General features: G+C 65.0%; 58 protein-coding genes (1 of these 58 only partly in view). 39 read left to right on the top strand and 19 right to left on the bottom strand.

Translation table 11 applies throughout. The annotated features are described in order from the left end of the window. A protein-coding gene (locus XI05_RS23760) for a histidine kinase (protein ID WP_271506256.1) crosses the window boundary here: on the bottom strand, positions 1 to 921 show its 5' portion. 432 nt of this gene lie to the left of the window's left edge; the window shows 921 of its 1,353 coding nt (coding positions 1-921); the start codon lies at positions 919 to 921; its stop codon lies off the left edge, out of view. Positions 922 to 1,125: 204 nt separating this feature from the next. On the opposite strand from XI05_RS23760, the gene XI05_RS23755 reads away from it, so the two are divergent. Beyond that, entirely contained in the window at positions 1,126 to 1,746 is a 621-nt protein-coding gene (locus XI05_RS23755) for a response regulator (protein WP_036007891.1), read from the top strand. 69 nt (positions 1,747 to 1,815) lie between these two features. Beyond that, a complete protein-coding gene (gene fghA, locus XI05_RS23750) occupies positions 1,816 to 2,661 on the top strand; it encodes an S-formylglutathione hydrolase (protein WP_271506253.1) in 846 nt (281 codons plus the stop codon). Positions 2,662 to 2,825: 164 nt separating this feature from the next. Here fghA and XI05_RS23745 read toward each other — a convergent pair whose 3' ends face one another. Beyond that, on the bottom strand, positions 2,826 to 3,395 hold the full coding sequence (locus XI05_RS23745) for a DUF3280 domain-containing protein (RefSeq protein ID WP_271506249.1): 570 nt from the start codon (positions 3,393 to 3,395) through the stop codon (positions 2,826 to 2,828). A gap of 60 nt (positions 3,396 to 3,455) precedes the next feature. Between XI05_RS23745 and XI05_RS23740 the strand changes: the two genes are divergently transcribed. From XI05_RS23740 to XI05_RS23715, 6 genes are all read left to right on the top strand, one after another. Next, a complete protein-coding gene (locus tag XI05_RS23740) occupies positions 3,456 to 4,637 on the top strand; it encodes an ABC transporter substrate-binding protein (protein ID WP_271506246.1) in 1,182 nt (393 codons plus the stop codon). An 8-nt stretch (positions 4,638 to 4,645) separates the two neighbouring features. Beyond that, positions 4,646 to 5,614 carry a YVTN family beta-propeller repeat protein gene (locus XI05_RS23735; RefSeq protein WP_271506421.1) on the top strand — a complete coding sequence of 323 codons (969 nt, stop codon included), beginning with the start codon at positions 4,646 to 4,648 and terminating at the stop codon, positions 5,612 to 5,614. Next, positions 5,611 to 6,417, top strand: coding sequence for an ABC transporter ATP-binding protein (locus tag XI05_RS23730; protein WP_271506241.1), 807 nt, complete (start codon positions 5,611 to 5,613; stop codon positions 6,415 to 6,417). The genes XI05_RS23735 and XI05_RS23730 overlap by 4 nt, the downstream gene beginning before the upstream one ends. Then, on the top strand, positions 6,414 to 7,262 hold the full coding sequence (locus XI05_RS23725; RefSeq protein ID WP_271506238.1) for an ABC transporter permease: 849 nt from the start codon (positions 6,414 to 6,416) through the stop codon (positions 7,260 to 7,262). The genes XI05_RS23730 and XI05_RS23725 overlap by 4 nt, the downstream gene beginning before the upstream one ends. Further along, positions 7,259 to 7,873 carry a hypothetical protein gene (locus XI05_RS23720; protein ID WP_172785562.1) on the top strand — a complete coding sequence of 205 codons (615 nt, stop codon included), beginning with the start codon at positions 7,259 to 7,261 and terminating at the stop codon, positions 7,871 to 7,873. Before XI05_RS23725 ends, XI05_RS23720 begins: the two co-directional genes overlap by 4 nt. 136 nt (positions 7,874 to 8,009) lie before the next feature. Further along, complete coding sequence (locus XI05_RS23715) at positions 8,010 to 8,315, top strand: copper-binding protein (RefSeq protein ID WP_172785563.1); 306 nt, start codon at positions 8,010 to 8,012, stop codon at positions 8,313 to 8,315. A gap of 51 nt (positions 8,316 to 8,366) precedes the next feature. Here XI05_RS23715 and XI05_RS23710 read toward each other — a convergent pair whose 3' ends face one another. Continuing rightward, on the bottom strand, positions 8,367 to 8,924 hold the full coding sequence (locus XI05_RS23710) for a PQQ-dependent catabolism-associated CXXCW motif protein (RefSeq protein ID WP_271506235.1): 558 nt from the start codon (positions 8,922 to 8,924) through the stop codon (positions 8,367 to 8,369). Next, positions 8,921 to 9,805: a substrate-binding domain-containing protein gene (locus tag XI05_RS23705; RefSeq protein WP_271506230.1), complete on the bottom strand. Its 885-nt coding sequence runs from the start codon at positions 9,803 to 9,805 to the stop codon at positions 8,921 to 8,923. Before XI05_RS23705 ends, XI05_RS23710 begins: the two co-directional genes overlap by 4 nt. A gap of 126 nt (positions 9,806 to 9,931) precedes the next feature. Between XI05_RS23705 and XI05_RS23700 the strand changes: the two genes are divergently transcribed. Together XI05_RS23700 and XI05_RS23695 are read left to right on the top strand one after the other, a co-directional pair. Beyond that, positions 9,932 to 10,855, top strand: a complete 924-nt coding sequence (locus tag XI05_RS23700) for a quinoprotein relay system zinc metallohydrolase 2 (protein WP_271506228.1) — start codon at positions 9,932 to 9,934, stop codon at positions 10,853 to 10,855. 54 nt (positions 10,856 to 10,909) lie between these two features. After that, on the top strand, positions 10,910 to 11,728 hold the full coding sequence (locus XI05_RS23695; protein ID WP_271506225.1) for a quinoprotein dehydrogenase-associated SoxYZ-like carrier: 819 nt from the start codon (positions 10,910 to 10,912) through the stop codon (positions 11,726 to 11,728). An 80-nt stretch (positions 11,729 to 11,808) separates the two neighbouring features. Here XI05_RS23695 and XI05_RS23690 read toward each other — a convergent pair whose 3' ends face one another. Beyond that, positions 11,809 to 12,168, bottom strand: coding sequence for a hypothetical protein (locus XI05_RS23690; RefSeq protein ID WP_271506223.1), 360 nt, complete (start codon positions 12,166 to 12,168; stop codon positions 11,809 to 11,811). A gap of 87 nt (positions 12,169 to 12,255) precedes the next feature. On the opposite strand from XI05_RS23690, the gene XI05_RS23685 reads away from it, so the two are divergent. Genes XI05_RS23685 through XI05_RS23665 form a run of 5 tightly spaced genes read left to right on the top strand, consistent with a single transcriptional unit; the run spans position 12,256 to position 15,924 of the window. Beyond that, positions 12,256 to 13,236, top strand: coding sequence for an ABC transporter substrate-binding protein (locus tag XI05_RS23685; RefSeq protein ID WP_271506418.1), 981 nt, complete (start codon positions 12,256 to 12,258; stop codon positions 13,234 to 13,236). A 1-nt stretch (position 13,237) separates the two neighbouring features. After that, complete coding sequence (locus XI05_RS23680) at positions 13,238 to 13,975, top strand: ABC transporter permease (protein ID WP_271506221.1); 738 nt, start codon at positions 13,238 to 13,240, stop codon at positions 13,973 to 13,975. Continuing rightward, the gene (locus tag XI05_RS23675; RefSeq protein WP_172785570.1) at positions 13,965 to 14,693 is read left to right on the top strand and encodes an ABC transporter ATP-binding protein; all 729 of its coding nucleotides are present in this window, start codon (positions 13,965 to 13,967) and stop codon (positions 14,691 to 14,693) included. The genes XI05_RS23680 and XI05_RS23675 overlap by 11 nt, the downstream gene beginning before the upstream one ends. 48 nt (positions 14,694 to 14,741) lie before the next feature. Next, positions 14,742 to 15,551, top strand: a complete 810-nt coding sequence (locus XI05_RS23670) for a pentapeptide repeat-containing protein (protein ID WP_271506218.1) — start codon at positions 14,742 to 14,744, stop codon at positions 15,549 to 15,551. Between the two features lie 25 nt (positions 15,552 to 15,576). After that, positions 15,577 to 15,924 (top strand): hypothetical protein, encoded by a 348-nt coding sequence (locus XI05_RS23665; RefSeq protein ID WP_172785572.1) that lies wholly within the window; start codon positions 15,577 to 15,579, stop codon positions 15,922 to 15,924. Positions 15,925 to 15,946: 22 nt separating this feature from the next. Here XI05_RS23665 and XI05_RS23660 read toward each other — a convergent pair whose 3' ends face one another. From XI05_RS23660 to XI05_RS23640, 5 genes are all read right to left on the bottom strand, one after another. After that, a complete protein-coding gene (locus XI05_RS23660; RefSeq protein WP_172785573.1) occupies positions 15,947 to 16,156 on the bottom strand; it encodes a hypothetical protein in 210 nt (69 codons plus the stop codon). A 225-nt stretch (positions 16,157 to 16,381) separates the two neighbouring features. Continuing rightward, positions 16,382 to 17,251, bottom strand: coding sequence for a hypothetical protein (locus tag XI05_RS23655; protein WP_271506215.1), 870 nt, complete (start codon positions 17,249 to 17,251; stop codon positions 16,382 to 16,384). Positions 17,252 to 17,479: 228 nt separating this feature from the next. Further along, positions 17,480 to 17,560 carry a pyrroloquinoline quinone precursor peptide PqqA gene (pqqA, locus tag XI05_RS23650; RefSeq protein ID WP_008562446.1) on the bottom strand — a complete coding sequence of 27 codons (81 nt, stop codon included), beginning with the start codon at positions 17,558 to 17,560 and terminating at the stop codon, positions 17,480 to 17,482. A 218-nt stretch (positions 17,561 to 17,778) separates the two neighbouring features. Further along, complete coding sequence (locus XI05_RS23645) at positions 17,779 to 18,114, bottom strand: hypothetical protein (protein WP_172785575.1); 336 nt, start codon at positions 18,112 to 18,114, stop codon at positions 17,779 to 17,781. 135 nt (positions 18,115 to 18,249) lie between these two features. Continuing rightward, positions 18,250 to 18,642: a calcium-binding protein gene (locus XI05_RS23640; RefSeq protein ID WP_172785576.1), complete on the bottom strand. Its 393-nt coding sequence runs from the start codon at positions 18,640 to 18,642 to the stop codon at positions 18,250 to 18,252. Positions 18,643 to 18,929: 287 nt separating this feature from the next. Here XI05_RS23640 and XI05_RS23635 point away from each other — a divergent pair, with 287 nt between their 5' ends. From XI05_RS23635 to XI05_RS23610, 6 genes are all read left to right on the top strand, one after another. Continuing rightward, a complete protein-coding gene (locus XI05_RS23635) occupies positions 18,930 to 20,594 on the top strand; it encodes a methanol/ethanol family PQQ-dependent dehydrogenase (RefSeq protein WP_271506210.1) in 1,665 nt (554 codons plus the stop codon). 10 nt (positions 20,595 to 20,604) lie between these two features. Beyond that, complete coding sequence (locus tag XI05_RS23630) at positions 20,605 to 20,961, top strand: c-type cytochrome (protein ID WP_271506207.1); 357 nt, start codon at positions 20,605 to 20,607, stop codon at positions 20,959 to 20,961. Continuing rightward, positions 20,958 to 21,887, top strand: a complete 930-nt coding sequence (locus XI05_RS23625; protein ID WP_271506204.1) for a substrate-binding periplasmic protein — start codon at positions 20,958 to 20,960, stop codon at positions 21,885 to 21,887. The genes XI05_RS23630 and XI05_RS23625 overlap by 4 nt, the downstream gene beginning before the upstream one ends. Positions 21,888 to 22,137: 250 nt before the next feature. After that, complete coding sequence (locus tag XI05_RS23620; protein WP_271506202.1) at positions 22,138 to 23,157, top strand: FUSC family protein; 1,020 nt, start codon at positions 22,138 to 22,140, stop codon at positions 23,155 to 23,157. A gap of 111 nt (positions 23,158 to 23,268) precedes the next feature. After that, a complete protein-coding gene (locus XI05_RS23615) occupies positions 23,269 to 24,258 on the top strand; it encodes a Bug family tripartite tricarboxylate transporter substrate binding protein (RefSeq protein WP_271506200.1) in 990 nt (329 codons plus the stop codon). Positions 24,259 to 24,382: 124 nt separating this feature from the next. Beyond that, a complete protein-coding gene (locus XI05_RS23610; RefSeq protein WP_212255262.1) occupies positions 24,383 to 24,808 on the top strand; it encodes a hypothetical protein in 426 nt (141 codons plus the stop codon). 50 nt (positions 24,809 to 24,858) lie between these two features. On the opposite strand, the gene XI05_RS23605 is transcribed toward XI05_RS23610, so the two are convergent. Beyond that, positions 24,859 to 25,827, bottom strand: a complete 969-nt coding sequence (locus XI05_RS23605) for a helix-turn-helix domain-containing protein (RefSeq protein ID WP_271506197.1) — start codon at positions 25,825 to 25,827, stop codon at positions 24,859 to 24,861. A 513-nt stretch (positions 25,828 to 26,340) separates the two neighbouring features. On the opposite strand from XI05_RS23605, the gene xoxF5 reads away from it, so the two are divergent. The 7 genes from xoxF5 (at position 26,341) to XI05_RS23570 (ending at position 34,214) form a co-directional block, all read left to right on the top strand. After that, on the top strand, positions 26,341 to 28,146 hold the full coding sequence (gene xoxF5, locus XI05_RS23600) for a lanthanide-dependent methanol dehydrogenase XoxF5 (RefSeq protein ID WP_212255260.1): 1,806 nt from the start codon (positions 26,341 to 26,343) through the stop codon (positions 28,144 to 28,146). Positions 28,147 to 28,226: 80 nt separating this feature from the next. Further along, positions 28,227 to 28,748, top strand: coding sequence for a c-type cytochrome, methanol metabolism-related (locus tag XI05_RS23595; protein ID WP_271506194.1), 522 nt, complete (start codon positions 28,227 to 28,229; stop codon positions 28,746 to 28,748). Between the two features lie 60 nt (positions 28,749 to 28,808). Then, entirely contained in the window at positions 28,809 to 29,918 is a 1,110-nt protein-coding gene (locus tag XI05_RS23590) for an S-(hydroxymethyl)glutathione dehydrogenase/class III alcohol dehydrogenase (RefSeq protein ID WP_027574628.1), read from the top strand. Positions 29,919 to 29,949: 31 nt separating this feature from the next. Beyond that, positions 29,950 to 30,513 carry an S-(hydroxymethyl)glutathione synthase gene (gene gfa / locus XI05_RS23585; RefSeq protein ID WP_172785586.1) on the top strand — a complete coding sequence of 188 codons (564 nt, stop codon included), beginning with the start codon at positions 29,950 to 29,952 and terminating at the stop codon, positions 30,511 to 30,513. A gap of 620 nt (positions 30,514 to 31,133) precedes the next feature. Next, the gene (locus XI05_RS23580) at positions 31,134 to 31,586 is read left to right on the top strand and encodes a (2Fe-2S)-binding protein (protein ID WP_025037743.1); all 453 of its coding nucleotides are present in this window, start codon (positions 31,134 to 31,136) and stop codon (positions 31,584 to 31,586) included. Position 31,587: 1 nt separating this feature from the next. Further along, positions 31,588 to 33,900 (top strand): xanthine dehydrogenase family protein molybdopterin-binding subunit, encoded by a 2,313-nt coding sequence (locus XI05_RS23575; protein ID WP_271506191.1) that lies wholly within the window; start codon positions 31,588 to 31,590, stop codon positions 33,898 to 33,900. Positions 33,901 to 33,956: 56 nt separating this feature from the next. Beyond that, positions 33,957 to 34,214, top strand: coding sequence for a hypothetical protein (locus XI05_RS23570; RefSeq protein WP_271506184.1), 258 nt, complete (start codon positions 33,957 to 33,959; stop codon positions 34,212 to 34,214). Between the two features lie 298 nt (positions 34,215 to 34,512). On the opposite strand, the gene XI05_RS23565 is transcribed toward XI05_RS23570, so the two are convergent. The 4 genes from XI05_RS23565 to XI05_RS23550 form a co-directional block, all read right to left on the bottom strand. After that, positions 34,513 to 36,240 (bottom strand): methanol/ethanol family PQQ-dependent dehydrogenase, encoded by a 1,728-nt coding sequence (locus XI05_RS23565; protein WP_271506415.1) that lies wholly within the window; start codon positions 36,238 to 36,240, stop codon positions 34,513 to 34,515. A 130-nt stretch (positions 36,241 to 36,370) separates the two neighbouring features. Continuing rightward, entirely contained in the window at positions 36,371 to 37,018 is a 648-nt protein-coding gene (locus XI05_RS23560) for a QcrA and Rieske domain-containing protein (RefSeq protein ID WP_271506181.1), read from the bottom strand. Positions 37,019 to 37,263: 245 nt separating this feature from the next. Continuing rightward, complete coding sequence (locus XI05_RS23555; RefSeq protein ID WP_271506178.1) at positions 37,264 to 37,728, bottom strand: group III truncated hemoglobin; 465 nt, start codon at positions 37,726 to 37,728, stop codon at positions 37,264 to 37,266. Between the two features lie 132 nt (positions 37,729 to 37,860). Beyond that, positions 37,861 to 38,712 (bottom strand): 3-hydroxybutyryl-CoA dehydrogenase, encoded by an 852-nt coding sequence (locus tag XI05_RS23550; protein ID WP_271506176.1) that lies wholly within the window; start codon positions 38,710 to 38,712, stop codon positions 37,861 to 37,863. A gap of 313 nt (positions 38,713 to 39,025) precedes the next feature. On the opposite strand from XI05_RS23550, the gene XI05_RS23545 reads away from it, so the two are divergent. Beyond that, positions 39,026 to 39,724: an ABC transporter permease gene (locus XI05_RS23545; protein WP_271506173.1), complete on the top strand. Its 699-nt coding sequence runs from the start codon at positions 39,026 to 39,028 to the stop codon at positions 39,722 to 39,724. On the opposite strand, the gene XI05_RS23540 is transcribed toward XI05_RS23545, so the two are convergent. Next, positions 39,698 to 40,507: a substrate-binding domain-containing protein gene (locus tag XI05_RS23540; protein WP_172785592.1), complete on the bottom strand. Its 810-nt coding sequence runs from the start codon at positions 40,505 to 40,507 to the stop codon at positions 39,698 to 39,700. The genes XI05_RS23545 and XI05_RS23540 overlap by 27 nt on opposite strands. A gap of 159 nt (positions 40,508 to 40,666) precedes the next feature. On the opposite strand from XI05_RS23540, the gene XI05_RS23535 reads away from it, so the two are divergent. From XI05_RS23535 to XI05_RS23520, 4 genes are all read left to right on the top strand, one after another. After that, complete coding sequence (locus XI05_RS23535; protein WP_271506171.1) at positions 40,667 to 40,954, top strand: hypothetical protein; 288 nt, start codon at positions 40,667 to 40,669, stop codon at positions 40,952 to 40,954. Between the two features lie 237 nt (positions 40,955 to 41,191). Beyond that, positions 41,192 to 42,322, top strand: coding sequence for a hypothetical protein (locus XI05_RS23530; protein WP_271506169.1), 1,131 nt, complete (start codon positions 41,192 to 41,194; stop codon positions 42,320 to 42,322). Positions 42,323 to 42,385: 63 nt separating this feature from the next. Beyond that, a complete protein-coding gene (locus tag XI05_RS23525; RefSeq protein ID WP_271506167.1) occupies positions 42,386 to 42,658 on the top strand; it encodes a TonB-dependent receptor plug domain-containing protein in 273 nt (90 codons plus the stop codon). A 268-nt stretch (positions 42,659 to 42,926) separates the two neighbouring features. Next, on the top strand, positions 42,927 to 44,936 hold the full coding sequence (locus XI05_RS23520; protein WP_271506165.1) for a putative bifunctional diguanylate cyclase/phosphodiesterase: 2,010 nt from the start codon (positions 42,927 to 42,929) through the stop codon (positions 44,934 to 44,936). An 8-nt stretch (positions 44,937 to 44,944) separates the two neighbouring features. Here the strand turns inward: XI05_RS23520 and hutU are convergent, their stop codons facing one another. From hutU to hutI, 3 genes are read right to left on the bottom strand one after another with little or no spacing between them, the layout of a single operon-like run. Next, positions 44,945 to 46,615, bottom strand: a complete 1,671-nt coding sequence (hutU, locus tag XI05_RS23515) for a urocanate hydratase (RefSeq protein WP_271506162.1) — start codon at positions 46,613 to 46,615, stop codon at positions 44,945 to 44,947. Between the two features lie 10 nt (positions 46,616 to 46,625). After that, positions 46,626 to 48,185 (bottom strand): histidine ammonia-lyase, encoded by a 1,560-nt coding sequence (gene hutH, locus XI05_RS23510; protein ID WP_271506157.1) that lies wholly within the window; start codon positions 48,183 to 48,185, stop codon positions 46,626 to 46,628. Further along, on the bottom strand, positions 48,182 to 49,396 hold the full coding sequence (gene hutI / locus XI05_RS23505) for an imidazolonepropionase (RefSeq protein WP_271506152.1): 1,215 nt from the start codon (positions 49,394 to 49,396) through the stop codon (positions 48,182 to 48,184). Before hutI ends, hutH begins: the two co-directional genes overlap by 4 nt. Positions 49,397 to 49,483: 87 nt before the next feature. Here hutI and XI05_RS23500 point away from each other — a divergent pair, with 87 nt between their 5' ends. From XI05_RS23500 to XI05_RS23475, 6 genes are all read left to right on the top strand, one after another. After that, positions 49,484 to 50,842 carry a formimidoylglutamate deiminase gene (locus XI05_RS23500; protein ID WP_271506150.1) on the top strand — a complete coding sequence of 453 codons (1,359 nt, stop codon included), beginning with the start codon at positions 49,484 to 49,486 and terminating at the stop codon, positions 50,840 to 50,842. Beyond that, complete coding sequence (gene hutC / locus XI05_RS23495; RefSeq protein ID WP_271506148.1) at positions 50,839 to 51,564, top strand: histidine utilization repressor; 726 nt, start codon at positions 50,839 to 50,841, stop codon at positions 51,562 to 51,564. Before XI05_RS23500 ends, hutC begins: the two co-directional genes overlap by 4 nt. A 105-nt stretch (positions 51,565 to 51,669) precedes the next feature. Further along, the gene (locus tag XI05_RS23490; protein ID WP_271506146.1) at positions 51,670 to 52,614 is read left to right on the top strand and encodes an ABC transporter substrate-binding protein; all 945 of its coding nucleotides are present in this window, start codon (positions 51,670 to 51,672) and stop codon (positions 52,612 to 52,614) included. 61 nt (positions 52,615 to 52,675) lie between these two features. Continuing rightward, positions 52,676 to 53,449 carry an ABC transporter permease gene (locus tag XI05_RS23485; protein WP_172785602.1) on the top strand — a complete coding sequence of 258 codons (774 nt, stop codon included), beginning with the start codon at positions 52,676 to 52,678 and terminating at the stop codon, positions 53,447 to 53,449. Next, the gene (locus XI05_RS23480; protein WP_212255238.1) at positions 53,446 to 54,231 is read left to right on the top strand and encodes an ABC transporter ATP-binding protein; all 786 of its coding nucleotides are present in this window, start codon (positions 53,446 to 53,448) and stop codon (positions 54,229 to 54,231) included. The genes XI05_RS23485 and XI05_RS23480 overlap by 4 nt, the downstream gene beginning before the upstream one ends. Continuing rightward, positions 54,224 to 55,450 carry a Zn-dependent hydrolase gene (locus tag XI05_RS23475; RefSeq protein ID WP_271506143.1) on the top strand — a complete coding sequence of 409 codons (1,227 nt, stop codon included), beginning with the start codon at positions 54,224 to 54,226 and terminating at the stop codon, positions 55,448 to 55,450. Before XI05_RS23480 ends, XI05_RS23475 begins: the two co-directional genes overlap by 8 nt. The last annotated feature ends 60 nt before the right edge of the window (positions 55,451 to 55,510 follow it).

The following is a 55,510-nucleotide window of genomic DNA, read 5'->3' as shown; positions in this document are numbered from 1 at the left end:
CAGCACGCGGCGGTTGAACTGCTGAAGTGCATTGATCTGCTCCAGCATGGCGCTGCCGTGCTTTCGCACGGCATCCGCGCTCGGCTCGCGCCCGTCCGCCTGCTTCGCCAGCGCGCTCGCATGTGCGCGCAGCGAGAACAGATAGGGCCCGAACTCGTCGTGCAGCTCGCGCGCGATCTCCTTGCGCTCGATGTCCTGCAGCGATACGGCACGCTCGGCAAGGCGCTGCTTCTCCTCGACCGCTTCACCGAGTGTCGCGGCAAGATGGTTGAGCCTGGTGCAGATCGCGGCGAACTCCGGCGCGCCGCCCGGCGCGACACGGGCCTCGTAATGTCCGCTTTCGAGCTTCCCCATGGCCTCCGCCAGCGACTGCAGCGGTGCCAGGGCACGGCCGACCACCTTCATCATCAGGAAAAACAGCGCGAGCGCGACCACCGAGCCGACCTCGAGCTGGGTCACGATACCGTCCCAGATCTCGGCGATCTCGTCGTCGGGGTGCGAGGTGATCACGAGCGAGCCGGGCTTGCCGCGGATTGAGACCGGCACGCTGACCGCGGTCTGCTCGGGATGAACCAGGCTGACGAACCAGGCCGGCGGGCCCCGCGCGTCGCCATCGGCGCCAAGCCGGGGCGGCGTCAGCGGGTTCCCACCGGAATCGTGCAGCGCGATGCTGACATGGCGCAGGCGGCTGAGATCGCGGGCGATCTGGTTCAGCCTGGCATCCGGATCGGGCGCCTCGTTGAGATCCGCAACGATCATCTCGATGAATTCGCGCGCGAGGCGGATTACGCTCTGGTCCTCGGCCTGCACGCGCGGGCCGGCCTCGGCGACCTGGCGGCCGATATTGACCGCGAGCCCCAGTGCCAGCAGCAACGCCAGCAAGAGATTGATGCGCCCGCGCAAGGAAAGATTTTGCCACATTGGTCTCGCTCGTGCCTCGCGAAGGGTTGGCCGCGCCTGTCCGATGACGTTGACAGAGCCGAACCGCCCGATATCTAATCGGAAGCGTACAGCAATCCCGGCCGGGTTGCATGAGGCGACACGAGACGCGCGTCTTGTCCGGTCAGCCTCGTGCGGCGCAGAACAGGCAAGCTCCAGGGGACGTGGCTGTCGCGAGGAACGCCCATGCGCATTCTGATCGTCGACGATCATCCCATCGTCGCCTCCGGCTGCCGCGCCGTGCTGGCCGACGAAGGCGAGATCGAGATTTTGGAGGCCGCCGACGCCGAGGACGGCGAGTGCGTCTTCATCGTCGAACGTCCCGACCTCTGCATCATCGACATCAATCTGCCGACCGTCTCCGGATTCGAGCTCGCGCGCCGCATCCTCGAGCGTGCTCCCGAGGCCCGCATCATCATGTTCAGCATGAATGACGACCCCGCCTTCGCCGCGCGCGCGATCGAGTGCGGCGCCAAGGGCTACGTCTCCAAGACCGGCGACCCCGACGACCTCGTCGAGGCGATCCGCGCCGTCGGGAGCGGCGGCACCTACCTTCCGACCGCGATTGCGCGCAGCATCGCCTTTGCGGGGCCGACGCTGGCGCAAAACCCGCTGTCGAAGCTGAACGCGCGCGAGATGGAGATCCTGCGGCTGCTCAGCGCCGGCAAGAGCCTGTCCGAGATCGCCTGGCTGGTGCAATCGTCCTACAAGACGGTCGCCAATACCTCGTCCATCATGCGCCAGAAGCTCGGGGTGAAGACCTCGGTCGAGTTGGTGCGGCTGGCGATCGACAGCGGCGTCGCCTGACGACGCCACAAATTCGCTCATACAAGCGTTGCAATCTTGATGTGGTGAGATGCCACGGAGTCTTTCGGCATGACGATTCAGACTGTCTCGACCAACAAATCCCATGGCGGCGTGCAGGGCGTCTATCGCCATGCCAGCCAGGCGACCGGAACCGACATGGTGTTCTCGGTCTATATCCCGCCGCATGCGGACGGCGCCAAGCTGCCCGTGGTCTGGTACCTCTCCGGGCTCACCTGCACGCATGCCAACGTCACCGAGAAGGGCGAATTCCGCAAGGCTTGCGCCGAGCTCGGCCTGATCTTCGTCGCGCCCGACACCTCACCCCGCGGGCCCGACGTGCCAGGCGATGCCAACAACGCCTATGATTTCGGCCTCGGGGCCGGCTTCTATGTGGACGCCACGCAAGAGCCGTTCGCCCGCAACTATCGCATGTGGAGCTATGTCACGGACGAGCTGCCGAAGCTCGTGGCGGAGAACTTCCCGGTCGATGCCAGGCGGCAATCGGTGATGGGACATTCGATGGGCGGCCATGGCGCGCTGACGGTGGCGCTGCGCAACCCGCACCGCTTTCGCGCAGCCAGCGCGTTTGCCCCGATCGTGGCGCCCTCGCTCGTGCCCTGGGGCATCAAGGCGCTGACCGGCTATCTCGGGCCGAACAAGGATTCCTGGCGCAACCACGACACGGTGGCGCTGATCGAGGACGGCGCCAAGTTCTCCGGCTTCCTGGTCGATGTCGGCGAGGCCGACAATTTCCTGAAGGAGCAGCTCAAGCCGGAGCTGCTCGAGGCCGCCTGCGCCAAGGCCAGCATCCCGCTGACGCTGCGGCGCCAGGCGGGCTACGACCACAGCTATTATTTCATCTCGACGTTCATGAGCGATCACCTGCACTGGCATGCGGCAAGATTGACGGCGTGATCTTGCTCTCTCCTCCCCCTCTCCCCGTTCTTACGGGGAGAGGGTTGGGGTGAGGGGCTGCTTCCGCAAAGACGCTGAGAGTTGGACTCGCGGAGACTCCCCCTCACCCGGAATTTGCTCCGCAAATTCCGGCCTCTCCCCGCACGCGGGAAGAGGCGCAGACCTCATGGCTTACCGTAATTCGGCGCCAGCAGGCGGTTGCGGATGAGATAGCTCATGGTGCGCGACCAGGATTCATCCGTGTTGCCGCGCATGTCGGCGCTGGCGGCGGTGATCATGTTGCCGGTCTTCACATCGCGCAGATAGATGTTGAGGTTGATGATCAGGTTCGAGACCTTTTGCACGAGCCCGGTGATCTCCAAATCGGCGCCGAGCTGCCCGGCGAGCTTGAGGTCGCAACCGCCGCAGGCCTGCAGGTTCGCATGACGAGCGGCCTCCCGTACCGGCCCGATGTCGAGCACCTGGAACTTGCCCGACTCTGCCAATTCCTTGCGCAGCTGCTCGCTGATGCGTACGAGCCGCGCCTCTTCCGGCTTGGAGCCGTAGAACTCGCCCGGCAGGCTGGTGTCGATCAGCTCGAAATCGAACACCGCGAGTTTCGGCGGGTCGGCGAGCGCGGCCGCGCCCGTCAACAGCAAAGCTGCGATCGCCAACAATGCTCGCATGATCGTGATTCCCGGCCGTGCGCGCGCGGGGACGAAATGCGGGGTTGCATGGCCTGACAATTTGGTCATGCTTGAAGCAGAGACAATTCTTCACCGGCGGTCAAGCCGGGGAGATCGTCTGGAGGAAACATGATCCGATGGTTGGCCGGCCTGATCGGCTTTGGTCTTGCGGCGACGAGCGCGCTTGCGGCCGATCCCATCACGGTCGGCGTCGGCTATCTCGGAATCGCCGGCACCCGATCGACGCTGTCGCTGGTCGAGCAGCCCGCCGAGAATGACGGCGTCGCCGGCGCGCGCCTTGCCATCGAGGACAACAACACCACCGGGAAATTCACCGGCCAGCGCTTCACGCTGGAGGAGCGCCGCATCAGGGAAGGCGAGGACGTGGCGCAGGCTGCGACCGCGCTCGCCGAGAAGAACGGCTTCATCATCGCCGACCTCCCCGCCGATGCGCTTCTGAAGGCCGCGGACGCCCTGCGCGATCGCGGCACGCTGCTGTTCAACGCCGGCGCGATCGACGAGCGGCTGCGCGAGGCCGATTGCCGTGCCAACGTCATCCACACCGCGCCGACGCGCGCGATGCTGGCGGACGCACTCGGCCAATATCTGGTGTGGAAGAAGTGGTCGCGCTGGCTGCTGGTGGTCGGCTCGCACGACGAGGACAGGCTGTTCGCCGATGCGCTCCGGCGAACCGCTGCGCGGTTCGGCGCCAAGATCGTGCAGGAGCGGACCTTCGAGGACAAGGGCGGCGCGCGGCGCACCGATAGCGGCGTGACGCAGATCCAGCGCCAGATTCCTGTCTTCACGCAACAGGCGCCGGCCTATGACGTGCTGGTTGCCGCCGACGAGAGTGAGGTGTTCGGCGCCTATCTGCCCTATCGCACCTGGGATCCGCGTCCGGTCGCCGGCTCGGCCGGCCTCGTGCCGCGCAGCTGGGACGCATCGCAGGACCAATGGGGCGCGATCCAGATGCAGAACCGCTTCATCAAGCTGAATGCGCGGCGGATGACCGCGCTCGACATGCAGGCCTGGACGGCGGTGCGCATGATCGGCGAAGCCACCTCGCGCACCAATTCCGGCGAGGTCAAGAAGGTCACCGATTTCATCAAGGGCCCGGATTTCTCCGTCGCCGCCTTCAAGGGCACGCGGCTGACCTTGCGCGACTGGAATTGGCAGCTGCGCCAGCCGATCCTCCTGGTCGACGGCCGCATGGTGGTATCGGTGTCGCCGCAGGAAGGCTTCCTGCACCAGGTCTCCGAGCTCGACACGCTCGGCTACGATCGCCCGGAGAGCAAATGCAAGTTGAAGTGAGGACGCGGATGTCGCGCATGTGGCGTGTTGGGCTTCTCTCTGGACTGGCGCTTGCGGCGGCGCCCGCGCATGCTTTCATCGCCTATGTCTCGAACGAGAAGAGCAACACGGTCTCGGTGATCGATACCGACAGCTGGACCGTGACCAAGACCATCAAGGTCGGCCAGCGTCCGCGCGGCATCGATTTCACCCGCGACGGCAAGTTCGTGATGGTCGCGGTCGGTGACGACGACACCATCCAGGTGATCGACACCAAGACGCAAAGCGTGGTGGACAGCCTGCCCTCCGGACCCGACCCCGAGCTGTTCGCGCAGGATGCCGCCGGAAAGATCCTCTATGTCGCGAACGAGAACGACAACACGGTGACGGTGATCGACCTCGAGAAGCGCACCCGGCTCGGCGATATCCAGGTCGGCGTCGAGCCCGAGGGCATGACCATCAGCCCGGACGGCAAGACGCTGATCAACACGTCCGAGACGACCAACATGGCGCATTTCATCGACACGTCGTCGCGCCAGATCGTGGCCAACGTGCTGGTCGACGCGCGGCCGCGCTTTGCCGAGTACAAGCACGATTCTTCGGAAGTCTGGGTGTCCTCGGAGATCGGCGGCACCGTCTCGATCATCGACCCCGGGAAGCACGAGGTGATCGGCAAGGTCACGTTCGAGATCCCGGGCCTGCGGAAGGAGGCGATCCAGCCGGTCGGGATCGGCATGACCAAGGACGACAAGACCGCCTTCGTCGCGCTCGGCCCCGCCAACCGCATCGCCGTAGTCGATGTCGCCTCGCGCAAGGTGACGAAATATCTCCTGGTCGGGCAGCGGGTCTGGCACATGGCGTTCACGCCGGACGAGAAATATTTGCTCACCACCAACGGCGTGTCGAACGACGTCTCCGTCATCGACATCGCCGCGCAGAAGGTGATCAAGACCATTCAGGTGGGCGAACTGCCCTGGGGCATTGCGATCGCGCCATGACCAGCCCTGCCCCGATCGCCGAACCGCAGCAGACGCCGAGACCGGGAGCGGCCACGGTCCCGGCGTTGTCGATCGAGGGCGTCAGCCATGCCTATGGTCCGCGGCGCGCATTGACGGACGTGTCCTTCAACGTACAGCCCGCGAGCTTCACTGCGCTGCTTGGGCTCAACGGTGCCGGCAAGAGCACGCTGTTCTCGCTGATCACGCGCCTGTTCGGCATTCAATCCGGCCGCGTCGGCATTTTCGGTCATGACATCAGCAAGAGCCCCGGCGAGGCGCTGCGGCTGCTCGGGGTGGTGTTCCAGCCGCGCACGCTCGATCTCGACCTGTCGCTGACGCAGAACCTGCTCTATCACGCCGCGCTGCACGGCATCGGCCGCCGCGACGCTTCGGCGCGCAGCGCCGAGCTGCTCGGCCGCATCGGCCTTGCCGATCGCGCTGCGAGCAAGGTGCGCGACCTCTCGGGCGGACAGATGCGGCGGCTGGAGATCGCGCGGGCGCTGCTGCATCGGCCGCGCCTCTTGCTGCTCGACGAGCCGACCGTCGGCCTCGACGTCAAGGCACGCGCCGACATCATCAGCCATGTCCGCCAGCTCGTGACCGAGCAAGGCATCGGCGTGCTCTGGGCCACGCACCTGTTCGACGAGATCATGCCCCGCGACGATCTCGTGGTGCTGCACCAAGGCAAGGTGCTGGCGCAGGGGCCGATGAGCCGCGTCGTCGCCGAGGCCGGTGCGCAGGACGTCAACACCGCCTTCATGCGCCTGACCGGCGCGCAAGTAATGCCGGGAGGCGGCGCATGAGCAGCATCACAACGCGCGAGGCGCCGCGGGGATTTTCGCTCGCCGAGTACATGACCTGCCTCAGCGGCATCGTCTGGCGCGAGGGCCTGCGCTTCCTGCATCAGCGTGAGCGCTTCGTCTCGGCGCTGGTGCGGCCCTTGGTGTGGCTGTTCATCTTTGCCGCCGGCTTCCGCCAGGTGCTCGGCATCTCCATCATCCCGCCCTACGAGACCTACATCCTCTACGAGGTCTATATCGCGCCCGGGCTGATGGCGATGATCCAGCTCTTCAACGGCATGCAGTCCTCGCTGTCGATGGTCTATGACCGCGAGATGGGCAACATGCGAACGCTCCTGGTCAGCCCGCTGCCGCGTGGATTCCTGTTGTTCTGCAAGCTGCTTGCGGGCACCGCGGTATCGCTGCTCCAGGTCTATGCGTTCCTGCTGATCGCCTGGCTCTGGGACATCACCCCGCCGCCCCAGGGCTATCTCACCGTGCTGCCGGCGCTGATCCTGTCGGGGCTGATGCTGGGCTCGCTCGGCATGCTGATCTCGTCGGGCATCAAGCAGCTGGAGAACTTCGCCGGTGTCATGAACTTCGTGATCTTCCCGATGTTCTTCGCCTCCTCCGCGCTCTACCCGCTCTGGCGGGTGCAGGAGGGCAGCCCCTATCTCTACTATCTGTGCGAGGCCAATCCGTTCACCCATGCGGTCGAGCTGATCCGCTTCGCGCTGTATGGCCAGGTCAACTGGATCTCGCTGGCGGGGGTCGCGACTTGCACAATCGTCTTCATGATCGGCGCGATCCTGGCCTATGATCCCTCGCGCGGGCTGGCGCGACGCGGGCCTGCGGGAGGCGAAGGATGATTGTTCGAGTTCTGGCCAGTGCTGTCCTGGTGCTCGCTGTTGCGAGCACGGCGGCGCACGCCGCCGATCCCCGCTATCCCGACTGGCCGTGCACCCAGGCCAAGGTGCCGGAGATTTCGCTGGCCGCCGTGTGGGCCGGTCCGCCGCTCGACGACGTCCAGAACAGATGGAAGGACGACGCCAGGATCAGCGCGCTGGTCGCAAAGCTGGCGGCGCGCAAGACGCCGCTGGATGAGGCGGAAAAGCTGGTGAAGGAGTTTCTCGCAGGTTCCGCCGCCGACAAGAGTGCGAACGCCAGGCTGCTGTTCGCCGGCCTGTTCGACACGCTCAACGCCCAGCGCTCCCAGGTCATGAACGGGCTCGAACGCGTCAGCCGCAAGCAGCGCGATGCCGCCGACAAGATCCGCGAAGAGACGATTCAGCTCCAGGCCCTGCAAGGGGCCACACCGCGTGACGAGGCGAAGGTCGAGGCGCTCAGCAACGAGCTGATCTGGAAGACCCGGATCTTCGAGGACCGCCACAAGGTGGTGCGCTTCGTCTGCGAGGTTCCAACCTCGATCGACCAGCGCCTGTTCGCGCTCGGACGCGTGATCCAGCAGGAAATGGAATAGCGTCAGTTGGGCTGACGGCTCGCGGAAAGTTCCCACAATCGCCTCAGCAACGTTAACCTTTCGCCGCGCTATCTGCCGGAACCAAATCGATTTATGATGGCTTGTCGAAGTGAACTCCAGACGTCGGGAGGCCTCGATGGGAACCACAAGATTCATGTTCGCGGGCGCCGCGGTCCTTGGCATGCTCGCAACCAGCGCCTTCGCTGACGACATGACCGGGATGATCACGCGGATCGATCGGCTCAATGGCACGATCTCGATCCAGCAGACGCAGAAGGGAACGGTCGGCGCCAGCACCGGCAGCGCCGGCGCGCTGCAGGAGTACAAGGCCAAGGATGCCGCGATGCTGGACGCCGTCCATGCCGGCGACAGGGTGAGCTATTCTGCGACCGAGACCAACGGTACGGGCACGTTGACGAAGTTGCAGAAGCAGAAGCCGTAACACCGTCTTTCGTCTCCCGCGCAGGGACAGGCAGAGCACTTCGCCCAATCGTTACTGGTCCGGGCGCGGTTCCGGTTGCGCTTCCTCGGTCGGAAGTTTTGCTCCCTCCCAGCCGTCGGTGCCGTCGGGATACCAGGCGATGTTGGAATAGCCGTAAGCCAATGCGCGCCTGGCTGCGTTCCAGGACATCCAGCAATCGGCGAGGCAATAGATCACCAGCAGCGCGGCCTTGTCGCCGCGCGAGGCGCGCGCAAGGCCACGCTGGAGATAATCGTCCATGGCGGGCGGCAGGTTGCCGTAGCCGGTGTCCGGCAGCCAGAGGCTGCCCGGAATGTTCCTGCGCGGCGCATCGCGCCACACCGTGCCCGCAGGCAGGTTCTTCGGCTTCGGCGGGCGCGGCATCACATCGACGAAAGTGCCGCTGCTCGCGCGCCAGATCGCCTCCGCCTCCGCGGTCGTGAGCACCCGCGCGCCAGCGAGCGTCGCCGGCACCGGCGCGCGATAATTGTCGGTGCGATAGCCCTCGGGCTCGAACGGCTCCTGCTGCTGCGCCAACGCCGGGGCCACGAGCAGGGCAACGACGAACGCCGCGGCTAGCGGCCGGCTCACGGCGCCTTCTTGGCCGTCTCCGCGCCGAGCGGCCGATTGCTCTCGTCCAGCAGCGGCACGCCGAAATCGAGCAGGATCTTGTTGATCTCGCCCTGGTTCTCCTGGATGACGCGGTTGAGCTGCCGCTTCCAGTTCTGGTCGGCGGGACGCACGCCCATGCCGATGCGATAGACCAGCTTCGGCCCGGTGGTCTCCTTCACCAGCGGCGTGACGTGCAGCGAGGAGCCGGCCTTCTTCGCATAATAGCCGGCCATCGGTCCCCAGAGCACGCCGGCGTCGATCTTGCCGGCAGTGAGGTCCTCGATCATCGCCTGCGCCGAATTGTCGAAGCGCGTGTCGATCATCAGCGGATACGGTTTGGCGTCGCCCATCAGGCCCGCCAACGCCATATTCGTCGCCGGCGGCGTACCGGCGACGATGCCGATATGCTTGCCCTTCAGGCGCGCGTCCTCCAGCGTGTCGACGTCCTCGAGCCCGCTGCCGGTCTTCGCGACCAGTGCATAGGTCGTGCGATAATAGGGATTGGTGCCCTGCACCAGGTCGTCGCCCTGCGGGAAGCCCATGATGACGTCGCAGCGATGTGCGCCCAGCGTCATCCGCACGAAACCGGTGGCTTGCGGAAAGAAGACGTAGTCGAGCTTCTTCTGCAGCTTGTCCGCCAGGAACTCGGCGAGCTTATTCTCGAAGCCTTCGCCCTTCTCGTTGGAGAAAGGCAGGTTGCGCGGGTCGGCGCAGACGCGCAGTACCTTCGGGTCGACCAGCTCGAACGAGAGATCGCCGGTCTCGTTGGTCTGCGCGAAGGCGACATCGCCGAACGCACAGGATGCGATCACGATCCAGAGTGAAAACCACCAGCGACGATGTCGTCCGGCCTGCGTCATCGCGCTTCCTCCTCGTTTTGTTTGGATGTTATCCATGCAACGCATGACGCGCCACGTGTGCCAACTTTTGCCGGCTTTGCTTTGTTGCAGTGCAATGAGGCCGATACTTTGAACTGAGGCGGAAAAGTGTCTCGCATCGCTCTCGTGATCGCAGCCTTGTCCCTGGTAGCAGCGACGCTAGCACGCGCCGGGACGGCCGAATTGCCTGTGAGCGAAGTCGCGCCGGGAATCTTCCTACACTCCGGGACCATCGCGCTGATGAGCCGCGAGAATGAGGGCGACATCGCCAATGTCGGCTTCATCGTGGGAGATGACGCGGTGGCCGTGATCGACACCGGCGGCAGCCTGCGCGAAGGCGAGGCGCTGCTGGCGGCGGTGCGCGCGCGCACGCAAAAGCCGATCCGCTATGTCATCAACACCCATGGCCATCCCGACCATGTCTTCGGCAATGCTGCCTTCGCGGCGGAGGGAACCAGCTTCGTCGGCCACAGCAAGCTGCCGCAGGCGCTAGCGACCCGCGGGCCGTTCTATCTCGACAATTTCAGACGCATCATGGGCGCCGAGTTGATCGATCCCGTGAAGATCGTGCCGCCGACCCTGCTCGTGACGGACACGCTCACGCTCGATCTCGGATCGCGCCGCTTGACCCTGCGGGCATGGCCGGCCGGGCACAGCGACAACGATCTGACCGTGTTCGACGAGACCACCAAAACCCTGCTTGCCGGCGATCTCGTCTTTCTTCGCCACATTCCGGTGATGGACGGCAGCATTCGCGGCTGGCTCGCCACGCTGAAGGAGTTGGAGACGATCCCGGCGCTGCGCATTGTTCCCGGTCACGGCCCTGTGAGCGACTGGCCTGCGGCGCTGAGCGATCAACGGCGTTACCTGTCAACGCTGCTGTCCGACGTCCGCACACTCAACAAGAAAGGCGTGCCGATCCGCGCCGCTGCGGACAAGGCTGCCGCGGAGGAGCGGCCGCACTGGCAGCTGTTCGAGGACTACAACGCCCGCAACGCAACTGCAGCATTTTCGGAAATTGAATGGGAGTAGCGGGCGCGCTACGCTGGCAGGAGATCAGCTTCGCTTGATCCGAGGAGCATGACCATGACGGGATGCACACGCCGCCTGCCCCTGATTGCCCTGCTCCTCGGCATCGCCTTCGCCGTGCCGACGCAAGCGGAAGAGGCCTACGATCCCTGGCCGGGCCTGGTGCAGGACATCTTCAGCAACCGGCCGATGAACGACGGCGCCGAGGTGATCGGCATCGAGATGCCCTATCGCGCCGAGGATGCGGCCATCGTGCCGGTGACGCTGCGCAGCAAGCTGTCGCCCGCAGATAGCCGCCGCATCCGTTCGATCACGCTGGTGATCGACCGCAACCCCGCACCGATGGCCGCGAAGTTCGAGCTCGGCCCGGAGGCCAATGTCACGGAAATCTCGACCCGCGTGCGCGTCAACAATTACACCGACGTGCACGCCGTGGCCGAGCTCAGCGACGGCCAGCTCTACGTCTCGAAAGTCTATGTGAAGGCCTCCGGCGGCTGCTCGGCCCCGGCAGCAAAGAACGTGGAGGAAGCCAAGAACCGGCTCGGCCAGATGCGCTACCGGCAATTCGCCCGTGAGGACGGTCCGGCCAGCCGGTTGCGCGAAGCGCAGATCATGATCGGCCATCCCAACAATTCCGGATTGCAGATGGACCAGGTCACGCAGCTCTATATCCCCGCCTTCTTCATCAACCAGCTCAAGCTGACGCAGGACGACAGCCCCGTGCTGTCGATGGAAGGCGGCATCTCGATCTCGGAAGATCCCAACCTGCGCTTCACCTATGTCTCCAACGGCGCCAAGCGTTTCCGCGCGGAAGCGAAGGACACGGACGGGCACGTGTTCCGCAATGAATGGGACGTGGAAAAGCCGGGGACATAGCTGCGTTTCTCGCGGTCATTCCGGGGCGGTTCGCAGATTCCGGGTTCGATCTTCACATCGTCCCGGAATGACGGTGTAAATCAAAAACACCTCACCTCGGCTTCCGCTTGCGCGCGCCTCAGGTCATTCACCGCCGAGTTGGCCTGCTCCGAGGTGCGAAACTGCACGCCGAGATTGCCGCGCACTTGCGACATGCTGAGCGCGGTCTCGGCGGTAACATAGCGCTCGTAGGGCATGATCGAGGCGACCACGTCGATGGAGCAGGAACATTGCTCGATCGCGGACCGCGTCTCGCCATTGGCCTTCATGCAGCCATAGACGTATTCGGCGCGCGCCGCGGTGGGATAATCATTGGCCTCTTCGGCCCCTGCCGCGCATACGCTCGCAGCGAGCGCTGTCAACGCGGCGACAATCGGTCGTAGCCGTCCGGCCAGATTCATGCGCGTCCTCCCGCTGGTTGCGACCAAGGCTATGCTATGCGTATTGTGCTGAAAAGCACTCTGTCAGAGGAAACGGCTCACAAGGTGATGAGAGTTTTGGCACGAATATCGGCGCTCGCAACGGCGCTGACGCTGACGCTGGCCGCACCGGCCGGCGCCGCGGACACGATCCGCCTTGCGGTGCAGAAGACCGGAACATTCTCGTGGGAGCTGGCCGCGATCCGCAGCGCCGGCCTGGACAAGGAGGCCGGCCTGTCGCTGGAGGTCACCGAGCTCGCGAGCACCGAGGCCGGCAAGATCGCGATGCGCGCCGGCAGCGCCGACGTCATCCTGTCGGACTGGCTGTGGGTGTCACGCGAGCGCGCGCTCGGTGCCAAGCTCACCTTCTATCCCTATTCCAGCGCGCTCGGCGCCGTGATGGTGCCGGCCAATTCGCCGATCAAGACGCTTGCCGACCTCAAGGGCCGCAAGCTCGCGGTCGCCGGCGGGGCGATCGACAAGAGCTGGCTGCTGCTGCAGGCGCGGATGAAGCAGGACGGCATCGACCTGAAGTCGGAGGCAACCATCGTCTATGGCGCCCCGCCCTTGATCGCTGCCAAGTCGCTGGACGGCGAGATGGATGCGAGCCTCAACTTCTGGAATTTCTGCGCCCAGCTCGAAGCCAAGGGTTTTCGCCGCCTCGCCGGGATCGAGGAGATCTTGCCGAAGCTGGGCGCCAAAGGCGCGGTCGCCGCAGTCGGCTATGTCTTCGACGAGAGCTGGGCCGCGAGCCATAAGGAGGCGGTCGCGCGGTTCATCGCGATGACCCGCAAGGCCAAGGAGCTGCTGACGACCTCGGATGCGGCCTGGGACAAGGTCGCGCCGCTCACCGGCACGACCGATCCTGCCCTGCTCAAGACCTACCGCGACCGCTACCGCGACGGCATTCCGCGCCGGAGCATCGATGACGAGGAAACGGACGCGCGCGTGCTCTACCGCGTGCTGGCCGAGATCGGCGGCCGCGAGCTCGTCGGTCCCGCAGCCGAGCTCGACCCCGGCACCTTCTATCACGCGGTCCCCGGAGACTGAGGTGCTGCGCCTGCTCTCGTTCGCCCTGTTCCTCGCGATCTGGTGGATTGCCGCGCTCATCGTCGGCGGCGCAAAGCTGCCCTCCCCGCCGGCGGTGCTTCAGGTGATGATCGCGGAAGCATCGAGCGGCGCGTTGTTCCTGCATCTCGGCGCCACGCTGGCGCGCGTCGCGCTCGCCTTCACGCTGGCAATGTCGCTCGGCAGCGCCATCGGCTATTTGATGGGCCGGGTCAAGCTCGCCGACCGGCTCGGCGATCCCTGGCTGATCCTGCTGCTCAACCTGCCCGCATTGGTCGTGATCGTGCTGGCCTATATCTGGGCTGGCCTCACCGAGGCCGCCGCGATCGCGGCGATCGCGATCAACAAGCTGCCGACCGCCATCGTCACCTTGCGCGAGGGCACGCGCGCACTCGACCGTTCGCTCGACGAGATGGCGAGCGTGTTCGCGATGCCGCGCTGGCGCGCCTTCCGCCACGTCGTGCTGCCGCAGCTTGCGCCCTATATCGCGGCCTCCGCCCGCTCCGGCCTGTCGCTGGTGTGGAAGATCGTGCTGGTCGCCGAGCTGCTGGGACGGCCCAACGGCGTCGGCTTCGAGATCGGCGTCGCCTTCCAGCTGTTCGACACGCCGCGGCTGCTGGCCTATTCCCTGACATTCGCCGCCGTCGTACTCGTCATCGAAACCTTGCTGGTGCAGCCGTTCGAAGCCCACGCAAACAGGTGGCGGCCCCGTGCGGCTTGAGGTCGACATCACGGGCAAGACCTTCCGGAGTGCCGCGGGCGGAACGCACGAGGTGCTGGCACCGGTCAAATTCGCGCTGCAATCCGGTGAGGTCGGCGTGCTGATCGGCCCGTCCGGCTGCGGCAAGAGCACGATGCTGCGCATCATCCTCGGACTGGACCACGACTTTGCAGGCCACGTCGCGCGACCGCCGCAGGCGCGGATCGGCATGGTGTTCCAGGAGCCGCGCCTGTTGCCGTGGCGCTCGGTCGAGCAGAATGTAAGGCTGGCTGCACCCGGTGTCGCCGATGCCAAGCTCGCCGAGCTGTTCAAAATCCTGGAGCTGGAAGCGCATCGCAACCATTATCCCGGTGAACTCTCGTTGGGTTTGGCCAGGCGCGTGGCGCTCGCCCGCGCCTTTGCCGTCGAGCCGGATATTCTCGTGCTCGACGAACCGCTGGCATCGCTCGATGACGCTCTCGCCGGACGGCTGCGCGATGAGATTGCAACGCTCGTCGCGAGCCGGCCAGTGATGACGCTTTTGGTGACACACAGCCTGGACGATGCAGTGCGCCTGGGCGACCGGCTGTTCTTCCTGTCGCCGCGACCGGCGCGGATCGTGGCCGAGGTGCCTATCGGCATCCCGCGCGGCACACGCGGCGAGGCCGAGATTGCGGCGATCAAGGCCAGCCTCGCCCAACGAACTCAAGGCGACCGCACTGAGCGAGATGCCTCATAGCCGCTCGCCTGGCGGACGTGCTAGATTAGGCCGGCGGCGGAGCTGATGATGACACGGACAGTCGCCTTCGCAACGCTTGGTCTTGCAGCGCTTAGCCTCGCACTGGTTGCGATGACGGCGGGCGCGCAGGACATGATGCGTGGCGTCGACCTCACCTCCCCCGCGATGGTCTCGGCTGAAATGACGAGGCCGGAGGTCGAGGCCATGTTGGCCAAAGCGAGCCCAAAGCAGCCTGCCGATTTCACCGGCAAACGCCTGTCGGGTCTCGATCTCTCCGGGCTGGACCTGTCCAACACGGTTCTCCGCGCCGCGCGGCTCAACAAGACAATACTTCGAGACGCCAGGCTGGACGGTGCGATCCTCGATCAGGCGTGGCTGCTGGATGCGGATCTTACCGGCGCAAGCCTGAAGGGCGCCAATCTGTTCGCCTCGCAAATGGCCCGCGCGCGTCTCGACGGCGCGAACCTGTCAGGAGCGCGCATCGCTGCCGACCTCACCGGCGCAAGCCTGGTCGGCGCCTCGATCGCGGACGCGCATCTTGGCGCCGATATGCGCAACCAGTCGATGGGGCTGATGCGCGCGGTGCTGAGATCCGCCAAGCTGGAACGGCTGAACGCGCGCAACGCCGATTTGTCGCGCGTCGACCTCGAATTCGCAGTCCTCAGGGGCGCCGATCTGAGCGGCGCATCACTGAAAAACGCCCAACTCGGCGGAGCCGATCTGACCGGCGCCATCGTCATCGACGCCGATTTCGACGGCGCCGATCTCGTCTCGGCGAAGCTGATCGCACCGAACGGCCTTGACCGCGCCAAGAATTTCGACAAGGCAAAGAACCGCGAGCGCCTGATCAGGGAATGACGGCGCCCTTTGGGAGGACTGGCTGATGCGTGGGGTTCTTGCTTTGATCGCGTTGTTGACGCTTGCCGGCGAAGCCGCCGCGCAGACCAAGAGCAAGGGCATAAGGCTCTGGAATCTCACGACGGAGACGATCTCCGGCTTCCAGCTCTCCCCCGCCGGCAGGACCGACTGGGGTCCGAACCAGTGCCTGAACGACAAGGACAAGGAGGTCGACCACGACGAGCGGCTGCGCATCACCGGCATCGAGCCCGGCCGCTACGACGCCAAGGTCAGCTATCCCAATGCCCGGCAGTGCATCGTCCGCGACATCGAGATCAAGGCCGACGCGGTGTTCTCGATCGCCGACAAGGATTTGAAGGACTGCAGCAAGTAGCGCTTGAATCGATTCTTGCAGCTCACGCCTTGTCGTTCGGGTGCGGATATTCGCAGCGCCACCGTACGGCCTGCCATTTCGGATGCTCGCCGATCCATTGCGCGATATAGGGCGGCGCGGCCATGACGCATTGGCGGGGCGACCCGGAATAGTTGAACACCAGATGCTGCTCTTCGCAGGTCGCAGGCGAGAGCACCGCACACACAGTCACCACCAGGTCAATCGGGTTCATGCCGGGATCCTCTCGCAAGGGGCCATGCAGAGATTAGCACATGGAGCTACGCCCCAAGGAGGGGGAAGTTTCAAAGCGCCGAAGCCTCGCCATGGCCGAGACTTTTGGCCCGGCCATCCACGCCTTGCCTCGTGGAACAAAGAACGTGGATGCGTGGGCCTTCGCCTCGCCGAAGCGGCTTCGGCCGCGCAGGCGGGACAAGCCTGGGTATGACGACCTTCCGCGCTAGAAATTCACGCCGAACACCAATCGCGCCTGATGCCGCTCGAAATTGACGAGATCGAGATTGCCGCCTAAGCCGGCCGGGCGCCCCCAGGCCTGCAGGCTCCAGCTCATGGTGAGCCGGGAGTGCTCGGAGAGCTGGAAATAGGCGGTGGGGCCGACAAACAGGGCCTGGCCCGAGAACTCACCGAGGCCGATGCCCTCATATTGCCGGAAGTAGCGCATCTCGCCGCCGAGCAGCACATTGGGGCGCACCCGCACCAGGCCGGCGAACGCGGCGCCGATCGTCGAGCTCCTCTCGGATGCCCCTCCAATCTCGAAGCGCGCCCATTCCGGCTGGTAGATCAGGTTGAGGGCGCCGATGGCGAAGTTCGGGATCAGTTCGCGGTCGAAGGCGAGCGTGAATTCGGTGCCGTACATCCGCCCTTTCGCGCCGCTGGTCTCGTCGATGCGGTCGCCGTGAAGCTCGGCAGCAATCGTCAGGCCGAATGGCGCGCGCTCGCGGTTGAGCAGGCGATAGCGCAGGTCGAGCGAGACGCCCTGGAAGTTGAACTGGCGGCGATCGTCGATGTCAGGGACGCCGGTGATGTCGTGCAAGCTGGCGGTGCCGCCGACTTCGATACGAAAATTCGGCAGCGGCACCACCTCGATCTCGAGCTCCTGCGCGAGGGCGCGATAGGCCACCCCGCCTTTGCCGAAGCGCCCCGTCGTCTGGCTCTGGAATTCGCGCTCGCCGACATTGCCGACATCGGTCCCGATCATGAAGCCGAAGATGTGCTCGGTATCAAAGCCTTCCTCGGCGCTGGTGCGTGCCGGCGCCAGCACGATCGCGCACCCGATCACCAACCAGAACTTGCAGGCTCTGCCGCCCATGCCGTGCCCCAAAGGCGCGCGCCGCTGTGATGCGGCAGCAGCGCTGACCGAGCACCAGCGTAACACACTGACGCGGAGCATGGTCGAGATTTTGCGGAAGAGAATTGAAGCTCCTGCACATGCGGCTTTGGTGTCGATCCGCAAAGCACAGAGCACGGCGAGGCGTTGATCCGACACTGCCACGGCGACGACGGCGTTCGCCATCGAAGCCGCAGCAGGTCGTCGGTCTTACTTGCGCGAAGCGCAGGCGTACATGTTGATTTCCATGCCGACCGGCACTTCCACGATCTTCGGAGCTTTCCAAGCCATTCGGGTCTCCCAAGGTATTGAGCGCGACATCGCGCGGCGAAAAACCTAGGGCTGCCTCAAGGGCAGTTCAAGCCTCGATTCGTCTGCCGAGCGCGTCTGTGCCGATTCTTCGCGGCCACATTTCTCTCTCGGACAAAGCAAGTTCCCTCTTGGTCAAGCACGACCAGCGAGACACTGCCTTGTGCAACGCACCGCGCGTCGAATCGACAAGGGTGTCGTCAGCAGCCCTTGTCGGCCATTTCCGCATTCGGCTTGGCGCCTGCGGCGCGCTGAGCCGCCGTCGGCTCGCTCTGCATTTGCCGCTGTGCATCCTCTGACGATGCCGGCGATTCACCGCTGGCACGATTCATCGTGCTGGTCGGCGGATGCTGGCTGGTATCGCTCGCCGAGCCGGACGTGTGCGATTGTGCGGAGCCCACGGTGACCGGACCAGAACCCGCATCCTTGTCAGTGCTGGCGCTGCCGGTGTTGCACGGGCCGGCGACCGCAATCCCGGCGCTCAGCGTCAGGATTGCGCAGGCAGCAAGAATGGAACGCTTCGTGTTCATCTGCATCTCCTCTTCTCCCGCCGCGCAGCCCCGGCGACGGCAGGACATGCGGAGAAACAGGCCGAGCGGCCCGATGTTCCCGAGCGTCAGACCGGAATGGTCGCAAACATTGCGCCCGTCATGTCCGTTCCATCGCGGCGTTCACCGGAGCAATCGCACGAGCGCGCGACCGGCGCGCGAGTTCAGCTCCTTCGCGTCCAGCGTTCCGTCCTTGTCGGGATTCGCTGCGTTGAAGCGCTGCTCGACCACCGACAAATATTCGTCGAGGGTGAGGGTCCCGTCGCGGTCAGGATCGGCGGCGGCGAGTTCTTTCGCGCTCAACCGTCCACGCAATTCGCGTGCATCGAGCGTGCCGTCGTGATCGGGATCGAGCTTTGCGAACGTGGCGGCGGCGGCCTTCTTCACTTCGGGAAGATCAAGCGTGCCGTCATTGTCGGTGTCGAACATCTTGACCGCATTGGCGGAGGCCGACCAAGCCGGACCGGCGGACAGTGCAATCACAAGTGCAAGGGCAATTGAGCGAGCCGAAATCATCGAGACCTCCCTGACCTAGAGCCCCCGGATCGATGGGGGCAGAGCCGACATAAATCCACAAGCCGACCTCGGTTCAAGTCCCGACCTGCAACTTGCGCGCGCCACAACCTTCGCGTCGCGGAATTTCTCAGCGTCTGCGCACAAGTTCGAGTTGTCTTGTCAGGTTTCCGTCAGGTGACCGCCAACGATATCGGCACGACACATTCGACTTTCGTATTGACGCGTTTTGGTTTCCGACAGAGTGTTGCAGTCGCGGCGTCAAAAGGCGCGCATATTGGGAGGAACGGATGAAACGCTTTGCGATGGCCGCGAGCCTCGTCATGCTTGCGTCAACCTGTGCAAATGCACAAACCACCGAGCAGCTGGTCAAGGGTGTGACCGACACGTCGAACGTTCTCAATTATGGAATGGGCTACAATCTCCAGCGCTTCTCGACGCTGAAGCAGATCAACAAGGACACCGTCAAGAACCTCGTCCCGGTCTGGAACTATTCATTCAACGACGATCGCAGCGAGGAATCGCAGCCGCTGGTGTACCAGGGCGTAATCTACGTGACCTCGCACAACGCGACGATGGCGGTCGATGCCAAGACCGGCAAGCAGATCTGGAAGACCAAGGTCGAGTACCCCGCCGAGACCCCGCGCATCGTCTGCTGCGGCATCATCAACCGCGGTGCCGCGCTCTTCGACGGCAAGGTATTTCGCACCACGCTCGACGCGCACGTGATCGCGCTCGACGCCAAGAACGGCAAGGAGCTGTGGCGGCAGAAGGCGGCCGACATCAAGGAAGGCTATTCGATGACGGTGGCCCCGCTGGTTGCCGACGGCGTCGTCATCACAGGAATCTCCGGTGCCGAATTCGGCACGAGGGGCTTCATCGACGGCTGGGATCCGGCAACGGGCAAGCACCTCTGGCGGACCCACTCGATCCCCTCGCCGGACGAGCCCGGCGGCGACACCTGGAAGGGCGACACCTGGAAGCTCGGCGGCGGCTCGACCTGGATCACCGGTTCTTATGACGCCGAGCTAAACACGGTCTATTGGGGCATCGGCAATCCCGGCCCGTTCAACTCGGCGGTGCGCCCCGGCGACAATCTCTACACCTGCTCCGTGCTGGCGATGGATCCCAAGACCGGCAAGATCAAGTGGCACTACCAATTCTCGCCGAACAACCCGTTCGACTACGACGCCGTGGCCGAGATGGTGCTCGCCGACGTGAACGTCGAGGGAAAGCCGACCAAGGCGCTGATGAATGCCAACCGCAACGGCTTCTTCTACGTGCTCGACCGCACCAACGGGAAGCTGCTCGCCGCCAATCCTTACGTGAAGGTGAATTGGGCGACCGGCATCGACATGAAGACCGGACGCCCGGTCGAGACCGACGTTTCCAAGGACGCGCGCGAGGGCAAGAAGGTCACGGTCTATCCGTCGATCCTCGGCGGCAAGAATTGGGAGCCGATGTCGTTCAATCCGCAGACCGGCCTCGCCTATGCCAACACGCTCAATTTCGGCGGCAAGTACAAGGCGGAGCCCGTCACCTTCAAGCAGGGTGAATGGTATCTCGGCATGGACCTGTCCGATCCCTGGCAGTTCGACGATGGTCCGCGCGGCTACCTCAAGGCCATCGACCCCATGACCGGCAAGGCCAAGTGGGAGGCGCCGAGCGACATTCCGCGCTTCTCGGGCGTGCTGTCGACGGCCGGGGGCGTCGTGTTCTCGGGTCAGCTGACCGGCGAGTTCGAGGCCTTCGACGCCGACACCGGCAAGAAGCTCTGGCAGTTCCAGACCGGGTCCGGCATCGAGGGACAGCCGGTGACCTGGCAACAGGACGGCGTGCAATACGTCGCGGTGACCAGCGGTTATGGCGGCGTCTACTCGTTGTTCTCCGGCGACGAGCGGCTTGCCAACGTGCCGCCCGGCGGCTCGCTGTGGGTCTTTGCGGTCAAGCAGTAACCACGGCACGATGCTGATAGACGTATCACACAAGACGGTGGCGACGATCGCCACCGTCGCGGTGCTGACGGTCGCGCTTGCGGCGACCGTTCGCGCTGCGGATGACGCAACCGGCAATCCCTTGCAGGCGCAGATCGACCACGGCAAGTCGACCTATGCCGAAAAATGCTCGCACTGCCACGGTCCCAACCTGATGAACTCCGGCACCATCACGCCGGACCTGCGCGTCGTCCCCGACGACAAGACGCGCTTCGTCACCACGGTCAAGAACGGCAAGAACAACAAGATGCCGCCCTGGGGCGACATCCTCAGCGACGACGAGATCGGCAACCTCTGGGCCTTCGTCTCCAGCCGGAGAAAGCCATGAGGAGCCGGCGTGTTGCCTGGAGCGTGGCAGCCTTTCTGTCCACGATGGCGTCGGTCGCTCTCGCGGCCGACGATCCCCTGAAGGTCTGTCTCGACGAGGACCGGCCGCCGCTCTCGGTGCATCACCGCGGCAAGCCGGATGCCGGCTTCGACGTGCTGCTGGCGCAGGCGATCGCCGAGCGGCTGGGACGCCCGCTGAAGATCCAGTGGTTCGAGAGCAAGCTGGACGAGGATTCGAGCCCGCCGCTCGAGGCCAACGCGCTGCTCTCGGACGGGCGCTGCTCGCTCGTCGGCGGCTACGCGCTGACGCAGGACTCGCTCGTCGCACCCGGGATGAAGACGGCGCGCCTGCCGGATTTCGCCGGAGCCACGCGCGACGATCGGCGGCGTCGCGTCCCGCTCGGCGTGCTCGCGCCGAGCCAGCCTTACATCTATTCGCCGATGACGGTGGTGCTGGGGCCGAAGGCGCCGCGGCGCAAGATCGGCGACATCGGCGATCTCGCCGGCCTTCGTCTCGTCGTCGAAAGCGGCTCGCTCGGCGACGCGATCCTGATGACCTTCGACAAGGGCCGCCTGATCGACAACATCACGCACCTCGTCCCCGGCCGCGACGATCTCCTCGGCGCGCTCGAACGCGGCGAGCATGACGCGACGCTGATCGATCTTGCCCGCTTCGATGCCCATCGCGCCGCGCACCCTGACACGGCGATCAGGGCGTCCGGCTACTATTATCCGATCGGCGCCAATCGCGGCTATGTCGGGCTCGCCAGCGATGGCGCGCTGATCGAGGCCGTCAACAAGGCGCTGACGGAGCTGACGGCTTCAGGCAGGATCGCCGAATTCGGCAAGCAGGCCGGCCTGACCTATCTGCCGCCGCGCGAGCCCGCGATCCTCGGCGACGTCTGGACGAAGATCATCCAGCGGTAGAGCTGATCGTGGCGAGCGGCAGCACCTCCGTGCACTCCGCTGTCATGCCCCGCGAAGGCGGGGCATCCAGTACGCCGCGGCCCAACGGGTCAATCACAACCGTCACGGAATACTGGATCGCCCGCCCCTGTGCGCAATTGCGCACTAGGCGGGCGATGACAGCGGGGGTATGGCGAGGCCATCGGGCCATACGCAAAGTTCTGCGTCATTCCGTGCTATCCTTGGCATTTCATTCGCCCATCGGTGCCCCGTGAATTCCCCGGCCATCGCCAGCAACCTGCGCGACCTCCTCGCCCGCGAGATCAAGACCCGCGAGCTCTCGCGCGCGCTGATCGTCGTCGGCCCGATCGTCGCCGCCTATTTCATCGCGCGCGAAACGGCGTTGCTCAATCTCGGACTGGTCGCGGTTTCGTTGCTCATTCCGGCGCTGCGGCTGCGTCTGGCGCCAAAAATCGTCGCGTGGCACTACCTTGCCATTCTCGTCACCTTTGCCGCGCTGTTTCTGGCCGCTCCGATCAAGCCGCTCTTCGTAGCGCTGACGGCGCTCGCCGGCTTCCTTGCGGTGGCGGGGACGCGCCATGGCGAGCATTTCCGCACACTCGGCAATTGGGTGTTCATCCCCGCCGTCTATCTCGCCTGCGAGGTGCGGGAAGGTCTCAGTCCGTCCGAGGCGCTACGCCACGCCGGCGTCATCATCGTTTCCTCTCCGGTCGCGCTGGCGCTGGTCTGTGCCATCCAGATCTATGACCAGCGGCGGCACGGCGGCACCGGGGTGGCTTCGTTCGGGCCAGCCGCCGCCGAGTGGTTTCTACCCGCGCTCGCGACCGCCATGGCGGTGTTCGCATCAGCAGCGCTGGTCGAGATCCTCGACCTCGCGCAGGGGCAATGGGTGATGTGGTCGGCCGCAAGCGTCGTCGTCGGCGATCTCGCCGCCTCCACCGACAAGCTGAAGCAGCGCGCGATCGGCGCTTTTCTCGGCGTGCCGCTGGGCTTTGTCACAGGCCTTGCCCTGCCGCAAAGCCGCATCGGCTACGCAGTGGCGGTTCTCGCAGCCACCCTCACGCTGATCTCGTTCTCCCGCTATGTCGTCGGCTTCGGCCTGCGCTGCTTCTTTATCGCGCTGGCGGCGTCCTTTGCCGGCGGCGCCAGCGGGATCGCCGAGGAGCGCATTGTCAACGTGCTGATCGGCGGCACGTTCGGTCTTATCGCAGTAGCCCTGACGGAGATCGTTTGGCCGTGGCTGATACAGAAGGCACGAACCTCCGGGTGATCAGCGAATAGGCACCGCGCAAGCCAATCGAATGCGCCAATCTGTCTCGCCTGCGGCGCATGGCAGCGACGGCCTGATGCAGTAGGTTCGGCAAAAATCCGGGAGAGAATCATGTCCGCCAAGCTCGATCGCCGCCACTTCATCGCCGCCGGTACCAGCGCATTCGCAATGCCGTTCGTTTCGCGTAGCGCCTCCGCGCAAGGCAGCTGGCCGGCGCGGCAGATTCGCATGATTTGCAGCTATCCGGCCGGCGGCCAGACCGACCTGCTCGCGCGTGCCTATGGCGAGTTCATCTCCAAGCAGGTCGGCAAGACCGTCGTCATCGAGAACAAGCCCGGCGCCGCCGGCGCGATCGGCACGGCGGAGGTCGCCCGCGCCGAGCCCGACGGCCACACCATCCTGTGCTCGATTTCGACCACCTACATCATGAACCGGGTGGTGATGAAGAATCCCGGCTACGACATGGACAAGGATCTGACGCTCGTCAGCGTCATTCCTGGCGCGGGCCTGTTGCTGGTCGCGAACCCCAAGACCGGGGTCAAGACGCTGGAGGATTTCGCCGCCTTCGCGCGCAAGAGCGGGAAGGTGAACTTCGGCACCTACAGCGCGGGCTCGGCCCCGCACATGACGATCAACGAGCTCAACAAGCAGTACGCCCTCAACATCGAGCCGGTGCACTACCGCGGCGAGGCGCCGATGTGGACGGGAATGCTGGAAGGCACCCTGGATGCCGCGATGGGCAGCTACACGGCCGCGCAGTCGGTGCTGCAAAGCGACCGCGGCACGGTGTTCGCCGTGCATTCGAAGAAGGTCGAGGCGATCCCGAACGTCAAGACGCTGCCGGAACAGGGCGCGACGTCGAAATTCTTCACCGTGAGCGGGTTCACCGGCTGGGCTGTGCCCAAGGCGACGCCGCAGCCGGTGGTCGATCGCATCGCCGAACTCTGCGTCGCCGCCAACAATGATCCGAAGGTGAAGGAGGTTCTCGCGACCTTCGTGCTCGAACCCGCGATCGGATTCAAGGAAACAAACGCGCTGTACCAGCGCGAGCTGCCGATCTGGATCGAGAGCGCGCAGGCGCTCGGCCTCGAGCCGGCCTGAACTTGGAGCCATGGCCGGCACGCCGGCTGCTCCCACCCCGACCGGAGTCCGACCAAAGCCTAGTGTCGGAGGCGCATTTTCCCGCTATGATTGTGCGCCTCTGCGGACAAGGAAGGTCGATCGCATGACACCGGATGCAGTCGCCGTCGCCGTTATGATCATCCTGCTCTTTCCGATGGGCTATTTCACGCTGGCATCGCCCGCCTTCCTGCTGGTGAGGCTCGATATCCAGCCCGTCGCCCAGTTGCTGCGCGGAATGTTCAACGCCCATTTTCTGGTGATGCGCGTCGCCGGCGCCATTGGAACGGTGGCGCTGCTGCTCGACGGCCGCCTGCTTGCCGCCTTCGGCGTCGGCATGATCACGGCCCTGGCGATCTGGGGCCGCCCCTGGTTCATGCAACGGTTCGACGACCAGCTCAGCGCGCGCGACGCCGGTGACGCCGAGGCCGCGCGTCGGTTACGCCGGCTGCATTGGAGCGGAATGCTGGGAAACGCGGTGCTGCTGGTCGCGCTCGTGGCCGGCATTCCCTATGTCGCCATGCCGGCCTGACAGGCGCGACACCATGCGAGCGTTCGCGTGGAGCATTCGCTTGAGAACGTCTAATGCTCGCCCGAACTCGCCGCGGCCTGCTGGGCCTTGTGGATCGAGGACGGCACCACGCCGAAGTATTTTCGGAACACCCGGCTGAAATGCGATGAGCTGGAGAACCCCCAGGAGAAGGCGACGTCGGTGATGGTCTTGCCGGCGTGGGCCTCGAGCTCCTGGCGGCAGTTCTGCAGCCGCGCCTGCCAGATGTAGTCGCTCACCGTGGTGCCGCGCTCGGAGAACAGCATGTGCAGATAGCGCTTGGAGCAACCGAGCTCGGCCGAGATCTGGTCGATGCACAGATCCGGGTCGCGCAAGTGCTCGCGGATGAAGAACTGCGCGCGCACATACATCGCTTCGGGCCCGACACGATCGAACATCGTGTCGGCCTCGCGCAAAGGCAGCAGCAACAGGTCGATCAGCGAATCGGCAACGCCGACCGCGCTGTTGGCCGACAGCTTTGCCGCCTCGTCGAAGGTGGCATGGACGAAATCGTGGGCGATCCGCCCGGTCCCCGTCTTCGCGGTCAACTTGCAGGCCGGCATCCGCTGCGACGGGAATCCGCGGTCGCGCAGCAGCGCCTTCGGCACGATCACCACGTCGTGACGGGTAAAGGCGGGACTGATGATCGAATGCGGACAGGAGACGTCGTAGGCGATGATGTCGCCGGGGTTGATCTCGATGTGCCGGCCTTCTTGCTCGAAATAAGACACGCCGTAGGTCTGGAAGTGGATTTTTATGTACGGGTGTTCATTGGCTTTGGCGCGCGCCAGCGTGTGCGCGATGCGATGCTGGCTGACCTCGATCTGGCAGAGCTTCAGGCGCGAGACCGTGGTGTAATCGATGCGACCTTCGAGCGAGGACGCCTCCAGCGGATCGACGTCGAAATGCCCGCACAGGCTCGTGAGCCCGTCGATCCAGCTCTGGATCTGCCGCTTCGGCGTCATTCCGGTCGTCGAGAGCGTGTGAATGGTGTCGGACATTAATCCAGCCACTGATTTGATCCGGAGATTCGGCGCGAATCGCAACCAGCGCTGCCGGAGCCCTCAGCCGTGATTGCGTGACGTTTACCTCGCATTTGAGCGGTCTCTTGCAACGAGCGCCATCGTTCCATTGCCACTCTTGAAACTTAATCCTCCGCCTTAGTTGCAGCGCCGTCAAGGGGAACCTGAGCGCAGAGGCGGTCTCAAGGACGCACCGAAGCCGCTGAATTCGCTACTGCAAAATCAAAATCTTCACCTCCGTGCGCTGTCGAGCAAACCGCCTTCTCTCTTGGGCAAGTTTCCCGATGGCGAAGCCGTTAGGGATTGCGGCAGGAACAACAAGAACGGGCCGCTCCTGCACGTGGACCCGTGGCTCTCATCAGGAGGAGGAAACAGCACAGCATCGTTTCTGGTCCCAACGTGACCGCCCTGCACGAGCAGACGCCGGACGAGAAGCCCGGTGATTGAGCAATGCTTCGGAAACAATAAACGAGACCAACGGAGGAATAACCTATGCGCAAGGTGCTACTGGCGACCTATCTCGGCTCCGCGGCGGCTCTCGCCGTCGGCAGCGCCTCAGCCAATGACGAGCTGATCAAGATGTCGCAGAACCCGAAGGACTGGGTGATGCCGGCGGGGGACTATGCCAACACCCGCTATTCCAAGCTGAACCAGATTAACGCTCAGAACGTCGGCAAGCTTCAGGTCGCCTGGACGTTCTCGACCGGCGTGCTGCGCGGCCATGAAGGCGGCCCGCTGATCATCGGCAACGTCATGTACGTCCACACGCCATTCCCGAACAAGGTCTACGCCATTGACCTTTCCAACGAGAACAAGATCATCTGGAAGTACGAGCCGAAGCAGGATCCGAACGTCATCCCCGTGATGTGCTGCGACACCGTCAACCGCGGCCTGTCCTACGGCGACGGCAAGATCATCCTGCATCAGGCCGACACCAACCTCGTCGCACTCGACGCCAAGACCGGCCAGGTGGCCTGGTCGGCGACCAATGGCAATCCTGCGAAGGGCGAGACCGGCACGTCGGCCGCGCTGGTCGTCAAGGACAAGGTCCTGGTCGGCATCTCCGGCGGCGAGTTCGGCGTGCAGTGCCACGTCACCGCATACGACCTCAAGAGCGGCAAGCAGGTCTGGCGCGCCTATTCCGAAGGCCCGGACGACCAGATCAAGTTCGATCCGGCCAAGACGACGGCGCTCGGCAAGCCGGTCGGAGCCGATTCCAGCCTGAAGACCTGGCAGGGCGATCAGTGGAAGATCGGCGGCGGCTGCACCTGGGGCTGGATCTCCTACGATCCCGCTTTGAACATGGTCTATTACGGCTCGGGCAATCCCTCGACCTGGAATCCGAAGCAGCGTCCGGGCGACAACAAATGGTCGATGACCATCTTCGCGCGCGATGCGGACTCCGGCATGGCCAAGTGGGTCTACCAGATGACGCCCCACGACGAGTGGGACTATGACGGCGTCAACGAGATGATCCTCACGGATCAGCAGATCAACGGCCAGCCGCGCAAGCTCCTGACCCATTTCGACCGCAACGGCCTCGCCTACACGATGGATCGCGAGAACGGCGAGCTGCTGGTCGCCGAAAAATACGATCCGAAGGTGAACTGGACCTCCGGCGTCGACATGGACAAGAACTCGCCGACCTACGGCCGCCCGAAGGTGCTCGACGCGGCCTCGACCGACAAGGCCGGCGAGGACGTCAACGTGAAGGGCATCTGCCCGGCCGCGCTCGGTACCAAGGACGAGCAGCCGGCAGCCTACTCGCCGGACACGCAGCTGTTCTACGTTCCGACCAACCACGTCTGCATGGACTACGAGCCGTTCAAGGTGAGCTACACCGCGGGCCAGCCCTATGTGGGTGCGACGCTCTCGATGTATCCGCCGCAGGGTGAAAGCCACATGGGCAACTTCATCGCCTGGGACGGCAAGACCGGCAAGATCGTCTGGTCGAACAAGGAGCAGTTCTCGGTCTGGTCGGGTGCGCTCGCAACCGCCGGCGGCGTGGTGTTCTACGGCACGCTCGAAGGCTACCTGAAGGCGGTCGATGCCAAGTCCGGCAAGGAGCTCTACAAGTTCAAGACTCCCTCCGGCATCATCGGCAACGTCACCACCTATGAGAACAACGGCAAGCAGTACGTTGCCGTGCTCTCCGGCGTGGGTGGCTGGGCCGGCATCGGTCTGGCGGCAGGTCTGACCGATCCGACCGCAGGCCTCGGTGCCGTCGGCGGCTACGCCGCCCTCAGCAATTACACGGCGCTCGGCGGTACGCTGACCGTGTTCTCGCTGCCGAACTAAATCCGTCAGCATCGCTCCGGCGCGTGGATCGCTCCACGCGCCGGCTCGTCTCCACCGAATGCCGGCCGAGGGAAAAGCTCTTGCGTAAAATCTGCTTTGTCATTGCTGCGACGCTCTTGGTTGCGTCCGGAGGAATTGCGGCCGCGGAGGGCCCGGGCGATCCGGCCGCCGTGAAGAAGGAAGAGGACGGAAAGTGGCTCGATAAGGAGGGCAATCCCACCTACAAGATTTCGGCCGAAGGCACCGTGGACTGGTTCACCTATTCCGGATACCGCCGCTATCACTCGGACTGTCATGTGTGCCACGGCCCCGACGGCATGGGATCGACCTACGCGCCGGCGCTGAAGGATTCCGTCAAGTCGATGAGCTACGGCGACTTCCTCGGCGTGGTCGCCTCCGGCCGCAAGAACATCTCGACCGCGCAGGAGAACGTCATGCCGGCGTTCGGCGACAACCCGAACGTCGCCTGCTACATGGACGACCTCTATGTCTATCTCCGCGCGCGCTCCACCGAAGCCTGGGGCCGGCAGCGTCCTTCGAAAAAGGAGGAGAAGACGGAGGCCTACACCAAGGCTGAAGACGCCTGCATGGGCAAGAAATGAACGCTACGAAGGCTGCCAAGACTACTTCTTGGCGTCCGATGCGAATTTGAGGAGCTACCGATGAAGACACGTGCCGCCGTTGCTTTCGAAGCCAAGAAGCCGCTCGAGATCGTCGAGGTCGATCTGGAAGGCCCGAAGGCCGGCGAAGTCCTGGTCGAGATCAAGGCGACGGGCATCTGCCATACCGACGCCTACACGCTCGACGGCTTCGACAGCGAGGGAATCTTCCCGTCGATCCTGGGACATGAGGGGGCTGGCATCATCCGCGAGATCGGCCCGGGCGTGACCTCGGTAAAACCGGGCGATCACGTCATCCCGCTCTACACGCCGGAATGCCGGCAGTGCAAAAGCTGCCTCAGCCAGAAGACCAATCTCTGCACCGCGATCCGCGCGACGCAGGGCAAGGGCGTGATGCCCGACGGCACCAGCCGCTTCTCCTACAAGGGCAAGCCGATCTACCACTATATGGGCTGCTCGACCTTCTCGAACTTCACCGTGCTGCCCGAGATCGCCGTGGCCAAGATTCGCGAGGACGCGCCGTTCGACAAGAGCTGCTACATCGGTTGCGGCGTCACCACCGGCGTCGGCGCCGTCGTCAACACCGCCAAGGTCACGCCGGGCTCCAACGTGGTCGTGTTCGGCCTCGGCGGCATCGGCCTCAACGTCATCCAGGGTGCCAAGATGGCCGGCGCCGACAAGATCATCGGCGTCGACATCAACGATTCCAAGGAGGAATGGGGTCGCAGGTTCGGCATGACCGACTTCGTCAACCCGAAGAAGATCACCGGCGACATCGTTCAGCATCTCGTCGGCCTCACCGACGGCGGTGCCGACTACACCTTCGACTGCACCGGCAACACCACCGTGATGCGCCAGGCACTGGAAGCCTGCCATCGCGGCTGGGGCACCTCGATCATCATCGGCGTCGCCGAGGCCGGCAAGGAGATCGCCACCCGCCCGTTCCAGCTCGTCACCGGCCGCAACTGGCGCGGCACGGCCTTCGGCGGCGCGCGCGGGCGCACCGACGTGCCGAAGATCGTCGACTGGTACATGAACGGAAAGATCCAGATCGATCCGATGATCACCCACGTGCTCAAGCTCGAGGAGATCAACAAGGGTTTTGACCTCATGCACGAGGGCAAATCCATCCGTTCAGTCGTCGTGTTCTAGCTCGAAAACGTCACACCAAGGAGGATCGACCATGACTGTTGCACTCCATCCCTCGATCGACAACGGCATCAAGCAAGGCAGCGGCAGCTTCGCCGGCGGCACGCTGGTCTGCAAATGCAGCGACCACCCGGTGAAGGTCGGCGTCAAGGGCGACGTTGCCCACAACCATGCCTGCGGCTGCACCAAGTGCTGGAAGCCGCAGGGCGCGACCTTCTCCGTCGTCGCCGTGGTGCCGCGCCAGAACGTCACCGTGCTCGAGAACGGCGACAAGCTCCAGATCGTCGATCCCTCGGCGGTGATCCAGCGCTACGCCTGCAGGGCCTGCGGCACGCACATGTACGGCCGGATCGAGAACAAGAACCATCCGTTCTACGGCCTCGATTTCATCCATCCCGAACTGTTCCAGGAGCAGGGCTCGCAGGCGCCGCAATTCGCCGCCTTCGTCTCCTCCGTGATCGAATCGGGCGTGAAGCCCGAGCAGATGGCCGGCATCCGTTCGCGGCTGAAGGAGATCGGCCTCGAGCCCTATGACTGCCTGTCGCCGGCCCTGATGGACGCGATCGCGACCCATGTGGCGAAGGCCAAGGCCGCCTGAGAAGGCTGCCCGAGTTGGCCGGCCGCCAGACCTCGGCCACGCCATCTGCGGCTCGCTGGCGCCCGTCGCCGCCAGCGAGCCGCACCGGACCCGCGGCGCAATGCCGCCGCTTCTGCACCACGCGTGAGTAAGGGCCATCGGCTCCTCAGTCCTGGTCTCTGAATGACTGCGCAGGACCGTCCGCTTCCAGCTTGAAGTTCGCGGTGTCCTGCGTTCTCCCTCCCTCGACTGAGGCCTACTGCTTCGTCCGTTCGGTCTTGCTGGCGGACGAAGCTTTTTTTCGTTGCGCCCATTCGATGAGCAGGCGGCGGGATGACGCGCCCTGCTTTTGACAAACCGTCGATGCAATCTTTTCCCGGTGAGAACACCCGGCTGTGAACGCCGGGTCGGAGCGATCTCTGCTACGGTCGCGCCGTCACGATGCCGCGCGAAGACAATCAATCAAGAAGAAAACGGGAGGTATCGAGCACATCCAGACATCGCCATCCGAGTTCCTGCCTCCCTCCGGGATTTGCCCGCGCGGGACCACGGCGGGACGTGGCGAGACGACGCACGAACCGTCGCCGACCGGCGTCGGCGGACTTTGAATTTGGCATGCTTATGAAGAGCGAGGCACGATCATGATCAAGGTGAAGATCAACGGCCAGGAACAGAGCTGGGACGGCGACCCGGATCTCCCGCTACTCTGGTTCCTGCGTGACGAGGCCGGACTGACCGGCACCAAATACGGCTGCGGCCAGGCGCTGTGCGGTGCCTGCACGGTCATCGTCGACAAGCAAGCGGTGCGCGCCTGCATCACGTCCGTCAACGATGTCGCCGGACGCGAGGTCACCACGATCGAGGGGCTGCATCCGAACGGCGATCACCCGGTGCAGAAGGCGTGGCGCCAGCTCAACGTGCCCCAATGCGGCTTCTGCCAGGCCGGCCAGATCATGCAGGCTGCGGCCCTCCTGATGGATAACCCGAAACCCTCGCATGACCAGATCCGCGAAGGGATGGCTGGCAACATCTGCCGCTGCGGCTGTTACCAGCGCATCGAGAACGCCGTCCATCTCGCATCGACGGGGGTGTGACATGAACTTCATCGACAATCCCGGCAAGCTGCGCGGCTTCGAAAAGCACATCAAGGTCGAGAAGGTCACGCGCCGAAGCATCCTGAAGGGGCTCGGCGTCACCGGCGGCTTCGTGCTCGCCGCCCCCGTGATGTCGCGCCAGGCGCTCGCTTATGAGACCGGCGCCGGCAAGATGCCGCATGGCGTCGTGGTCGATCCGCGCGTGTTCGTTTCGGTAGGCGCGGATGGCATCGTCACCATCGTCGGGCACCGTTCGGAAATGGGCACCGGCGTGCGCACCAGCCTGCCGCTGATCGTGGCCGAGGAGATGGAGGCCGACTGGTCCAGGGTCAAGGTGCAGCAGGCCCATGGCGACGAGGTCAAATTCGGCAACCAGGACACCGACGGCTCGCGCAGTACGCGGCATTATCTGATCCCGATGCGCCAGATCGGCGCCTCCGCCCGCACCATGCTGGAGCAGGCCGCAGCCAAGCGCTGGGGCGTGCCGGCGACCGAGGTCAAGGCGGTCAACCACGAGGTCGTGCACAGCGCCAGCGGGCGCAAGCTCGGCTTCGGCGAGCTTGCTGCCGACGCCGCAAAGGAATCGGTGCCGAGCATCGAGGGCCTCAAGCTGAAGGACCCCAAGAACTTCCGCTATCTCGGCAAGGGCGAGATCGGCATCGTCGATCTCCATGACATCACCACCGGCAAGGCGCGCTATGGAGCCGACGTGCGGCTGCCGGGCATGAAATATGCCGTGATCGCCCGCCCGCCGGTGACCGGCGGCAAGCTGGTCAAGTTCGAGCCGGAAGAGGCCTTGAAGATCCCCGGCGTCGAGAAGGTGATGCAGGTTCGCGGCTGGCCATGGCCGTCGAAGTTCCAGCCGCTCGGGGGCGTCGCGGTGATCGCGCGCAACACCGGCGCGGCGATCAAGGGCCGCGACGCCTTGAAGCTGGTCTGGGACGACGGCCCCAACGGCAAATACGACTCGGTCGCCTACCGCAAGGAGCTCGAGGAAGCGTCGCGCAAGCCCGGCCTCGTGCTGCGCAAGGAGGGCGATGCGGACGCTGCCTTGAAGAGCGCCGACAAGGTGATCGTCGGCGAGTACTACCTCCCGCATCTCGCCCATGTCTCCATGGAGCCGCCGGTGGCGGTCGCGGACGTCAAGGGCGACAAGGCGGAGATCTGGGCGCCGGTGCAAAGCCCCGGCGGCACCCGCGAGGACGTCGCCAAGACGCTCGACATTCCCGAGGCCAACGTCACCGTCAACGTGACCCTGCTCGGCGGCGGGTTCGGACGCAAGTCGAAATGCGACTTTGCGCTCGAAGCCGCGCTGCTCTCGAAAGAGCTCGGCGCGCCGGTGAAGGTGCAATGGACGCGGGAGGACGACATCCACAACGGCTTCCTGCACACCGTCTCGGTCGAACGGATCGAGGCCGGCCTCGACAAGAGCGGCAAGGTGATCGCCTGGCGCCATCGCAGCGTGGCTCCCAGCATCGCCTCGACCTTTGCCGCCGGCACGGTGCATCAGGCGCCGTTCGAGATCGGCATGGGCCTGGTCGATATGCCGTTCGAGATCGCGAACATCTCTTGTGAGAACCCGGAAGCCGCGGCGTTCACCCGCATCGGCTGGTTCCGTTCGGTCTCGAACATCCCGCGCGCCTTCGCCGTCCAGTCGATGGTCGGCGAGATCGCGCAGGCAACAGGGCGCGACCAGAAGGACATGCTGCTCGAGCTGATCGGCTCGCCTCGCATCGTCAAGCCCAACGTGAAGGACCTCTGGAATTACGGCGAGCCCCAGGACAGCTACCCGATCGATACCGCGCGCCTGCGCAAGGTGGTCGAACTGGTCGCCGAGAAGGGTGAATGGGGCCGAAAGGTGCCGAAGGGCCACGGTCTCGGCATCGCCGTGCACCGCAGCTTCGTCAGCTACATCGCGACCATCGTCGAGGTGGCCGTCGACGACAAGGGCAAGCTGACGGTGCCGCGGGTCGACACCGCGATCGATTGCGGCACCTACGTCAACCCCGAGCGCATCGCTTCGCAGATCGAGGGCGCGGCGATCATGGGGCTGAGCCTTGCCAAATACGGCGAGATCACCTTCAAGGACGGCAAGGTGCAGCAGAAGAATTTTGACGACTTCCAGGTCGTCAGGATGGACGACTCGCCTGTGGTGACCAACGTCTACGTCGTGCCGCCCGGACCCGACACGCCGCCGAGCGGCGTCGGCGAGCCCGGTGTTCCCCCGTTCGCGCCGGCCCTGATCAACGCGATCTTCGTGGCGACCGGAAAGCGCATCCGCTCGCTTCCGATCGGCAAGCAATTGGAGGCGTAAGCCGCGGAACAGAAGCGGCCTCGCGCCGTTTGCATCGATCTGACAGGAGCAGATCGATGACCAACATCTCAAAGGCGCTCGCAGTCTCGCTGTCGGGCGCCTTTCTTTTGACTGCCGCGGGCGCATTCGCCCAGAGCAGCACGACGCCGCCGACCACGGCCACGCGCCCCACCGGCCCCGACCAGAATTCGCTGCCCAACGCCAACGCCCCGCCCGCCTCCACCAACCAGACCACCGGGCAGCACAACCCCGATCCCAAGATTCGCGAGATGAACCAGAAGGAAAAGGACAAGGTCGAGCGCGAGGGGAAGTAGTGGTTTGGCGCCTGCGCATTGATGCGCCGTCTCCGCTTTTGTCCGCCGAAGCCGTGGCGAAGGCGGATGTGGGAGAGGGCAGCGACGCTGGTCGATGCGCACTCGCTTGGGTGAGGGGTCTGCCTCTGCGCGTCAATCTCCCGATGAAAGCGCGCGGATAGAACCTCTCATCCGGCGCTTCGCGCCACCTTCTCCCACAAGGGGAGAAGGAAGAGCCCACACAAAATGCGGCGGACGTTGCCGTCCGCCGCAGTCGCCACCCCCCTGCTGCTCCGCTTCTGTCGATCCGCCCGCGGAGCTATTTCTTCAGCGCGAAGACCCAGATGACGCCGCCCTGCGGCACGTTGGCTTCGATGCCGATGTTGTTGGTCACGAGCGCATCCTGGATGCGCTGCGCGTCGACGCCCCATCCCGACTGGATCGCGATGTATTGCGTGCCGTCAATCTCGTAGGACACCGGCATGCCCACGATGCCGGAGTTGGTCTTCTGCTCCCACAACAGTTCGCCCGTCTTGGCGTGGAAGGCGCGGAAATAGCGGTCGTTGGTCCCCCCAACGAAGACGAGATCGCCCGCGGTCGCCGTGACCGATCCGAACAGTTGCGACTTTGGGAAGTTGTGCTGCCAGACCTTCTTACCGGTTGCGGGATCCCAGGCCTGGAGCTCGCCAAAATGATCCGCACCCGGCTTCGTCTTCAGGCCGATATCTTCCGGCTTGGTGCCGAGCCAGAGCTCGCCCGGCTTGAGCGGCACTTTCTCGCCGGTAAAGCCGCCGCAGAAATTCTCGTTGGCGGGCACGTAGACGAGGCCGGTCTTCTGGCTGTAGGCCGCCGATGGCCAGTCCTTGCCGCCCCACAGCGACGGGCAGAACTCCACGCGCTTGCCCATGACCGGCTTGTGCGCGGGGTCGACGATCGGCTTGCCGGTCTCGGGTTCGATGCCCTTCCAGACGTCGGTGAAGACGAACGGCCAGCCGGCGACGTAATTGATCTTGGTCGGCGTGCGCTCGAGCACCCAGAAGATCGCGTCGCGTCCCGGATGGACCAGGCTCTTGATGTTGCGGCCATCGCGTTGCAGGTCGATCAGCATCGGTGCTTCGACCTCGTCCCAATCCCAGGAATCGTTCTGGTGATACTGGTGATAGGTCTTGATCTTGCCGGTGTTGGGATCGAGCGCGAGCACTGATGACGTGTAGAGATTGTCGCCGGGATGCGAGTCGCCCGGCCACGGCGCGGCGTTGCCGACACCCCAATAGATCGTCTTGGTCTCTTTGTCGTAATTGCCTGTCATCCAGGCCGACCCACCGCCGTTCTTCCAGTCGTCGCCTTGCCAGGTGTCGTGACCGGGCTCGCCTTCACCGGGGATGGTGTAGGTCCGCCACAGCTCCTTGCCATCCTTGGCATCATAAGCCACGATATAGCCACGCACGCCGAACTCGCCGCCGGAGCCGCCGACGATGACCTTACCGTCAACGATCAATGGCATCAGGGTCAGGTACTGGCCCTTCCTGTAGTCCTGCACCTTCGTGTCCCACAGCACCTTGCCGGTCTTGGCATCGAGCGCGACCACGTGGTCGTCCGTGGTGGCGAGGTAGAGCTTGTCCTCCCAGAGGCCGACGCCGCGGTTGGTCGGATGCAGCTGGAACAGATCGTCAGGAAGCTGCCGCTTGTAGCGCCAGTACTCGTCGCCGGTCTTCGCATTCAGCGCGATCACCTGCCCCATCGGGGTCGTCACGAACATCGCGCCATTGTTGACGATCGGCGGTGCCTGATGGCCTTCGACCACGCCTGTGGCGAAGGTCCAGACCGGTGCGAGGTTCTTCACGTTGGAGGTATTGATTTGGTCGAGCGGGCTAAAGCCCTGCCCGTCATAGGTGCGCCGGTAGAGCATCCAATTGCCTGGCTCCGGATTTTCGAGCCGCTGCGAAGTGACGGGCGAATAATTCTCGATCGGGCCAGCCAGCGCGGCAGTCGAAACGAGGCAGGTGAAGGCGACGAAGCCGGACAGGTAGAATTGCTTCCTGGTCATGGAGAGTTTCATGGACGTTCCCCTTTTTCATCCGCTTGAATTCTTGTTGTGAATTCTTGTCGTTCGTCCCGTCGTCCGCCCTTCGGCGGAGGCGGCCGTTCGTGACGCGGGCCCAGCCCGCAACCGTCCATCATCCTGGCTGTGTGCCACCTACCTTTCCCATGAAATTGCCGGCGACGCTGAGCGATCCGTCAGCGAGCGCCAGCGGCAGCGCTGCAAGCCGCCGCGGTGCCGGCCCGAACACGACCTGCGCGCCCGCGCGGGGATCGAATTCGGAGTTGTGGCACATGCACTTGAACACCTCCTTGTCGCCGACATCGCTCTTCACCCAGGCGGTGACGGGACAGCCCGCATGCGAGCAGATTGCCGAATAGGCGATGATGCCGTCGACGGCCCGCGCGCGGGTCTTCTCGTCGAGGTCGGCGGGATCAAGCTTGATGATCAGGATCTCGTTGAGCCGTGAGGCGCTGCGCACCACCGCTGAGGTGGGGTCCTTCGGCCAGGCATGGACCGGCGGTGCGCCGACCTTGAGATCGGCCGCGGTGATGAGCTTTCCCTCCTGGTCACCTTCGGAGAAAACGAGCAGGTCGCCTTTCTGCGGCCGCTCATCCGAGCCGGGCGGATCCTCACCTGCGCCGGCCTGGGTGGAACAGCCGAGGCACGCTGTCGTCGCGAGCGCACCGAGCAGCACGGATCGCCGTGTCTGCTCGGCACCCGAGACGTCAGGTTCCGCAGCACTCTCTGAGGATTGTGAATTATCGAACGATGCGCGAGCCATGCCCGTTAGCAGGCGCTGGAACTCTGCCGAAAACAAGGCGAAGACTTGGCGCCGCAGTGCATCAATGTGGCTTTGCTCGCGTTGATTGAGCAAGACTAAATGCGTTCCAGCGCGTTTTCGCGAATTCTACATCGCATTGCGCGAACGGCATGATGATTTTGCAGATCAGATCGATGCTGCGGGAATTGGTGCGGCGCGCCATCACGCGACGCGAGCTGCGCCTTTCTCAGGCAGGCATTTTGTATTCACGACCTGAGCACGTGACGCGGCGAAGCGATGCGGCCCGCAAGTGTTGCCGACGCCATTTCAAAACTGTCGGCGATACGACGTGCCTTGTCGATGAACAGCGCAGCCGCCGCCGGCGGGCAGACCTCGCGCGCGGTCTGCTCGAACAGCTCGAGCCAGCGATCGAAATGGCCGCCGGCCAGGCTCAGCGGCAGGTGTGCCCGCATCGGGGAGCCATGATAGCGGCCACTCATCAACACGATCGACGACCAGAAATCCCTGAGCTTGGCGAGATGCTCGTCCCAGTTCTGCACGACGGCGAAGACGGGCCCCAGCAGCGCGTCCTCACGCACGCGTCCGTAGAAGCGGGTGACGAGTTCCCCGATCATCTCCTCGGTGATCCCGGTGCGCTCGATCGCATCCTGGGTCAACAGGTTCCGCCGCGCGGCCGCAGCTTCCCGCTCGGCCTTCAGTCGATCCGACATGTCCTCTGTGTCCGTTCCGTTATGCCCACGGGCCGTTCGACATTGTCGGGCCAATTGCGCGCGGCGTCTTTGTCGCAGCGCAAATTGCGGGATTGGGCGACGGACACTCGGTGCCCGCCACCAATGCCTTCATCAGGCGGTATAGGTGTAAAAGCCCTGCCCGGTCTTGCGGCCGAGATGGCCGGCATCGACCATCTCTTTCAGCAGCGGGGCTGGCCGATATTTAGGATCGTTGAAGCCCTTGTAAAAGACCTCCATCACCGAAAGCATGGTGTCGAGCCCGACGAGATCGGCAAGTGCGAGCGGCCCGATCGGCTGGTTGCAGCCGAGCTTCATGCCGGCGTCGATCTCCTCCGCCGTCGCGATGCCCTCCTGCAGCGCGAAGATCGCCTCGTTGATCATCGGACACAGGATGCGGTTGACGGCGAAGCCCGGGCTGTTCTTGGCCGTGATCGCCACCTTGCCGACGCGCTTGGCGAAATCCAGCGCCTTCGCATGGGTGTCGTCCGAGGTCTGCAGGCCGCGGATGAGTTCGAGCAGCGCCATCACCGGCACCGGGTTGAAGAAGTGCATGCCGATGAAGCGGTCGGGACGGTCGGTCGCCGCCGCGAGCTTCGTGATCGAGATCGAAGAGGTGTTGGTTGCGACCAGCGTGCGCGGCGACAGGGTGGCGCAGAGATCCTTCAGGATCTTGACCTTGAGCTCCTCGTTCTCGGTGGCGGCCTCGATGACGAGGTCGCAATCCGACAGCTTCGCCCGGTCGGTGGTGCCGGTGATGCGCTTGAGCGTCGCCTCGCGGTCGGCCGCCGACATCTTCTCCTTCTTGACCAGCCGCTCGAGGCTTCCGCCGACGGTCGCGAGGCCGCGGCTCACCGCCGCATCGGAAATATCGACCATCACGACCGAGAGGCCGGCGGCGGCGCAGACCTGCGCGATGCCGTTCCCCATGGTCCCTGCCCCGATGATGCCAACGGTCTGAATCATTGCGTCACATCCTTCATCCTTGCGGGCGAGCCAGTTGCAGCCCGGCCCCATTGTTCCTGCATCAGGGTCTAGCACCGCCATTGGGCTGGCGCGACCCGATCCTGTTCCTTAGCGCATCCGAGGCCGGAATAAAGCCGCCCGCGGGGCGGCCAGTTGCCTCGATTGTGGGTCCCTGGCCGCGTTTTCCGATCATCCCGAGCCTCGCTCCAACGGCTCCGGTGGGCTGCCCACCTTGGGGCCTTGATTATGGCAGCGGCAGCAGCGAGAACGGCGGCGCGGGGCTGCCGCGGAACAGGAGCTTGCCCGAGACCGGATGAACGATTTCGCACGATCCATCGGTGCCGCCTTTGCGCTGATCGGCGAGGCCGACACCGAACTATTGGGCATCGTCGCCTTGTCCGTAAGGGTCAGCCTGACCGCCAGCATCCTCGCACTTCTGATCGGCGCCCCCTTTGGAGCCCTGCTTGCGATCACCCGCTTCCGGGGACGCCAGGTCATCGTCATTCTGACCAATGCGCTGCTCGGCCTTCCGCCGGTCGTGGTCGGGCTCGCCCTCTATCTCCTGCTGTCGCGATCCGGTCCGTTCGGGGCGGCGGGCTTGCTGTTCACACCAAGCGCCATGGTGATCGCACAAACGCTGCTGGCGACGCCCATCGTGGTGGCGCTGGTGCACCGGCCGGCAAGCCTGTTGTGGGCGGAGTATGGCGACCTGGCGCGGATCGACGGACTGTCGGCCCTGCGCAGCATGGCCCTGCTGTTCGCGCTCGGCCGGACCTCGCTGCTGACGGCCTTTCTCGCCGCGTTCGGGCGCGCCATCGCGGAAGTCGGCGCCATCATCATCGTCGGCGGCAATATCCGCGGCTTCACCCGCACGATGACGACGGCGATCGCACTGGAAACCAGCAAAGGCGACCTGCCGCTGGCGCTCGGACTCGGGCTGATCCTGCTCGCACTCAGCGTCGCGGTGTCGACCGTCGCCTTCGTCCTAGTGGGGCGCGTTGGGGAAAAATAGCTGCTCGCCGCCGACCTTGTACCCGGCGATCGCTTCCTGCCCTTGCGGCGAGATCAGCCAGTCGATGAAGGCCTGTCCCTCCTTCGCCTTCACGTTCGGATGCTTTTCAGGATTCACCAGCATGACGCCGTACTGGTTGAAGAGCCGCTTGTCCCCCTCGGTCAGGATGGCGAGTTCGCCGCGGTTCTTGAACGACAGCCAGGTGCCGCGGTCCGACAGGAGGTAGGCGTTCCACGACGAGGCCATGTTCAGCGCCGGGCCCATGCCCTGGCCGATCTCCCGATACCAAGTGTCCTTGCCGGCACTGAGGTCGACGCCCGCCTCCTTCCATAGCCTCAGCTCGGCCGCATGCGTGCCGGACTTGTCGCCGCGCGAGATGAACGGCGCTTTCGCGGTCGCAATCCTGCGCAGCGCCTCGACCACGTCCTTGCTGCCCGAGATCTGCGCTGGATCGCTCTTGGGGCCGACGATGACGAAGTCGTTGTACATGACGTCGAAGCGCTTCACGCCCTGCCCTTCGGACATGAACTTGTCCTCGGCGGGCCTGTCGTGGACGAACACCACGTCGGCATCGCCGCGCCGCCCGATATCCAGAGCCTGGCCGGTGCCGACGGCGACGACCTTCACGCCGATGCCTTCGGCCTTCGCGAACAGCGGCAGCAGATGGCCGAACAGCCCCGACTGTTCCGTCGAGGTGGTCGACGCCACGGTGATGGTGCGATCCTGTGCGGATGCGATGGTGGACCAGAGCAGAACCGCTCCGATGGTGGCAAGCTTCCTCATGCGCCGTCCCCGACCAGACAATGACGGTCCTGAAATAGCGGCTCGCGACGACGACGGGAACCCCGACTTGGATCGCAACGAGAGCAAGTGCTGCCGCGCGTCGGCAGGAACGTGGTCTGCGCATGCGAGTTGTCCGGGATGCAAGTCAAGGAGAATCCGATGAAGAAGATCATCCTGGCAGCCGCATGCGTCATGGCGCTGGCCACAGGTGGCGCTTTCGCGCAGACACAACCCGCACCCGGCGCATCCGGTCAGGGCGATGTCGGCCCCTCCTCGCGAGGTCCGGCGACCAAGGGAATGACGACAGGACGTTCATCGAACATGCAGAACGAGGCCAGCGACAGCAAGGGGGCGCAGTCGCCATCCGCCGGCGGTGGTAACACCAACAATATGGGCAGCCAGGCCGGCGGCAGTGCGGGCACCGGCGGCGCCGGCTCGGGCAAGTGACCTGAGGTTCGAATATCCCGAGAGAGGCGAGTCGATTGATGCAATCCGGAACGGCACTCCACTCCGCGTGGTGCCGTTCGCCCCGCAGAGTGGATGCGCGGATGTTCTGCAATTGGTCCTGCCTACGTTGACACGGGTGTGACGGCCGGGGCAGGTTTTCACATTGCTGACGAATCAGCGATTGCCTCACGCCGAGCACCTCTTGGACAACTCCCAGTGCTTTCGAGACTGATATCGTTGCTGCGCCGCATTCCAGCGGTGAACTGGGCGTTTTCCCGACTCCGGCCTGTGCCGCACAGCGGCAACCTCGACGTCGCGCCGACTGCAGAGGCTTCATCTGCCATCGCCGAAGACGTTGCCGGCACGGCTCCAGCGCCCATCGCCGAGATCAGCGCTGATCCCATGCGCGACGAGGCTGATCTCGCCGCCACCGCTCCGGTCGCGGAGAACGATGCGGCTGTGTCGGTCGTCGCGGAGATTCCGGCCGAGGATATCTGCATCGGCGACTCATCTTCAAAGTTGGCAACGGCAATCGAGGCGCCTGCGGCGCCGCCAGCGACCGAAGCGGCGTTGGCTGCATCGGCCGGTGCGGAGAACGAGCCAGTTGCAGCCTCCGATCTCGCCGCCGTGGACGATGATGCATCGCCTGCTGGAATCTCTGCAGGGATCAACTCTGCCACCGCAGAAGAGATTGTGGCTTCATCAGCAGACGTCGCGACCGCTTCGGCCGATCTCCCTGCCCTCATCATCGAGGCTGCCCCCTCGCCCGACGTATCCCTCAATGTCGTACCCGACGCCGCCGAAGCAATCCCGGTGGACGTCGAGAACGTGGCGGCTGTTGTCTCTGAAGCCAGCGCCGAAATCGATCCGGCGCCCGTTGTCGCAATCGCGCCGGCGCCCGCAAACGATGTTCCGCTCGCCACGGCCATTGCGGCGGTAGCCAACGAGTCATCCAGCGACGTCGCGGAAGCTGAACCAGCTCCGGCTCTCACGTCTCCTTCGCCAGAGATCCGCAGCGCACCGACACTTCGCGCGCGAGCCGCAGAGCCCGCCGACCGCGCCGCGCTGATCCGGCAGCGCTGGGCGGAGAGCGGAATCAGGATGTGGAATCCGCGGCTTCACGGCACCGGCGAGGCCGCGCTGAACATCCAGGGAAGCGTCGGGCTGCTGCCGCCGGCGGCCGGCGAGACGATGCCGCGCTACGACAAGCTGGAATTCAGGATGCTCGGCGGACAGATCGTCTGTGAGGGCATCATCGTCGAGGCCCCCGTTCAGGCGGGCCATCGGAGCTTCACGCGGCTCGCCGAGCCGCGGAGCATCGAGCGGATCCGCGAGCCGGCGCGGGAGCGCCAGGCCGTTCTCGCCTGATCCTTTCGACTGCGCCCACCGTGGCAATGTGCTAGGCTGATGTCCCGACATGGGAGATCCCAGATGCGCGCAAGACCATTGCTCTTCGTCGTGATCGCGCTTGCTGTCTCGCAGCCGGCGCTCGCCGCGGGCAAGCGGCCGCATCACATGACTGGGCTCGCCACCGATCCGGCCGCTCCCTACAAGGCCGATCGGCTCTCCTCCTCGCGCGGCGAGTCGATCCTCGACACGCCTGGCCAGACCACCGTGCTGACGCGGCAGGTTCTCGACGACAAGAGGGCGACCAGCCTGCGGGACGCCATGCGCTCGACCGCAGGTGTGACGATCGGACGCTAGGCCGCTTGCACCGCTCTCGGTCGCCCGGCACCGAGCGCTCAGGGCTAGCAGGGCGTAGCTGCGGCGATTTCGGGCGACTTGTGCCTGAGACGCACGCCCCTTGCCGCCGGCTATCCTTAACGGGACCTCACCAATGCACGCGACCGGAAAATCCTGAGGCAGCGCGCAACCAGTGCTGGCCGAGCCCGGCTAGCATCGATCTAACGGGCCCTTTACCCGTGCCGTGCAAGATTGCCCCGTTTTTCAGGGATCTGGGGCTCGTATTTCAATGCCCATTGCCGAATTGAAATCTCCTCTTGCTGCCGCGATGCGATTGTTTCGCGTTCCCGCCGACAATCCGGATCTCACACGCGCGCAGTTCGACGCCTTCTCCAAGCAGATCCCGCTGCTCTACTTTATCCTCATCAGCAACACGATTGCGGTCGCCTACACCTATGTGAACGTGGCGCCGGACTGGCTGACGACGATCGTGCCGGCCGTGCTGACGGTGCTCGCAGGCTCACGGACCTTGTGGTGGCTACGCCAGCGCCGGCTCGTTCGCAGCGATGCCGACATCCTGCGCAATCTGCGCGCCACCAATTGGCTGACCCTGCCGATCGGTGCCGGCTTCACCGCCTGGTCGTTCGCGCTGTACCCCTACGGCGATCCCTTCGCCAAGAGCCAGGTCGCGTTCTACATGGCGGTCACCGTGATCGGCTGCATCTTCTCGCTGATGCATCTGCGCTCGGCGGCACTGATCGTGACGCTGATCGTCGACGTGCCCTATGTGCTGTTCTTCTTCGCCACGGGCGAGCCGACGCTGAAGGCGATCGCGGTCAACAACCTCCTGGTTTCCGGCGCGATGGTGACGGTGTTGTTCATCTACTATCGCGACTTCGCCGATCTCGTCGCCAGCCGCAAGTCGCTGCTCGCGCAACAGGCGGCGACGCAGGCGCTCTCTGACGAGAACTTCCGCCTTGCCAATCTCGATTCCCTCACCGAGCTGCCGAACCGCCGCCGCTTCTTCGCCGAGCTGTCGAGCGCCTTCACCGATGCCGAACGCAGGAAAGTTAGGGTCGCAGTCGGCATCATCGATCTCGACGGCTTCAAGCCGATCAACGACAATTACGGCCACTCAGTCGGCGACCGCGTCCTGATCGAGGCCGGCCGGCGCATCCGCGAGGTCTGCGAGGGTTTTGGTCCGCACCGGGTCGAATTCGCCCGACTCGGCGGTGACGAGTTCGGCCTCGTCGTGTGCGGCGACCCCAATGATGCGGATCTGCTACGGCTGGGCCAGCGCATCGGCGACCAGGTCAAGCTTCCCTATCAGCTCGATACCGCTCATACGGGGCTGTCCTGCTCGATCGGCTTTGCGTTGTTTCCGCAATCGGCCACGACAGCGGAAGCACTGTATGAATGCGCCGATTATTCGCTCTACCATGCCAAGCGCCATCTGCGCGGCCGCATCGTGATCTTCTCGAGCGAGCTCGAGGCGGAGATCCGCAGTCGCGGGGTTATCGAGAACCTGCTGCGCACCGCCGATTTCGGCACCGAGATGGACCTGGTGTTCCAGCCGATCGTCGATGCCATGAGCGAGCACACCACCGGCTTCGAGGTGCTGGCGCGCTGGCGCAGCGCCCGCCTCGGCCTGGTCTCTCCGGCCGATTTCATTCCGGCTGCCGAGCGCATCGGTCTGATCCGGCCGCTGACGCAAGCGCTGCTGGTGCGCGCACTTGCCGTCGCCAGGACGTGGCCCGATCACATCCGCCTCTCGTTCAACCTCTCTGCACACGACGTCTGCGCGGCGGAGGGCATCTTGCCGCTGATCTCGATCATCGAGAAGAGCGGGCTGCCGCCACAGCGGATCGATTTCGAGATCACCGAGACCGCCGTCACTTTCGACTTCGTCCGCGCGCAGCAATCGATCGCAACGCTGAAGGCAATGGGCTGCGGCATTTCGCTGGACGATTTCGGCACCGGCTATTCGTCGTTGAGCCACGTGCACCGGCTGCCGCTCGACAAGATCAAGGTCGACCGCAGCTTCGTTTCCGACATCAACGAGAATCCGGTCAGCCACAAGATCATCAAATCGCTCACCGGCCTCTGCGACGACATGGAGATCGCCTGCGTCGTCGAGGGCGTCGAGACGCGTGCTCAGCTCGACACCTTGCGCCGCCTGGGGTGCGACTTCATCCAGGGCTATTATTTCGCAAAGCCCATGCCGGCCGATGCGATTGGCGACCATCTGGCGAAGGAGAGCCGGCGCCTCGACGGCACCGGGGCCAAGGTCGTGGCCTGAGCCTCAGTCTACCTCGCCAGGCTCGGCAGATCGAGCCCCTTGTCGCGGGCGCACTCGATCGCGATTTCGTAGCCGGCATCGGCGTGGCGCATGACGCCCGTGGCCGGATCGTTCCACAGCACGCGCTCGATCCGCTTCGCAGCCTCGGGCGTGCCGTCGGCGACGATCACCATGCCGGCATGCTGCGAATAGCCGATACCGACGCCGCCGCCATGATGCAGCGAGACCCAGGTCGCCCCGCTGGCGCAGTTGAGCAGCGCATTGAGCAGCGGCCAATCGGACACCGCATCTGATCCATCCTTCATCGCCTCGGTCTCGCGGTTGGGGCTCGCCACCGAGCCGCTGTCGAGATGATCGCGGCCGATCACGATCGGCGCCTTCAATTCACCGCGCGCGACCATCTCGTTGAAGGCCAGGCCGAGGCGATGGCGGTCGCCGAGGCCGACCCAGCAGATGCGGGCCGGGAGGCCCTGAAACTTGATGCGCTCCTTGGCCATGTCGAGCCAATTGTGCAGATGCTTGTCGTCGGGCATCAGTTCCTTCACTTTGGCGTCCGTCCTGAAGATATCCTCGGGATCGCCCGACAGCGCGGCCCAGCGGAAGGGCCCGACGCCGCGGCAGAACAGGGGGCGGATATAGGCGGGCACGAAGCCGGGGAAATCGAACGCGTTCTTCAGGCCCATGTCCTGCGCCATCTGGCGGATGTTGTTGCCGTAGTCGAGCGTCGGAATGCCCTGGGCATGGAAATCCAGCATGGCCTGGACATGCTCGACCATCGACGTCTTCGAGGCGCGCTCCACCGCCTTCGGATCGGACGCGCGCTTGGCTTCCCATTCGGCAAGCGCCCAGCCCTTCGGCAAGTAGCCGTTGATCGGATCATGGGCGCTGGTCTGGTCGGTGACGATATCAGGCTTGACGCCGCGACGAACCAGCTCCGGGAAAATCTCGGCGGCATTGCCGAGCAGGCCGACCGAGACCGCCTTCTTCGTCTTCGCAGCGTCCGCCAGGATGGCGAGCGCTTCGTCGAGCGTTGCGGCCTGCCGGTCGAGATAGCCGGTCCGCAAGCGCATCTCGATGCGGCTCGGCTGGCATTCGACCGCGAGCATCGAAGCACCGGCCATGGTCGCGGCCAGCGGCTGCGCACCGCCCATGCCTCCCAGGCCGGCGGTGAGAATCCATTTGCCTGCGAGGCTGCCGCCATAATGGCGACGGCCGACCTCGACGAAGGTTTCATAGGTGCCCTGCACGATGCCCTGGCTGCCGATATAGATCCAGGAGCCCGCCGTCATCTGGCCGTACATCATCAGGCCCTGGCGATCGAGCTCGTTGAAATGATCGAGCGTGGCCCAATGCGGCACGATGTTGGAGTTCGCGATCAGCACGCGCGGCGCGTCGGCATGGGTCCGGAACACACCAACCGGCTTGCCAGACTGGACCAGCAGCGTCTGGTCGGCTTCCAGCTTGCGCAAGGCCGCAACGATCCGGTCAAAACTCTCCCAGTCGCGTGCCGCGCGGCCGATGCCGCCATAGACGACGAGCTCGCTCGGGCGCTCCGCAACGTCTGGGTCGAGATTGTTCATCAGCATGCGCAACGGCGCTTCCGTGAGCCAGCTCTTGGCGCTGATGTCGCTACCGCGGGGAGCGCGGATGGTGCGGTCATTGTCCAGTCGGCGGTTCATGTGGACCTCTTCAGACGAGTCTCGGAAACGGATCGGAACGAAGCTGCGCGACCGCGGCAGCCGGAAGCGCATCGGCTTCGATCAATGCAGCGGCCTTGGCGAGATCGCCGGCCATGTAGCGATCGGCAGCGAGCGCAGGCACCTGCTCACGCAACGCGGCAATGACGGCAACCAGCGGCGCGCTGGTCGCATGCGGCGCGCGCAGCGTGATGCCTTGGGCAGCGACCAGAAGCTCGATGCCGAGGATGGCGGCGAGATTGTCGGCCATGTCGGACAGGCGCCGCGCGGCATGCGCGGCCATCGAGACATGGTCTTCCTGGTTGGCGCTGGTCGGCGTCGAATCGATCGAGCAGGCGAGCGCACGCTGCTTGTTCTCGGCATAGAGCGCGGCAGCCGTCACCTCGGCGATCATGAAGCCGGAATTGAGGCCGGGATCGGGAGTGAGGAACGGCGGCAGGCCGAAATTGAGCGCGGGATCGACCAGCGTCGCGATGCGCCGCTCGCTGATCGCGCCGATCTCCGACAGCGCCAGCGCGAGTGCATCGGCGGCAAAGGCCACCGGCTCGGCGTGGAAATTGCCGCCGGAGACGATCTCCCCGGTCTCAACCAGCACCAGCGGGTTGTCGGTGACGGCGTTGGCCTCGACGATCAACGTGCGCGCAGCCTGCGTGATCAGATCGAGCGCTGCGCCTGCGACCTGTGGCTGGCAGCGCAAGCAATAGGGGTCCTGCACACGCTCGTCGCCTTCGAGGTGAGAGAGGCGGATGTCGCTGCCATCGAGCAGCGCGGTCAACGTCGCAGCCGCGGCAATCTGGCCGGCATGGCCGCGCAGCGCCTGGATTTCGGGGCGGAACGGTGCCGTCGAAGCCATCGCCGCATCCACCGCCAGCGCGCCGGTCACGAGTGCGGCGCGGGCGAGGCGATATGCACGCAGCACACCCGATAGAGCGTAGGCGGTCGAGAATTGCGTGCCGTTGATCAGCGCGAGGCCTTCCTTTGGCCCGAGGGTCAGCGGCGCGAGCCCGGCCGCCGCGAGAGCGTCGGCGCCGGATACGGTTTTCCCGTCAACGATCGCCTGCCCCTCGCCGATCATCACGGCCGTCATGTGCGCGAGCGGTGCCAGATCGCCGGAGGCGCCGACCGAGCCCTGCTGCGGCACCAGCGGACAGACGCCACGGGCCAGCATGTCCTGCAACTGCTCGATCACCGCGCGGCGCACGCCGGAGGCGCCACGCCCGAGCGAGACGATCTTCAACGCCATCATCAACCGCACGATCGGCTCCGGCGTCGGCTGGCCAACGCCGCAGCAATGCGAGACGATCAGGTTGCGCTGGAGCAGCGCGGTCTGGTCCGGCGGAATGCGCTTGGAGGCCAGCTTTCCGAAACCGGTGTTGATGCCGTAGGCGGGGACGTCCGCCTGCGCGGCTCGCGTAACGATTTGCGCAGCCGCCTCGACACGCGGCCAGAACGAGGGATCGAGCACGACGGGGGCGCCTTCGAGAACGCGCGCGAGATCGTCGAGGCTCACTGTTCCCGGCTTGACGACGATCGCTGTTTCCTGCTCCGTCACTGCCCCCTCCATACCCGCTTGTGCAGCGGATTGAAGCCGATGCGGTACACCAGCTCGGCGGGCCGCTCGATCTCCCAGATCGCAAGGTCGCACCATTTGCCGGCTTCCAGTGTGCCGGTCTCATTCAGGAGACCGAGTGCCCGCGCGCCTTCACGGGTGACGCCGGCAAGGCACTCGGCCACTTTCATCCGGAACAGGGTCGCCCCCATGTTCATCGCGAGCAGCAGCGAGGTCAGCGGCGAGCTGCCGGGATTGCAGTCGGTCGCCAGCGCCATGGGAACGTTATGCTTGCGGAACGTCTCGACCGGCGGCTTCTGCGTCTCGCGAATGAAATAGAACGCGCCGGGCAGCAGCACCGCCACCGTGCCGGCCCTCACCATTGCGGCGGCACCGGCTTCGTCGGTATGCTCGAGATGATCGGCCGAGAGCGCCAAGAATTTCGCGGCAAGCGCAGCGCCGCCAAGATTCGAGAGCTGGTCGGCATGGAGCTTGACCGGCAGTCCAAGTCCCCTCGCCGTTTCGAACACAAGCGCGGTCTGCTCGGCGGAGAATGCGATGCCCTCCATGAAGGCATCGACGGCATCGGCGAGGCCCGCTTTTGCGACCGCCGGCAGCATCTCCTTGCAGACCAGATTGATGTAACCATCCTTGTCGCCATCGGCCTCGACCGGCAGCGCATGCGCGCCCAAAAACGACGTGCGGATCGTAACCGGACGCGCGCGGCCGAGGCTGCGCGCGGCCGCCAGCTGCCGCATCTCGGTCTCGGTATCGAGACCATAGCCGGACTTGATCTCGACCGTGGTGGCGCCCTCAGCCGTCAGCGCGTCGAGCCGCGGCAGCGCGCCTGCGACGAGCTCGGCTTCGCTGGCCTTGCGCGTTGCCGCCACGGTCGAGACGATGCCGCCGCCGGCGCGCGCGATCTCTTCGTAGCTCGCCCCTTTCAGGCGCAGCTCGAATTCATGCGCGCGGTTGCCGCCATAGACCAGATGTGTATGGCAGTCGACGAGCCCGGGCGTGATCCAGCGCCCCTCGCAATCGATCCGCTCGATCGCGTCCGCATCGACGCGAAAGTCCGCTGTCGCGCCCGCATAGGCGATGCGGCCGCCGCGTGCGGCGATGACACCATGCCCGATCTCGCCAAGATCGGGACGATCGGCCCGCATCGTCGCGAGGCGGGCATTATGCCAGATCCGGTCGAAGCGCTCTGCCATGCGGGTATCCATTCGCCCTGGGGATGCTTGACTTATATGTCTAGACATATAATCGTAAGGCGGTTCTGTCCAGCCGGCGTGTAAATCATGACCCGACTGCATTTCGCTTCCGCGCTCCTGCCTTCGGGCTGGGCCAATGACGTGCAGGTGGTGATCGCCGCCGGCGCGATCGCGGCGGTGACACAGGGCGTGGCGCCGGCCGCCGGCGACGAGCGCCACGCCATCGCGCTTCCGGGACTTGCAAGCCTGCACAGCCACGCCTTCCAGCGCGGCATGGCCGGCCTCGCGGAACTGCGCGGCGACAGCACCGACACCTTCTGGACCTGGCGCGAGACGATGTATCGCTTCGCACTGGCAATGACGCCCGACGACGTCATGGCCGTTGCGACGCTGCTTTATGTCGAAATGCTCGAGCAGGGTTTTACCCGCGTCGGCGAATTCCACTATCTGCACCACGACCGCGACGGATCGCCCTACGCTGACCCTGCCGAGATGGCCGCGCGGATTGCACAGGCCGCTGAAGCCTCCGGCATTGCGCTGACGCTGCTGCCGAGTTTCTATGCGCATGGTTCGTTTGGAGGCGCAGCGCCGCATGCCGGGCAGCGCCGCTTCATCTGCACGGGCGATCGGTTCGCTGCATTGATGGCTGCCTCGCGCAAGGTTATCGCGAACTTGCCGGGCGCCAATATCGGCATCGCCCCGCACAGCCTGCGCGCTGTAGCGCCGGACGAGCTCGCCGCGATCATTCCACTCGCCGATCGCGGGCCGGTGCACATTCATGCCGCCGAGCAGGTGAAGGAGGTCGAGGATTGCCTGGCCTGGTCGGGCCGCCGCCCGGTGCAATGGCTGCTGGAGCACGCCCCGCTCGATCGGCGCTGGTGTCTCATTCACGCGACCCACATGACGAGTGAGGAAGTGACGGCGTTGGCCAGGACCGGTGCGGTGGCGGGCCTTTGTCCCATCACGGAAGCGAGCCTCGGCGACGGCGTTTTTTCGGCGCGGGAGTTTGTCGAGGCCGGCGGCTTTTTCGGCGTCGGTACCGATTCCAACGTGTTGATCGGCGCCGCCGACGAATTGCGCCAGCTCGAATACGGCCAGCGGCTCAAGCACCGCCAGCGCAACGTCCTCTCCGGCGGCGCAGGTCATTCCACAGGACGCTCGCTGTTCGACAGAGCGCTCGCCGGCGGCGCGCGGGCGCTGGCGCAGCCGTCCACCGGTCTTGTGCATGGCGCACGCGCCGACATCGTCACGCTCGACGCGGCACATCCATCGCTGGCAGGGCGCGCGCACGATGCCGTCATCGACGGCTGGATCTTCGCCGCCGGCGGCGCCGCCATCGATTGCGTCTGGGCCGGCGGCCGCAAGGTGGTCGAGGGCGGTCAGCATGGATTGCGCCAAGCCGCACGCGAACGCTTCAACGCGACAGTGCGGAGGCTCGTCGCATGAGCCTTGTCACCGATGCCGACAAGCCGACGCTCTACAAGCGCATCCGCGCCGACATCGAGAAGCGCATCCTGACCGGCGAATGGCCGCCCGGCCATCGCATTCCATTCGAGCACGAGCTGGTCGCGCGCTACGGCTGCTCGCGCATGACCGTGAACAAGGCGTTGTCGGAGCTCGCGCAAGCCGATCTGATCGAGCGGCGGCGGCGCGCCGGCTCGTTCGTGCGCCGGCCGCAGCATCAATCGGCGGTGCTCAAGATCGCCGACATCCGCGCCGAGATCTCCGCGCTTGGACGCGCTTACGGCTACGAGCTGATCGGCCGCAAGCTGCGCGCGGCAACGGCCGCCGACCGCGATCGCCTCGGCGTGAAGAAGGCCGGCAAGGTGGTCGCGATCACGTGCCGGCATAGCGCCGATAATGTGCCTTTCGCGGTCGAGGACAGGCTGATCGACCTCTCGTCCGTGCCCGATGCTGCGGCCGCGGATTTCTCGCGCGAGCCGCCCGGCTCGTGGCTGCTTCACCATGTCCCATGGACCGAGGCCGAGCATACGATCAGTGCCATCGTCGCGGACGACCGCACGGCGGAATCGCTCGACATTGCCGTCGGCGCCCCCTGCCTCGTGATCGACCGCTACACCTGGCGCAGCGCCCGTACCATCACCGCGGTGCGCCTGCTCTATCCCGGTGACTCTCACCGCCTTGTCGCCCGATTCAAGGGAGGCTGAGAGGACATGTCGGCACAATTTGTGCAACGCATCGGGCAACGGTCCAGGTGGGCCGACAGTGATCAACAAGACGTCAAACCATCGATCGGCAAGAGGACGAAAATCATGCGTAGTTCGAAAGTATTTGCGACAATCATTGCCCTCGCGGTGGCCACCCCCGCGCTCGCCGACGACGTCAAGGTCGGCGTCGGCATCTCCGGCTGGACCGGATTCGCGCCGCTGACGCTGGCGAAGGAGGCGGGCATCTTCAAGAAGAACGGCCTCGACGTCACCATCAAGAAGATCCCCCAGAAGGACCGCCATCTTGCCATCGCCTCCGGCGACATCCAGTGCGCGGCGACCACGGTCGAGACCTGGATCTCCTGGAACGCCAACGGCGTCGCGACCAAGCAGATCTTCCAGCTCGACAAGAGCTACGGCGCCGACGGCATGGCCGTGCGCAACGACGTCGCCGCGATCAAGGACCTCAAGGGCAAGACCGTCGCAGCTTCCGCGCCGGGCACCTCGCCCTATTTCGCACTGGCCTGGATGCTGAAGAAGAACGGCCTCACCACCAAGGACGTCACGATCGTCAACCTCGAGCCCGCCGCGGCCGCGCAGGCCTTCGTCTCCGGCCAGAACGATGCCGCGATGACCTACGAGCCTTATTTGTCGACGGTGCGTGCCGCGCCCGACAAGGGCAAGATCATCGCGACCACGCTGGACTATCCGATGGTGATGGACACGTTCGGCTGCACGCCGAAGTTCCTGACCGACAATCCCAAGGCCGCCAAGGCCCTCGCCGACAGCTATTTCGAGGCGCTCGAGTTGATCGCCAAGGACCAGGCCAAGTCCTACGAGATCATGGGCGCCGACGTGAAGCAGACCGGCGAGCAGTTCGGCAACTCTGCGAAATATCTGCGCTGGCAGGACAAGGCCGCGAACCAGAAGTTCTTCGCCGGCGACTTCCTGACCTTCAACAAGGAGGCCGCCGAGCTGCTGCTCGAGATCGGCATCATCAAGGCCGCGCCGAAGGTCGAGGACCTCTACGACGCGAGCTTCATCAAGTAACGTTCTCCAAGCTGCCGGCTCCGCCTCGGGCGGAGCCGGCGCACCATTCGGATACAGTTTGATGCGTCCCCTGGATCCCGTGACATCGAAGCAGCGTGCGGCGTACGGCTTGGCGTTCTTCGTGCTGTTCGTCGCCCTCTGGTCATGGGCGACGTTCGGCGGCCATGTGTCGAAGACCTTCCTCGCCAATCCGCTCACCATGGTGCAGGAGGGCCTCGAGCTGCTCGCCAAGCACGGCTTCCTGTTCGACATCGGCATGACGATCTGGCGCGTCGTCGGCGGCTTTGCACTCGCGGCAGTCATTGCGGTGCCGCTCGGCGTGCTGATGGGCGCCTACAAGCCGGTCGAAGCCTTCCTCGAGCCGTTCGTCTCATTTGCACGCTATCTGCCCGCTTCGGCCTTCATCCCGCTGCTGATCCTGTGGGCCGGCATCGGGGAATTGCAGAAGCTGCTCGTCATCTTCATCGGTTCGGTGTTCCAGGTCATCCTGATGGTCGCGGTGACGGTCGGCGCCACGCGGCGCGATCTGGTCGAGGCCGCCTACACGCTCGGCGCCAGCGACCGCGGCATCATCCGCCGCGTGCTGCTTCCCTCGTCCGCGCCGGAGATCGCAGAGATCCTGCGGCTGGTGCTGGGCTGGGCCTGGACCTACGTCATCGTCGCCGAGCTGATCGGCTCGTCCTCGGGCATCGGTCATATGATCACCGACAGCCAGGCGCTGCTCAACACCGGCCAGATCATCTTCGGCATCATCGTGATCGGATTGATCGGCCTGATCTCCGACTTCCTGTTCAAGGCGTTCAACGCCTGGCTGTTTCCCTGGAAGCTCGCATGACCATTCTCAAGATTGAACAGGTCTCGCGCACCTTCCCCGCACGCCACGGCAACGCGCCGACGCGGGCGCTGGAGCCGACCGACCTCACCATCGGCAACAACGACTTCGTCACCATCCTCGGCCCCTCCGGCTGCGGCAAGTCCACGCTGCTGCGCATCGTCGCGGGCCTCGACCGTCCGACCGGTGGCCGCGTCACGCTCGACGGACGCGAGGTGACCGGCCCGGGCGCCGATCGCGGCATGGTGTTCCAGTCCTACACGCTGTTTCCCTGGCTGACCGTGCGCGAGAACATCGCCTTCGGCCTGCGCGAGCGCGGCGTGTCCGAAGCGGAGCGACACAAGATCGCGGATGCCTTCATCCGCCAGGTCGGACTGTCCGGCTTCGAAAATCATTGGCCGAAGCAGCTCTCCGGCGGCATGCAGCAGCGCACGGCGATCGCGCGCGCGCTCGCCAATGACCCGAAGATCTTGTTGCTCGACGAGCCCTTCGGCGCGCTCGACAACCAGACCCGCGCCCTGATGCAGGAGATGCTGCTCGGGATCTGGGAGCGCGACCAGAAGACGGTGCTGTTCGTCACCCACGACATCGAGGAAGCCATCTTCCTCGGCAGCCGCGTCATCGTCATGAGCGCACGCCCCGGCCGCATCAAGGCCGAAATCCATGTGGACCTGCCGCATCCCCGCTCCTACAAGATCAAGACCACGCCGGAATTCGTCCAGCTGAAGGAACGGCTGGTCGAGGAGATCCGCACCGAGGCGTTGAAGGTTGCCGAACATGCCTGACACTCGCGCCGACGGACATCGCGTTCTCGCCGACCTCCATGCGCTGCGCGCCATCGGCGCCTACAAGACCGGCGTGCACAAGCCGACCTTCTCCGAGCCGCACAAGCTGTCGCTGGAGTGGCTCGTCCAGAAGCTGCCCGAGGCCGACCTCTCCGCGACCATTGACGGCATCGGCAATGTCTTCGGGACGAGCACGAAGTCCGGGCCGAAGCTGCTGGCGGGATCGCACCTGGAAAGCCAGAATTATGCCGGCTGGCTCGATGGCCCGCTCGGCATCGTCTATGCGCTCGAGGCCGCGCGCGTCCTGAACGCCGACGCTTCCGTGAACGGCGCGGTCGAGGTCGCCGCCTGGTGCGACGAGGAGGGACATTTCGGTCATTTCCTCGGCTCGCGCTCCTATGTCGGACAGGTGACCGAGGCCGACATCGACGCTGCCCGCGACCGCACCAGCGGCCGCACCATGCGCGATGCACTCGCCGACATGGGGCTCGCGGGGCGTCCGCGCATCACCGCCGAGCCGGGACGGCACGTCGGTTATCTCGAGGCGCATATCGAGCAGGGCGACACGCTCGAACACGGGCGCCTCGCGATCGGCGTCGTGACGTCCATCGTCGGCATCTGGCAATACCAGATCAATTTCAGCGGCGAGCAGAACCACGCCGGCACCACGCGCATGGCGGTGCGCAAGGATGCCGGCCTCGCGCTGGCCAAGTTCTGCGTCGCCATCGACGAGCGCTTCCCGAAAGCCTGCGGCCCGCGCACGGTCTGGACCACCGGCCGCATCACGCTCGATCCAGGCGCGCCGAGCATCATTCCCGGTGGCGCAGAGATGCTGTTCCAGATCCGCGACGACGACCCGACGGTCATCGCGCGGCTGGAGCAATTGCTCCGGACCATGGCGGACGAGGCCAGTGCCAATGGCCCCTGCACCGTCAGCGTGACGAAGCTGCGCACCGGCGCACCTGCGATGATGAATGCGGGCTTTCAGGACGCGATCGAGGCCGCGAGCAAGGCCGTCGCCGGCGGCCGATCCATCCGCGTGCCCAGCGGCGCCGGCCATGATGCGCAGATGCTCGCAACCGTCATGCCGGCCGGCATGCTGTTCGTGCCGTCGATCGGCGGCATCAGCCATCACTGGACCGAGAACACGGCGGAGGCCGACATCGTGACGGGCGCAGAGGTGTTCGTCGAGGCGTGCCGGCGGATTCTCGGAGGCTAGCGCTGCGTCCGGAGCATGAGAGCCAGCGTGGCGCATGCTCTCTCCACGCGTCATTGCGAT

Origin of the sequence: Bradyrhizobium sp. CCBAU 11357, from assembly GCF_028128865.1 — a bacterium.
GTDB lineage: Bacteria > Pseudomonadota > Alphaproteobacteria > Rhizobiales > Xanthobacteraceae > Bradyrhizobium.
Note: the sequence above shows the minus strand (reverse complement) of the source record. Positions and strands in the feature narration are given on the sequence as shown.

Bases quoted from the DNA above. Each gene is read 5' to 3' on its own strand.
- XI05_RS23690 (WP_271506223.1), bottom strand. From the start codon at position 12,168: ATGAATCTGGCCGGACGGCTACGACCGATTGTCGCCGCGTTGACAGCG.
- XI05_RS23475 (WP_271506143.1), top strand. From the start codon at position 54,224: ATGCCTGACACTCGCGCCGACGGACATCGCGTTCTCGCCGACCTCCAT.
- gfa (WP_172785586.1), top strand. From the start codon at position 29,950: ATGACTGTTGCACTCCATCCCTCGATCGACAACGGCATCAAGCAAGGC.
- XI05_RS23665 (WP_172785572.1), top strand. From the start codon at position 15,577: ATGCGTGGGGTTCTTGCTTTGATCGCGTTGTTGACGCTTGCCGGCGAA.
- XI05_RS23565 (WP_271506415.1), bottom strand. From the start codon at position 36,240: ATGACCAGGAAGCAATTCTACCTGTCCGGCTTCGTCGCCTTCACCTGC.
- XI05_RS23715 (WP_172785563.1), top strand. From the start codon at position 8,010: ATGGGAACCACAAGATTCATGTTCGCGGGCGCCGCGGTCCTTGGCATG.
- XI05_RS23635 (WP_271506210.1), top strand. From the start codon at position 18,930: ATGAAACGCTTTGCGATGGCCGCGAGCCTCGTCATGCTTGCGTCAACC.
- xoxF5 (WP_212255260.1), top strand. From the start codon at position 26,341: ATGCGCAAGGTGCTACTGGCGACCTATCTCGGCTCCGCGGCGGCTCTC.
- XI05_RS23545 (WP_271506173.1), top strand. From the start codon at position 39,026: ATGAACGATTTCGCACGATCCATCGGTGCCGCCTTTGCGCTGATCGGC.
- XI05_RS23740 (WP_271506246.1), top strand. From the start codon at position 3,456: ATGATCCGATGGTTGGCCGGCCTGATCGGCTTTGGTCTTGCGGCGACG.
- XI05_RS23630 (WP_271506207.1), top strand. From the start codon at position 20,605: ATGCTGATAGACGTATCACACAAGACGGTGGCGACGATCGCCACCGTC.
- XI05_RS23730 (WP_271506241.1), top strand. From the start codon at position 5,611: ATGACCAGCCCTGCCCCGATCGCCGAACCGCAGCAGACGCCGAGACCG.
- pqqA (WP_008562446.1), bottom strand. From the start codon at position 17,560: ATGGCTTGGAAAGCTCCGAAGATCGTGGAAGTGCCGGTCGGCATGGAA.
- XI05_RS23615 (WP_271506200.1), top strand. From the start codon at position 23,269: ATGTCCGCCAAGCTCGATCGCCGCCACTTCATCGCCGCCGGTACCAGC.
- XI05_RS23725 (WP_271506238.1), top strand. From the start codon at position 6,414: ATGAGCAGCATCACAACGCGCGAGGCGCCGCGGGGATTTTCGCTCGCC.
- XI05_RS23735 (WP_271506421.1), top strand. From the start codon at position 4,646: ATGTCGCGCATGTGGCGTGTTGGGCTTCTCTCTGGACTGGCGCTTGCG.
- XI05_RS23695 (WP_271506225.1), top strand. From the start codon at position 10,910: ATGACGGGATGCACACGCCGCCTGCCCCTGATTGCCCTGCTCCTCGGC.
- XI05_RS23605 (WP_271506197.1), bottom strand. From the start codon at position 25,827: ATGTCCGACACCATTCACACGCTCTCGACGACCGGAATGACGCCGAAG.
- XI05_RS23500 (WP_271506150.1), top strand. From the start codon at position 49,484: ATGACCCGACTGCATTTCGCTTCCGCGCTCCTGCCTTCGGGCTGGGCC.
- XI05_RS23480 (WP_212255238.1), top strand. From the start codon at position 53,446: ATGACCATTCTCAAGATTGAACAGGTCTCGCGCACCTTCCCCGCACGC.
- XI05_RS23485 (WP_172785602.1), top strand. From the start codon at position 52,676: ATGCGTCCCCTGGATCCCGTGACATCGAAGCAGCGTGCGGCGTACGGC.
- XI05_RS23575 (WP_271506191.1), top strand. From the start codon at position 31,588: ATGAACTTCATCGACAATCCCGGCAAGCTGCGCGGCTTCGAAAAGCAC.
- XI05_RS23610 (WP_212255262.1), top strand. From the start codon at position 24,383: ATGACACCGGATGCAGTCGCCGTCGCCGTTATGATCATCCTGCTCTTT.
- hutC (WP_271506148.1), top strand. From the start codon at position 50,839: ATGAGCCTTGTCACCGATGCCGACAAGCCGACGCTCTACAAGCGCATC.
- XI05_RS23570 (WP_271506184.1), top strand. From the start codon at position 33,957: ATGACCAACATCTCAAAGGCGCTCGCAGTCTCGCTGTCGGGCGCCTTT.
- XI05_RS23670 (WP_271506218.1), top strand. From the start codon at position 14,742: ATGACACGGACAGTCGCCTTCGCAACGCTTGGTCTTGCAGCGCTTAGC.
- XI05_RS23535 (WP_271506171.1), top strand. From the start codon at position 40,667: ATGAAGAAGATCATCCTGGCAGCCGCATGCGTCATGGCGCTGGCCACA.
- XI05_RS23640 (WP_172785576.1), bottom strand. From the start codon at position 18,642: ATGATTTCGGCTCGCTCAATTGCCCTTGCACTTGTGATTGCACTGTCC.
- XI05_RS23550 (WP_271506176.1), bottom strand. From the start codon at position 38,712: ATGATTCAGACCGTTGGCATCATCGGGGCAGGGACCATGGGGAACGGC.
- XI05_RS23625 (WP_271506204.1), top strand. From the start codon at position 20,958: ATGAGGAGCCGGCGTGTTGCCTGGAGCGTGGCAGCCTTTCTGTCCACG.
- XI05_RS23560 (WP_271506181.1), bottom strand. From the start codon at position 37,018: ATGGCTCGCGCATCGTTCGATAATTCACAATCCTCAGAGAGTGCTGCG.
- XI05_RS23490 (WP_271506146.1), top strand. From the start codon at position 51,670: ATGCGTAGTTCGAAAGTATTTGCGACAATCATTGCCCTCGCGGTGGCC.
- XI05_RS23720 (WP_172785562.1), top strand. From the start codon at position 7,259: ATGATTGTTCGAGTTCTGGCCAGTGCTGTCCTGGTGCTCGCTGTTGCG.
- XI05_RS23660 (WP_172785573.1), bottom strand. From the start codon at position 16,156: ATGAACCCGATTGACCTGGTGGTGACTGTGTGTGCGGTGCTCTCGCCT.
- XI05_RS23525 (WP_271506167.1), top strand. From the start codon at position 42,386: ATGCGCGCAAGACCATTGCTCTTCGTCGTGATCGCGCTTGCTGTCTCG.
- XI05_RS23755 (WP_036007891.1), top strand. From the start codon at position 1,126: ATGCGCATTCTGATCGTCGACGATCATCCCATCGTCGCCTCCGGCTGC.
- XI05_RS23685 (WP_271506418.1), top strand. From the start codon at position 12,256: ATGAGAGTTTTGGCACGAATATCGGCGCTCGCAACGGCGCTGACGCTG.
- XI05_RS23555 (WP_271506178.1), bottom strand. From the start codon at position 37,728: ATGTCGGATCGACTGAAGGCCGAGCGGGAAGCTGCGGCCGCGCGGCGG.
- XI05_RS23655 (WP_271506215.1), bottom strand. From the start codon at position 17,251: ATGGGCGGCAGAGCCTGCAAGTTCTGGTTGGTGATCGGGTGCGCGATC.
- hutI (WP_271506152.1), bottom strand. From the start codon at position 49,396: ATGGCAGAGCGCTTCGACCGGATCTGGCATAATGCCCGCCTCGCGACG.
- XI05_RS23580 (WP_025037743.1), top strand. From the start codon at position 31,134: ATGATCAAGGTGAAGATCAACGGCCAGGAACAGAGCTGGGACGGCGAC.
- XI05_RS23540 (WP_172785592.1), bottom strand. From the start codon at position 40,507: ATGAGGAAGCTTGCCACCATCGGAGCGGTTCTGCTCTGGTCCACCATC.
- XI05_RS23590 (WP_027574628.1), top strand. From the start codon at position 28,809: ATGAAGACACGTGCCGCCGTTGCTTTCGAAGCCAAGAAGCCGCTCGAG.
- XI05_RS23520 (WP_271506165.1), top strand. From the start codon at position 42,927: ATGCCCATTGCCGAATTGAAATCTCCTCTTGCTGCCGCGATGCGATTG.
- XI05_RS23645 (WP_172785575.1), bottom strand. From the start codon at position 18,114: ATGCAGATGAACACGAAGCGTTCCATTCTTGCTGCCTGCGCAATCCTG.
- XI05_RS23745 (WP_271506249.1), bottom strand. From the start codon at position 3,395: ATGACCAAATTGTCAGGCCATGCAACCCCGCATTTCGTCCCCGCGCGC.
- fghA (WP_271506253.1), top strand. From the start codon at position 1,816: ATGACGATTCAGACTGTCTCGACCAACAAATCCCATGGCGGCGTGCAG.
- XI05_RS23705 (WP_271506230.1), bottom strand. From the start codon at position 9,805: ATGACGCAGGCCGGACGACATCGTCGCTGGTGGTTTTCACTCTGGATC.
- hutU (WP_271506162.1), bottom strand. From the start codon at position 46,615: ATGAACCGCCGACTGGACAATGACCGCACCATCCGCGCTCCCCGCGGT.